Origin of the sequence: Marinobacterium jannaschii DSM 6295, assembly GCF_000620085.1 — a bacterium.
Taxonomy (GTDB): domain Bacteria; phylum Pseudomonadota; class Gammaproteobacteria; order Pseudomonadales; family Balneatricaceae; genus Pontibacterium; species Pontibacterium jannaschii.
This window is the reverse complement of the sequence record NZ_KK211064.1, coordinates 347,461-405,131: the sequence shown is the minus strand read 5'-3', so window position 1 is coordinate 405,131 and position 57,671 is coordinate 347,461. Positions and strand designations below refer to the sequence as shown.

Here is a 57,671-nt window from a genome sequence, read left to right as displayed (position 1 = left end):
AGTGCCCGGTCAAGCTGCTCCATCAGGACAGACTCAGTAATCTCCAGCTCGATCAGTGCGGGACTGACGCCGGTATCCAGCAGAATCTCCGCCAGGCAATCTGCAAACATCGGGTCCTGTAGCTGCCTCGGACTGACATTGATCGCCACCGGCAACAGCTCCAGCCCCTCTTTCTCCCTTTGCTGCAACATCATGCAGGCCTGATGGATCACCCAATACCCCACCTGTACGATCAGACCGTTCTGTTCGGCAACCTCAATAAACTCTCCGGGGTATCGCAGCGGCTGCCCCGGCACCTGCCAGCGCAGCAGGGCTTCCAGCATCACCGGACGGCGTCCGGGAAGTTCAACAATCGGCTGATAGTGAAGCCGCAGTTCATCGTGCTCCAGCGCGTGCCGGAGCTCTTCCTCCACCCGCAGCGACGCCACCACCTGTGACTGCATTCCGGGATCAAAAAACGCCACCTGATTCTTGCCCTGGCGCTTAGCGCTGTACATGGCAAGGTCGGCACTCTTCATCAGTGCAGCGGCATCCCAGCCATCGGCCGGGATCATAGCGATACCGATCGACATCGCCGTGACCACCTCGTGGCCGCAGAGGTTGGTCGGCCTGCTGACTGAACTCAGGATCTTATTAGCAACACGCTGGGCATCCTCGGCCGAGCGGATATTCAACAGCATAATGGCGTACTCATCGCCGCCCAGCCGCGCCACCAGATCCTGACCGCGCAGCACGTTCTTCAGCCGCAATGCCACTTCGACCAGTAACTGGTCCCCCGCTTCATGCCCCATGCTGTCATTAATGCGTTTGAAGTCGTCCAGATCCATGTAAAACAGCGCCGCCTGACTGTGTTCCCGCCGCATCACCTCTATCTGATGCTCCAGCTCCTGAGTCAGCAGACGGCGATTAATCAGCCCGGTCAGGGGATCATGAAAGGCGAGCTTTTCCAGCTCTTCGGTTTTTTTCTCGACCAGTTTCCGCAGCCGGTCAGGCTCGCGCTGAATCCGCGCAACCAGCGCTGACAGCAGCAGCGCCAGTAGGCCGCTAAGCAGCATCCCCTGCCAGAACGCGAACTGGCTCCCCGGATGGCGGCTGAGCCGCAGCATCCAATGGCCATTAGGCACACTGATCTGCACCTCCACCGCATTGGCATCCATCGCCGATTCCGAAGAGGCAAAGATATATTCGGGGCCAATCAGGTTATCGGCCCTCGCGATCTCGTAAGAGCAGCAGGTCCGCTCCAGCTTTCCCAGCTCAGAGGAAGCCAGTATCTTATCAATAAAGATCAATGCCGAAGCGAACCCCCAGAAGTGCTCATCGCCATCGGCCGTGGAGAGAAAGACCGGATTGCGACCGATAACGGCAACGCCGCCCTGTACCAGCTCAAAAGGGCCCGCCAGTGTCAGGCGGCGATCCCTCAGAGCCAGTGCCGCCTCGCGGTTTCGTGGCTGGCCATCCAGCAGGTTCAGCCCCAGCGCGCGTTCATTGCCCCTGAGCGGATAGATCTGCTCGATCACGCCATTCGGCGCCAGCTGCAGGTTGGAAACTTCCGGTACCGATACCATCAGCTCTTCTGCAACCGCTTCAAAGTTTTCCAGCTGACCACCGGCGCTCCGGACCTGCTGGGCAAGCACATAAGAGGCCGTCAGCGCCCGTGACAGGTGACGCTCAATCGCTGCGGCTTCTACCGACACCACTTCATTCAGCAGCATCCGTTTTTCCCGTTCGCTGATACCCTGCAACCACCAGACGGCATAGCTACAGAGTGCAAATGTCACCCCGAACACCAGCCCCAGTATCAGCAATCGCACTTTGTCCAAAAGCAATCCCTTCTATATCCGTGGTCGATCAAGCGCGATTCAGACGGCAAATCGTTTATGTCGGAAACAGCCTGCGCACCTTACAGTTTTAGACCCAGACAGCTGATTCAGCAACGCATTCACAGAAGTAAAAAGCCACAGCACTGTCACACGGATGTCATCCTTGAGCTTTAATCTGGTTCGCAGCTGATCAGGAAACGTATCGGCAGGGAAACGCCAGGGCAGGCACCTCCCATTACGCTCTAACTCCCACGGCACAGTCCTGTGCCGCTTCGCAGCACCCGTCAGGCCTCCGCCATAAAACAGCAGCAGAATTTCCTGCATGTGTAATACTGAATCCAGTTCTGTGTGGCCCTGTAAACGGCACCAGGCCCCTGGGGAACAACTTCCATCAGGCGGCGACAGACACAGGATTTTTGCTTCAGCGCTGCATTTATCAGACACTCTGTCAGCCACTTTGAAACGCTTTGAAGGCTGTGTCGCTTGTCCGAATCGCTACATCTGGTTATTGTCACTGATTATTGCAACAAGGCTCAAAAATTCAGGACGTCTATGATCACCAGAACCAACAGGGATATTGTTCAGCAACTGGCCCGGCTCGCCCTGGCCCTGACCGCTGAAAAAAGCCATGACCGGCTGCTGGATCAGATCATGCAGGGCTGCCTGAGCCTGACCAACGCCGATGCCGGCACCCTCTATACCCTGAGCCAGAACCAGCGCGATCAGCTGGAATTCACGGTGCTCTACAATAAAACCCTGGGTATTAACCAGAAGCCGGACAAGCTGCCATCGATCCCGTTGTATGAACCCTGCGGAGAGCCCTCCAAACTGGTAGTGGTGCAGACATTCCTGCAACAAAGCCCGGTGAATATCCCTGACGTCTATCACTGTGACCGCTTCGACTTTTCCGGCACCCGGCGTTTTGACGAGCAATTCGGCTACCGCTCCAAGTCCTTCCTCTGCGTACCATTGCAGGACCATGAAGGCGAGATGATCGGCGTCCTGCAACTGATCAATGCGCTCGATGAGAACGGCGAGATTCAGGCGTTTTCAGATGACCTGCAGTTGCTGATTGAGTCACTCTCGTCGATGGCCGCCACGGTACTCACCAAGCGCAAGCTGATCGAGGGACAGCGCAACCTGCTGGAGTCCTTTATTAAGGTCATTGCCCGGGCGATCGACCATAAGTCACCGGTCACCGGCAAGCACTGCGAGAATATTCCGGCGATTACCCAGGTGCTGGCCCAGGCGGTGTGCGACAGCAGGGAAGGTCCCTTCAGTGAGGTACAGTTTACTGATGATGAACTTTACGAACTGCAAATCGCCAGCTGGCTGCATGACTGCGGCAAGATCACCACGCCGGAACACGTGATCGAAAAAGCCACCAAGCTACAGACCATCTTCGATCGCATCGAGCTGGTCGCGGCGCGCTTCACCCAGTACAAGCAACACCTCTATATTGAGCTGCTACAACAGCCTCACAACGATGCGCAGATGCAGCACTACCAGCAACAATGCCGCCAGCTGGACAGTGACCTGGAGCTGTTGCGGCGCTGCAACCGTGGCAGCGAAGCGCTGGCCGAGTGCGATCAGCAGCGTATCCAGGCACTGGCCGGGATACGCTGGACCGATTGCTTCGGCCAGCCACAGCAGCTGATCAGCGATAACGAGCTGAACAACCTGCTGATCCTGCGGGGCACTCTGACTGAAGCCGAACGCAATATCATGCGTGACCATATAATTATCACCCAGGATATGCTGGAGGCGCTCTCCTACCCCAGCTACCTGCAGCGGGTTCCGGAGATCGCCGGCAACCACCATGAATGCATCGACGGCAGTGGCTATCCGAAAGGCCTGCAGGGCAGCGAGATGTCCCTGCGCGCGCGCATCATGTGTATCGCGGATATCTTCGAGGCCCTGACCTCGCCCGACCGCCCCTATAAGAAAGGTATGAAGCTGTCACAGGCATTCAGCATCATGGGGCGGATGGTCGAAGAGGGTAAGCTGGACGGTGCACTGTTCCGGCTGTTTGTCGAGAGTGAAGCCTACCTGAACTATGCCCGCAGCCATATCAGGCCGGAGCAGATCGACCCATTTGATCCACAGGCCCTGCCGGGAATGCAGGCTGCAGAAGCAACACTGGAATAGTTCAGGCGCTATTTCGAGGTGTGGATAAAGACACCATCCCACTTTTCCGGGGGCGGCAGCTGTTGATAATCAGCAATACGCCGGCGATAGATCGCTAACAGCTGTGGATTAAACTGCTGGCGTTCCAGTTGCTGCAATACCTCCAGACACTCCCTCCATGCCCTTTGACGGAACAGGCTGAGGGCTGTGGAAAAGTTCTCTGTCAGTCGCAGCAGTGCTTCGGCCTGATCCTCTTTCAGGCCCAGCGGCTGCCACAGTATCACCGGTTCACTGCGCCCCTTGACCTGCACCCGATCCAGTTCCAGAAACAGGTATTCAGGGACCGCCTGCTTCAGGGCATCGCTGACAATCAGGGCTACGCCGTAGAACTTGGTCAGTCCCTCCAGCCTCGACCCCAGATTGACCGCATCGCCCATCACGGTATAGGCCATACGGTAGCTGGAGCCCATGTTACCCACATTCATCTTGCCGCTGTTCAGGCCCATACCGACACTGATCTGCGGCAGTCCCTCCTGCTCCAGTTCACGGTTAACATCCGCCATCGCCTCAAGCATCGCCATCGCCGCATCCAGCGCCTGGCGCTGATGCTGCGGATCTGCCAGCGGCGCGCCCCAGAAAGCCATCACCGCATCGCCGATATATTTATCCACAGTGCCGCGATGACGGTAGATCAGCGCCGTCATCCGGGTCAGGTAGATATTCATCAGTCGCGTCAGCTGCTGTGGATTAAGTTGTTCCGACAGCCCGGTAAAGCCGCGTACATCGGAGAAAAACACTGTCATATCGCGGCTCTCTCCCTCCAGCTCCACCTCACCGCCGCGGGCGTTCAACTCATCCACAATCTCGGCCGGAATATACTGGCCAAACTGGCTGGCCAGGCGCTGGCGGTTACGGCTCTCGAAAAAGTAACCGGTACTGAGCTGAAACAGGTAAAGCAGCAGCGTCAGCAACAGGCTGTAGGCCAGCGGAATCACCCACAACAGCTGGTTCCAGGCATACAGGTTGGCCCCGATCAGCGCCAGTCCCCAGGCCAGGGTCAGCAGGCTACCCCAGAAGACAGATAGCCGCGGGACCAGCAGCGATAACAACAGTCCGGTAATCAGCAGCTGGGTCAGTTCGACGGCGATGGTGTAATCAGGCTGGTGATGAATACGCTCATCGAGCATACCGGAGAGGATATTGGCATGGACCTCAACACCGGGATAGCGGTTCTGCAGCGGTGTTACCCTCAGGTCGAGCAAGCCGGCCGCACTGGTGCCGACCAGTACGATGGCGCCTTCCAGCACGGCCGGATCGGCCCGTCCCTGCAGCACATCGGTTGCAGAGACATAGGGAAAGCTACCCATCGGACCACGATAGGGCACCAGCACGGCGCTGCGGTGATCGACCGGAATACGGATACCGCCGGCATCGATTGCGATCAGCGCCGGGTTATCGCCCCGGATATCCCGTTCGATGATCGGCGTCACCTCGGTTTCACCCAGCAGGGCCAGCAGCGATGCCAACGCCAGCGAGGGGTAATAGGCTTGCTGATACTGCTGCAACAGTGGCACCCGGCGGTAGGTGCCATCCGCATCCACCAGCGGATTATCGAAGAAGCCGCCCCAGGGCGTACTCTGTTGCAGGGCGGGAAGGTTGCCCAGATACCCCTGTGCCAGCGGGGCTTCAATCCCGGCCGTCAGTGCAGAGACTGTTGCCGGACCCAGCCCACCGTTCACCAGCGCGGCGTCCTGTTGATTGAAGACATAGCCCATCACCACCGGTCGCTCGGCAATCACCCCGGCAAAGTTCCGGTCCGGGTCGCTCTGCTGTAACAGGCGTTGTAGCTGCTGTGCGCTGAAACGCTGCTGTGGATCTGTCGGCAGACTCTGCTGCAGGCGCACGGCGGTGACACGGTTATCGCTTTCGGAGAACACCATATCGAAACCCACCAGCGCCACGCCGTACTGATCCGTCAGTTGGCTGACCAGCCGCGCCAGCTTATCCCGGCTCCAGGGCCAGCGTCCCTCTGCCGCCAGGCTGGGTTCATCCACATCGACGATAACGATGCGCGGGTCCTGCTCATTCAGCAGCGACTGTTTCAGGCGCAGGTCATAGAGATCCAGTTCCAGCCGTTCGGCCAGCTCCGGCCGCTGTCCGGTCCAGACACTGAGCAGCATCAGCAGGGTCAGCCCCAGGCCAACCAGGCTGCGAATCCAGCGCTGGCTCATAAGTACTTACTCCGCCGCAACACGACGCAGCTGGGCAAAGTCCAGGTCGCCATTAATAATTTTCTGGATACCGTCCTGCAACAGGGTGGTCATGCCATCGCTTATCGCCTGCGTTTTGATATCGGCAATGCTGGCACCGTGACTGATCAGCTCGCGCATCCGGTCAGACGTACAGAGCAGTTCATGTACCCCGGTGCGGCCCCGGTAGCCGGTGTCATTACACTCCGGACAGCCCTTAGGCGCATGCAGTTGGGTCTGGCCGGCCACCAGCCCCAGGGCTTCCGCGCCCGCACCGTACTGGCGCTGCAGGAATTCCACCTCGTCTTCACTGGCACTGTAGGGCTGCTTGCAGTGCTTACACAGGGTGCGCACCAGACGCTGGGCCAGAATGCCTAACAGGGCATCGGAGAAGCTGATCGGATCGATTCCCAGATCCAGCAGTCGGGTGATGGTTTCCGGCGCCGAGTTGGTATGCAGGGTGGATAGCACTAGGTGACCGGTGAGGGAGGCTTCGACCCCGGCGTGGGAGGTCTCCTTGTCGCGCATCTCACCGATCAGGATAATATCCGGATCAGCGCGCAGGAAGGCGCGCAGGGCGGTGGCGAAGTCGAATCCGATCTTCGGCTGCACCTGGACCTGCTGCAGCCCCGGCTGGGTAATCTCCACCGGGTCTTCGGCGGTCCAGATCTTACGTTCCGGGGTATTCAGCTGGGACAGCACCGCGTGCAAAGTGGTGGTCTTACCGGACCCGGTCGGCCCCACCACCAGCAGGATGCCATGCGGGAAGGTCATCAGGTGCTCCAGCGCTTCCAGATTGCGCGGCGACAGGTTGAGCTGGTTAAACGGAATCGGCTCGCCGGACTGCAGCAGTCGCATCACCACCCCTTCGCCGTTAACCGTCGGGATGGTGGCGACACGCACATCCAGCGGATGGCCGTGCAGGCGCACCGAGAACTTACCGTCCTGGGGTACCCGCTTCTCGGAGATATCCAGCTTGGACATGATCTTGATACGGGACACCGTCGCCTTGGCGTGGGTCGAGGGGATCTGGATGATCTCCTGGCATACGCCGTCGACACGCATCCGCACATTGGTCGCCGTGCGTCCCCGGCCCGGTTCTATATGCACATCGGACGCATCCAGGCGGCGGGCATCGAGCAAGATCCGGTTCACCAGCCGCACCACGGTGGAGTCTTCCTCGTTGACATCGTCACGATCGGAAACCTCCTCGATCACCTCGGAGTCATCCTCCAGCTCGTCGAGGATCGTATCCAGATTAGCGCCGCTTTCAGGGCTTGGTGCCACCACGCCCAGGTACTGCTGGATATCGTCCACCAGGCCGACACAGATGCGGGTTTCGCGGTTATCCAGTACCCCTTCGATCTCCATCACCCGTTTGCTGTCGTTGGGATCATCGATCAGCACCAGCACCTGCTCAGTCTTGCCGTCGGTCAGCAGCGCCAGGTTACTGTTGCGCAGGTACGCCCGGTTTAGCTGGGCCGCCGCCGGGTGGGCATAGTAGCTTTCCGGCTTGTACTGCAGGAAAGGCACCTGATAGAAGCACTCCAGCGATTTACCGATCTGGGCGACGCTGAGCTTAGCCTGCTCTTTCAGCAGCCGGGTCAGGGGCTGGGTCGGCGTGGCCTTGGCCTGCAGCCGCTCCAGCGCGGTCTTATCCAGCAGGCCATTATCGATCAGGTAGTGATAAGGGCCTTCGGTACAGCCAAAATCATAACGGAACTTCTGTCCCAGCATGGCGGCAAATTTCTCCGCCCGGGCGCGGTCATTCTGATCGAAGGCACCACCGCGCTGGCGGTTGATGATCTGCAGCACCCCCAGCAAAAGGCCTTTGTACTGAATCGGCACCACCAGCATCGAGCGGCTCTTAAACTCGATATTCTTCTCGTAGCTGCCATCAAAGCGCAGGTTGGGATGGATCGCCTTCAGCTCCTGCGCATCCCGTACATTGGCGATCATCACCGGCTGGCGACTGAAAGCCACATAACCGGCAATAGATGCAGTGCTGACCGGCACCTTGATTTCGAGCACGTCATCACCGGTCTTAAAGCGGGACAGCAGTTCCCAGCGGTGCTGCTGATGCTGATAGACGGTGACCCGCTCGGCCCCCAGCATGGTCAGGATCGCCTCTTCCACTACCGGAAAGGCTGAGCTGAAATCCTTGTATTCATGAATCTTGCTCAAAATTTCCGTGAGACGGGCGTAATACTGCTCAGACGGTGTGGTATCGGTCGACATATAAAGGTGACACTCTTGGGATCTCTGGTACTCTTACAGCATTCTAAGGAGCCGGATCAGAGGTGGGAAGTGAATATAGAGATTCTTGGTTGCAGCGGCGGTATCGGCAAAAACCTCAAGACCACCACCTTCCTGATCAATGAATCCCTGCTGCTGGATGCCGGCACCGGTGTCGAGCTGCTGACACTGGAGCAGATGACCGCGATCCGTCAGGTACTGATCACCCACGCCCATCTCGACCATATCGTCGGCCTGCCGCTGATGCTGGCAACCATCTACGATGCCCACCGCCAGCCGATCGATCTCTATGCCCTGCCCGAGGTGATCGACGCCCTGCAGCAGCATATTTTCAACTGGACCCTGTGGCCGGACTATACGGTACTGCCGGAAGAGCAGCCGATCGTACGGCTGCATAAGATCAGCGTCGGCGACCGGCTCGCTCTGGATGAAATTAACGTGACCGTGCTGCCTTCCGAGCACCCCACTCCCACCTGCGGTTACCTTCTGGCTGATAACCACAGCAGCTTTGCCTTCAGCGGCGATACCGGCTGCAACGATGCCCTCTGGCCAATCCTGAACCGGCTACAGCCGCAGCTGCTGATTATCGATGTGTCTTTTACCAATGAGCTGGACGAGCTGGCAAAACTCAGCGGTCACCTGACCCCGGCCCAGCTGGCGGAACAGCTATCACGGCTGGAGTACGACTGCGAGATCCTGATCACCCACCTGAAACCGGGGTTTGAAGAGGCGATCATGCAACAGTGCCAGCCGCTGCTGGTAAGTCATAACGCCCGCCGCCTGCTGCATAACGAGCGGATCAGCCTCTGACCCGCATCGACCTGCCCCTGAACAACTGCGCCGCTACTTAGCCTCTTTCAGCAGCCCCGCGCCGCTGACAGCGACACCCGAGACCGAGCCTTGCTCCTGTAAGCCAAAGCTGGTGATCGCACCCTGCCCCTGTTCACCGACAAACTGCAGCGTCATACGCCCTTCCATCTGGATATTTTCCGGTGTGCTGGCGCTGAGGGTACGGTTCACCGAGCCGTGAAGGCGCAGGTCATCACTGCCGCTGACCAGGTTTTGCAGGCCTGTCTGGGCATCAGACGCCAGATTGGCGTTGACTGAATAAGCGCTGCTGCCGTTGCTGAAACTCAGCCCCATATCCACAGCGGTCACATTCTGCGTCTCGAAACTCACCGACACATCCAGCTTGTTCACCGTGCCATCGAGACCGGTCACCGTACTGTCCGAAAGGGTCGGCGCGGTACCGTTCGACCAGCTGTAGGTTGCAGTACCGGAGCGGGCCGCAATAGTGTCGTAGGGGGTGAGGTCGCCGCTGTAGACAAAGTGCAGCGGGCCACGCGCATCCACAGTGCCGGAGCGGGTGCCATCAGTAATCGACAGGTTGGCCCCGGAAGATGTCAGATTCCAGCGCCCCCAGCTTACCTTGGCCTCGTCCAGCTGGGCAAAACCGGAATCCTTCAGTGCTGCAGTGCCTTCAGAGCCACTCAGGCCGTCACTGTCAAAGGTACAGGGATTGCAGCCGTCATCCTCATCTGTATCGGTGACCGAGAGTGAGGTGATCACATCGGCGCCACTTACATCGACGGTGGTCAGCTTCAGGTTTTTGTAATCCACCACGGCAGCACCATTTTCACCTTTAAGATGGGTACCCAGTGAAGTCGAAGCCGATGTCGTCGCTGCGCTGGAACTGGCCGCAGAGGCCGCGTTATCGATATAGGCAACCGCAAAGCCCTCTTTGGGCGACTGATCCAGTACCGCCACACCATTGACCGAAAACGGCGTTACCTGAGATGAGGAGGAGTTGTAGATATACTCCGACATCAGCTGTTGCGCTTTATCGCCTACCAGATCGAAAGCCCAGGTGCCGTTCATCGATACCTGGGTCAGGTCGGCATCGCTGTCGGTACAGAAACCGCCACTGCAGTGACCGCTCATCGACATGGCGACAAATTCGCCACTGGCATTGAGGCTCATTTCGGACAGCAGCGACATATCCAGCTTGCGGCCATCATCCATGCTGATCGCCATCGCCGCATCCAGTACCTTCATATCGTCATAGTTGAGGATAATCTTGGCACTGTTCAGGGTACCTTCCAGCAGGTTGCCGCTGCTGTCCAGCGAGGTTGGCTTAGTGGCACTGGAGAGGTCATAGCGCACCGAACCCGTCTTGTTTTTATTTAGCTCGGTCACGACGGCGGTGCCGCTGAATTTCTCACTGAAGACATAGTGCAGCGGCGCGGCGATCGAGACACTGCTGCCATTTTCGCTCGCCGAGCTCAGGGCGTTCTGGTTCCAGCGGCCGTAGTAAATATCGCCATCGGTGCCAAAAGTCCCGTCGGAGGTCTTTCCGGACAGCGTCAAAGTACAACTGTTTGATGGTGCACAGCTGGAGCCAGTGGAGCCAGAGAGAAAACCATTGCCCTGCTTCAGGTCATAGCCGGTGAACAGCTTATTGTCCTTGTCCACTTTGAGTTTTTTCTGACCACTCTCAGCCGTTACCACCAGCCCGGTGGCGTTACTGGTATTGCCCTGGGCAAAGGTCACCATCCGTACCCGGGAACCCGCGTCGGCATTCACACTGGTTCCGGCCTGAGAGCCGGTGCCGGTATCGGTGTTGTTATCGGTATCGTTACTTGTGGCGTTGTCTGTGCTGTCCGCACTCGTTTGCGTTTCTTCCTGAGCCTCAGCCACTGCGTCTTCGCTGCCCTGCTGACTCTGCTGGCCCGGATCACTGGCAGTATTGCTGGCCTCGCCCGCACTCTGTGTCACTTCGGCAACAGAATCGTCGTTAAACAGATCCGTTTCATTGCCGCTACCCGTCTCTGTTTCACCTGAATCATCCGCGGTTTCAGCAGCCCCCTCTGCAGCGCCGTCATCAGAAGTGTCTTCCTCACCCTCCTGCTCACCGCCGCCGCTGCCGCCCTGCTCCTCATCTTCGGCGCTATCACTGGTCGCCGTGCTCTGATCCAGCTCAGCAGGGCGTTCGTCCAGTACGATCAGCTGGCCGTTATTACCAACAAAGGCGTAGCCGCCGCTACCGATCAGCTCTGAGGTCTGATCCGACTCGGCAAACACCTTACCGTCGCTCACCCCCAGCCACATCCCTTCAGCATTCTGCAGCACCTCAAACTCGGTGCCACGGATACCGATAGTGGCCACCACGGTTTCCAGCTTGTAATCCTCGCGGTCGACCTTGCCGATCTTACCGCTGATGGTGCGCATACCACCCTTAATCAGCTTGTAAAACGCCTTACTTTCGGTGGGCGCTGCCTTGTTAAACTCATACTGCTGGATGGCGTAGCGGGTATTGGGTTTCAGTGACAGCATCGAATCGTCGCTGAAGCGCACCTGCAAACGGCCACGCGGCCCGGTCTGCAGGGTTTCCTGATTGAATATCTCGGATTTCCGCTTCAGCAGACGCAGCTCGCCTTCTGCGGTAATGGCATGGTTCTTACCAAAACTGAGCAGCACCTTGCCGACGCCGTCAGCGGCCAGCAACGAGGGGGAGGCAATGATCAGAAAGGCAGCGGTGGTTAAACGGATCATGGTATGTCCCTATGCTCAGAACTGATACTGCACACCGAGGCGAACCTGGGTGCGGTCGTAATCATGGAGTTCGATATTGGAGTCATTGCGGCTGTAGCTGATACCGCTGATAAAACGCCAGTCGTGCGGCAGCTTCCAGCTGGCATCCAGCGCCAGTGCCAGGTAGTTGTCATCGCGGCGGATATTGTAGATAAAGTCGGTGCCGCGGTAGTTACTGCGCTGGGCCACCAGGGTAGTGGTCAGCTGCAGGCCATCATAAGGCTCTATCCTGGCCCCGATGTGGCCGCCGAAGAACAGTCGGTCGACACCGGCATCTGCCAGCACGCCCGGGCTATCCGGTTTTTCTCGGCCGGCAAAGCCTCCGGCAAAATACACCGGCGTCCAGTGGCCGTTACCGACGATAACGCCATTCACTCCGAGGCTGACCAGATCACTGTCCTTCCAGTCCGCCGTATCATAATCAAGCTGGCTGTAATCCAGCGACGTCGTCACGATAGCGGTTTTACTCAGGGCATAGGTCCACTGGCCACCAACCCCGTAGCTGTCCCGGTAATCGTTATTATCCAGCTGATAATTCTGCGCGTTCAGCGCCAACTGGTAGCGATTGCGACCGTCCAGCCAGCGACTGCCAACCAAGCCGCGCAGGTTGCGGAAGTCCTGCGGATCTTCATCGGCGTACCAGCGCGATTCCAGGGTGGCATTACCAAACCAGCTCTGAGCCTTGGTTGCCTGATATTCAGCATGGCCGTTCAGCTTCATCGTAGTGAACTGGTCGCCACGCCCCAGTGCCGTATCGCTTAGTGTCACCACCGTGGTCTGTGATTCCGGCGCGGCATTGATATTGTCGTCATAGCCCCAGGCCAGTTGCAGCGAGCCGCCGGCGCTCCAGCGACTCTTCTCAGCCCGGCTGGCGATCAGGTTCAGGAAGGCCTGAATCTGGTCGACCACCTTAGGTGGTGGGTTATTCTCCAGCACCGCGTTAAACTGCTCTTTTGCCCGCAGATCATTGCCCTGCAGGAAATAGCCCCGCGCCAACTCCAGCCGCGCCAGATGCATATCCGGCCGTAATACCAGCACCCGCTCCAGCGCAAACATCCCCTGGCCAATATCGCCGTTATCGATAGCCGCAATGCCATATTGCAGATCAAACGCAGGATCGCCCTCATATTCAGGCTGAAGTTGCTGCGCTAAATCATAGGCGGCCGCCATATCCCCCTGATTAACCAGAGAGGTGAGTTGCTCAATCTGCGTATCAGCCTGGGCTGTTGAAACCAGAAGGGAAAAAGAAACGAACGATAAATAACGTTTAAAGTGATTCACACCTAAGGCTCCGGCCATGGTTATTTTCTCAGGTGAACGGGGGGCGTCCTAATCTAACAGCCAATGTCAGATGTTACCAATCCTGTACAACAGACTATGCAAAAGTGGCGTTAAATCAAGTGCTTTGTTGCAATTTTGTACAACAGTTTTATGACGGAAAATGGATATAGACAGGAGCAGGCCACACCTCAATGGTGAGCACTACTGCAACAGGTTCGATAGCCGGCACTAGAGATCCTGAGGTCGCTTCAGTCATAAAACCGGCGATAGCAGGCTTTATGGTTAAGGTTCAGGATTGCGCCATGGGCTTCCCATAAGCGATAGCTTTTTTTCAAAAATATCAGTTATAAAGCCAAATACTACAAAACCAGTTTCAAACAACTTTTACTGCTAATAATTAATCCAGACCCGGCGGTTCCCCCCCCCTTCACCACTGCTAACAGGCGGATCAATGGCGGCAAAGGCTTTATTCGGTATACCCGAAGCGGTACAAGAAGCGGAAAGCGGAAAGCGGAAAGCGGAAAGCGGAAAGCGGAAAGCGGAAAGCAGAAAGCGGAAAGCGGAAAGCGGAAAGCGGAAAGCGGAAAGCGGAAAGCGGAAAGCGGAACAGTCTTGGGACAAGAAATCGGAGATCGATCGTTTCGCTAGAATTACTTGAAGCTTAAGGCTGCTGAAAAAATGGCACACCCGGAGGGATTACTCGGCTGCGCCTCGCCCTTCGGGTTGTTGCCTACGGCAACATGGTCTCGCTTCGCTCGGCTCGAACCCACGGGGTTTCTCACCCTCCGGTCAGGAAGATGTAACGATAACGGCGGAAAACTGAGAAAAGAGGACTTACAAAAAATGGCACACCCGGAGGGATTCGAACCCCCGACCAACAGGATCGGAAACCGGGCTGTATCGGCTATCATCGAGTCTCTCAGCGCTTCGAGTCACTAACCATGCAACACCGGCGCTGGATGCTGAAATCCTCTCTAAACACGGCACAGCGCGTTTCTAAGCGGCACTGTGACCAGAACGTGGTCACTTTAACCCATCAAGATCCCATCGCCGCTTTAGCAGGCGGTCGTAGATTACATAGACATCCATTGCCAGCTTGCGTCCGACAAATGGATCTTGAAACCTATCAGCATGAACCCGGTTACGGGCTTCCCGAACCTCATGAAGGCTGATTAAGTCTTCAGCTGAAATCACCTTCTCCTCAACAGAGAGGTCGATCAGCTGTTTGAACCTCTTATTTCGACCAAACTGGTTCATCAGCAAGCCCTCTATCACCGCTCCGGCCATTAGGGCAAAGGACATCCATGCGGAGGCCTCAAAGGCTTTCTCAGCCTCTTCAGCGAACTGGCCTAACCTTACCCTCAGTTGATCGTTTTCGACGTGAGGAAAGAACAGAGAATAATCCCTGATGCCTGAAAAAGAGATCGTGAGTGTGGCATTCATTTCCCACAGATAGTGAGTAGTGGATGCTATGGGAGTCATACGCAGCACATCACCGTGTATTTCGGTATCAGGCACGCTGAAATCTTCCATTCTCACAGCATTGCCGAGTTCAAGATGATGATGCAGGATCGAATAGGCAGGTAAGGTGGGAACTCTGAAAATGCCTTCTAAGGGGCCGTTATAATTTCCGTCCCTATATTCCGTTTTAAGGCCAGTCAGGCGAAATACTGTAGCTTTCAAAAAACGTTCACTCCGTTGATCATTTGCTTGCCAATGGTATGTTCTGACTTAACCCTTGATAGAAAGCTAAAATCCATCGGCATCCAAGCTTAATCCCTGGCCAATGTATCGCTACAAGCTACCCATTGAGATCACCTCAATTTTTCACCCAACATAGCCAACATTTCATCGCGATAGTCTTGATATGAGCACCATCCCAGTAACGTCGTAATATTGTTGGCAAAGCATACTATATGATCGTTTGTTAGGTTAAATGCAGGATCAATAAGCGGCTGATTATTCTCACTGATCCCCATATTAGCCAGCATCGCGAATACTGTTTTCGCAGGGTTCTTTAGCTTTGGTCGTTCGTCAAAGTGATTGTATTGGTTTCGGCCAGCGTAGATGATCAAGCCAATTGGGACTCCGCGCACCTCTCTGCCAACACAATATTTGGTAACGCGTTGACCTTTCTGTATCAGCCCTCGAAAGACTGGAGGTATCGGTTGTTCAGTCGAAAACTTGCTAATTGCCATTGAGGCTGTCTGCAATACGGCACCACAGAGATTCGCTAGTGCGAATGACTCAGCAACGAAAGCTCTCTCAGCTTCTCGACGAGCCTCCAACGCTTCTTGGTTCTCATCACGCCAAGCTAGATACTCTTGCTCCATTAGTTCCCGGTCAAGAGTGGAAGTAATGAAAGTAAGTGGCTTGGCCTCACGCAGCACATCCGAATAGCTATCGATACCTTCAAACAACTTATGAGAAGCACTTTCTGTTCTGTCTAGATATTGCTCGATTGTTTCCATACCGCTTTCCCTAAAAGTTCATACATTGCCAACACTTTGAGTGCCGCGACACTTCGGAAACCGCGAACAACCCCAGAAATTTTGGCCAACATATGCCCCCTGCCGAGCTTTACGTTTCACCATGGTAGATTTGCATCGTGGACACAGAGGCTTCTCAGGCTCACTTTCAGGCTGTCTGAGTGACACTTCTGGTATATAGGCCGGTGCTTGACGGAGCATTATGTCGAGTTTTTGGCCATCAATAAGGTCGATTCGCTTTCCTTTCGCAAATGCTGCAGCCTCTTCAGTGAAACTACCCGAGGTCACTACAAAGCCTCCACTAGCGCCAGCTCCCGCGATTACACCATACAGCTCGCGAATCACCGAGACTCCGACTTTCTTGCTCTTCCAATGCTTACACTGAACAAAGAATGTTTCCCCTCCCTTCTTCAGGTAAACGTCGACGCCGCCATCAGCTCCGGCTTCGCCACCATCAATGACTCGATAACCGAGCTGCCGGAAGGCCTGTCCGATTAGCAGTTCAAACTGCAGCCAGTTCATCTGATCCGTCGGCTTTGAGCTTCTGCTTTGCCCGCTATCGAACGAACCGATATCCGGTGTGGATATGTATTGCTCAGCCAACTTACGTCCCTTGAAGGCTTTGAAAGCCGATACAGCGGATCCCACACAAAATGCCAACGGCACAATATACTGCAGGAACTTGGTTAAGTTTTGCAGCAACATCGCCCCGATGTTTTGAGGTATCCCGGTGCCAACTGTTACGACTGGTCCAACCTCTACGGTCGCTAAGTCATGAAGGATTAGGTAGCTAGCTATGGCTAATAACAGGCTTAGCCAATATGGAAGAAACGAAGCAATCTCTATGAGATCCTCAAAAGGTGATGTGCGGCGATTCCGTGCCATTCTGAATCCTCTCCAATGGATGGTCGCCAACCACTTTAGCAACCGCGATGACATCAAGAAAGTCGCTCAGGAGCCAAGTGATGGACGCTTCCGAGCTTCTCATTACCTACTATTTCCATGCAACAGCTCGCTTTGAGAGCGGCACATCCCGAGCCACGCCTGTCTTCGTCTCAGGGATATGAAGCGTGCGGCTCTTGAGGCACACGCCATCCCACCGAACCGTTGCCAACTCCCCACGGCGCATACCTGTTTCAACAGCCAGGACAACAATCTGCTGCATCTCTGGAGACTCTGTGAGCGCCGTTAGCAACAAGTCATTCTCACCTGCTAACAATCGGCGATCACGTCCTCTCGGGCGCTTAGGTTTGCGCACAGTAGGCACTCCTTTCGGGAAAGGTACGCTCCACTCTTGTTGTGCTAGCTTCATCACTTTATTCAGCAACGATAAGCGATGAACAACAGTTGTCGGTCCAACCACAGAAAGTTGCTGATCTCGAAATTCGGCAAGATGCTGATTTTTTAAATTGAACAGAGAAATATGCCCAAACGCTTTAACCACAGGCCGCGCCGTAGAGCCTTCTATGCGGCGTTTTTTCTCATCTTTTAGGGAACTCAGATAGCGCTCTATCGCGTCTTTAACGGTCATACGCACAGCCACAGAGGTATCAACGAAAACACCTCGCTGCATCTCGGCTTCGATCATCCTTGCCCATGCCACAGCATCAGACTTGAGGGCAAAAGACTTCGCCTGGGGCTTATAGCCTTTCAGGCGAACCTGAGCCTGCCATTTGCTCCTTAACTTCCGGATTGTCGCCATACATCACTCCCGACAGATCAATATCAACTTGCTAAGCTGATGACGATCTTAGGGCACCGGTCACACGGTGTCGGGGTAAAAACAGGGAAAAATGTGATCAGGTTGTGACCAGAGTGTGCAGCACAATCTCAGAGCAATAGACAAAACAAAGGGGAGCCAGCGTGGTTACTGGTTCCCCTTTGATCAAAGGCTCGGGATGAGCAACAGGTTAATTATCTGTTCGTCAAACCACAGAAAGTCTCATTACTACTTACAAGAGAGTCTATTGAGGCAACCAGTGCGAATAAGGCATCATTATCGCTTTAAACCTCAATATACGCAGGGATGATTGATGCACTTAGAGCTAACCTTTTTGACTGAGGACGAGACAATCCGGGAAGCATGCAAGCTCTACTGGGCGAGGTCACCGGATGGCCAGTTCATTCATAGTGTCAAGGGAGTTGCCACTTTAACCGGCATACCAACCTCCAAAATTCCGCAGTTGACCAAAAAGCACTGTCGCGCATCGACAGATGACATAAGCTGCAGCGAATGCGAGGAGAGCTATGTGTTCACTAACCGGACTGACTATGTAAATAGTCAGAACGCTGATCGAGATTGGGTGTGCTCCCCCTGTTTAGAAGCTATACGCGAGATTGAAGAAGCAGAGCTATTCGAGCGTCAACAAGCTGAGACGAAGAAAAAACGCGAGATCCTTGCGAATGTTTTGCAAAGGCGGAAGGATAATAACGAGTTACGGCCTGAAGAACTGAATGCCCGTGAGTGCATTCAACTACTCTCTCTGATCCGGTATGCCGCATCTGAAGACATATCATACATACACCCTATCGCAAGCATTGATGATAATTCGTCTCTTACGACTGGCTCATACGAAGACCAAAACCTAGTTACCGATTTATACCAGAAGGGATTGATTGTTATACACCCTGATACAAATGTGAACGCCATATCATTGAAATCGGACGAGAGCTTCAATTTTTATCCCATGCATGTGAGCTGGGCACTCCCTGTTATTGATGATCACCTATCAATCTCCAACTTTGTTATCCAGCTGGATGAGCGTATAAGATCCTCTGATTTCCTTCACCTCCATTTCGACGAAATAAAACAACTGTGCGCCGAAATAGCTCTGGAAGAATGCCTAGCGTTCCTGAGCTACACGTTGGCAGATCATGGGCTTAACTTCAGCCCAGGAGACAAGACCAAACTAACACTTTCCAAAGCGCTAGAGCATTACTCGGTAGCACAAGTAAATAATTTCATTTGGGGAGCATCAAAAGACGCTGCAGCATATTTCATGCGCGCATCAGTCTCTAAAAAACAGGCTGCCAACAGCGTAGTCAAGAACATTCAACAGCGCTTTGAACGGTCAATTGCTAATGATTGGGAAGTAAAGCCATTTAGAAGGAACTATGACCTTCCGCAATCGACGTTGAGTCGAACTCTTTTCAATGTAGTGCTGATGTCCGATGACGGTGGCTTTGATAAACCTATTCAAAAGCTACTTCATAGCAGATTGGACGATAGCGACTGTCCAGCACAAGAGCCTGCCCAAGAGAGTGAATCTATCGAAGATCATTGTCCTTTCTAGCATTTTCAATGCACTTATGTGATCACATCGTGACCGGCATCGACAACGCATACTCGCACCTTGCCGGTATCTACACCGAGAAACAGAAAGGCTCACCTATTACTGTATATGCCAAAAGTGAGCCTTTCCCGGGTATCAATCATCAACCATCAAAACATCAAAACATCAAAACATCAGCGTCTGTGACAACCGTGAATGGCTTGTGGTTCAGTCCCCTTACCCACTCAACAACATCATCCGGCTTGTAGAGGTTATTGGTCGTGATTACATCAAAGATGACTGGCATCCACTGACTCATCGGCAGGTCGAGTGTGGCATAGTCAGTAGATGCCTCCATGAAATACCTGTCGTATTTGAGCATCAACATCATCTTGCCAACGTGCTCGCCGTCCCGAGATACATTGATGAATGCCAAGCCTTCGGTTATCGACGCGCTGACTTCCCATTTGATATGTGATACCGCCACGCGATTCTCTCCTATAAGTTTTTCCCGATTATTGACCTTGTATTTTGCCTCCTAAATATAGGTATATTTTCTCCTCCCCCGCTTACTCATCACTCCGCCTCTTTACTGCCCTACAGCAATAGCCAGTTATTCTGAATGCTCCGAGTATGTCGGAAAATCTTTTGAAGCTGAGAGAAGGATAGATAACGAGGACGCATTACGCCCAATCAGTGGTATCTAATTGAGAAGAGAAGCCCCTTCTACTCCACAGAGGCACACGTAGATACGACCACTGCGACCGCAGTGTGACCAGCCTGCAGACACATGCACACGACAGCAGCGACTAACGATAGCAGCAAGCTAACGACGGCTAATAAAAAAATTGGGAATCAAAGAGTTAGCGAATGCTAAAAAATGGCACACCCGGAGGGATTCGAACCCCCGACCAACAGGATCGGAACCTGCTACTCTATCCAGCTGAGCTACGGGTGCACTAGGAAGTGTTTGCGGGACGTATAATACGAGTATCGGGGGCGCTTGCCAAGTGTTTGGCCCGATTGCTTTTTTCTGGTTATTTTATATCCGGTCGCAAACCGCATCCGGGCCATGGCTTTTGCGTTAATCCAACAGGCATTACATTAGAAATTCCGCCCTGAATGCGACTTTTAAGCAATTCTTCTCGTATCCTTTGACCTTTGCCACCAAAGGCCCCATTTCAGTTGCGCCTTTTTGTCGTTATAATGCCCGCCGGTTATGCTTTGAGCAGTCTGGTCTGCACCGAGCCCGCACTCAGATGGGCATCCTGACAGGCAGCACTGCCCAATGTGCAAGGTTTTTTTGCTTGAGTGATGAGGTCGTGACTGTGAACAAATTTGCTTCTGCGCTGTGCGCCCTGGGATTGGGCGTCGCTATGGCTGCATCCGTACAGGCTGCAACCAGCGAAGAGAAAGTAATCGAGCGTATCAAAGCTGTAGGCTCTGTATGCATCGAAGGCGATGAAAGCTGCGGCGGTGCAGTAGCAGCTGCAGCTGGTGGCGGCGCGCGCTCCGGTGCTGATGTCTACACCCAGAAATGTGCTGCCTGCCACGCGATCGGTGTAGCCGGTGCGCCTAAGTACGGCAGCAGCGAATGGACTGACCGTGCGGCTAAGGGCATGGAAACTCTGCTGGCGAACGCGATCAACGGTATCAATGCGATGCCTCCTCGTGGTACCTGTGCAGACTGCTCTGACGAAGAGATCGAAGGTGCTGTACAGCACATGCTCGACAGCGCTGAATAAGCCTGACGATGCAATAAAAAAGGCCGCTTGCGCGGCCTTTTTTGTGTCTGCAATTCAGCCCTGAGGCTCAGTCGAACATATTGCGCAGACCGCTGAGCGCCGCATTACCGCGGGCACGACTGGTTTTCGGGCAGGCTTCGCCACGGCCCTCAAATTCCAGGTCCTCTTCCGGCAGTTCGTCGAGGAAGCGGCTCGGGGCACAGTCGATTAGCTCGCCATACTGCTTGCGTTGCTGTGCCAGGGTCATGGTCAGGGTCTTACGGGCACGGGTGATGCCCACGTAGGCCAGCCGGCGTTCCTCTTCTATATCGTCATTTTCGATACTGTTGCGGTGCGGCAGCAGTTCTTCCTCCATGCCCATCAGAAAGACATGGGGAAACTCCAGCCCTTTGGAGCTATGCAGGGTCATTAGCTGCACCTGATTGGTCTCTTCATCTTCTGCCTGCTGGTCCAGCATATCGAGCAGGATCAGGCGATTGATGGCATCCTTCAGGGTCACGTCCGGATCATCCTCTTCCAGCCGCTCCAGGGTCGATTTCAGCGAGTCGATCAGGAACCAGACATTCTGGATACGTTTCTCAGTCATCGCTTCGCTGGAACTGTTCTGGCGAATCCAGCCTTCGTAGTCGATATCCTTGATCAGTTCGGTCACGGCACCGATCGGATCGGACTGTTCGGAACGCTTGACGATATAGTTCATCCACTTACAGAAGCGGCGCAGCCGGTCCAGCGCCTTGGCCGGCATTGCCTGCTCCAGCCCCAGTTCATCGCAGGCATTAAACATGCTGATCTGGCGCTCGTTGGCATATTCACCGAGTTTGTGCAGGGTGCTAGGCCCGATCTCGCGGCGCGGCAGGTTGATAATACGCAGGAAAGCGTTGTCATCATCCGGATTGACCATCACCTTGAGGTAACTCATCAGGTCCTTGATCTCGGCGCGGGCGAAGAACGAAGTGCCGCCATTGAGCTTGTAGGGCACCTGGTAGCTCTGCAGCTTCATCTCCAGCAGCCGTGCCTGGTGGTTGCCGCGGTAGAGGATGGCGAACTCCTTGAACGCGCGCTTCTGCTGCAGGTGCTGGTTGAGGATCTCGGTGGCGATACGCTCACATTCAGCATTTTCGTCACGGTTGTAGATCACCCGGATCGGATCCCCCACCCCCATCTCACTCCAGAGGGTTTTCTCGAACACATGGGGGTTGTTGGCGATCAGGGTGTTGGCCGCCTTCAGGATACGGCTGGTGGAACGATAATTCTGCTCCAGCTTAACCACATTCAGGCTGGGAAAGTCACTCTGCAGCTGAATCAGGTTTTCCGGCCGGGCACCACGCCAGGCATAGATCGACTGGTCATCGTCTCCTACCACGGTCAGCGCGCCACGATGGCCGACCAGCTGGCGCACCAGCTTGTACTGCGACAGGTTGGTATCCTGGTATTCATCCACCAGCAGGTAGCGGATCTTGTTCTGCCAGCGTTCCAGTACTTCCGGGTGGCGCTCGAACAGCAGCACCGGGATCAGGATCAGGTCATCGAAATCCACGGCGTTATAGGCACGTAGATGACTGTTGTACGACTCATAGGCATGGGCGGCGAGGATATCCTGCGGCAGGCGGGCAGAGGCCAGCGCCTGCTCCGGTTCGATCATGTCGTTCTTCCAGCTGGAGATCTGGTAGCAGACGCTGTCGACCTGGTCGGTGTCTTCATCATTCTGGATCATCAGGTCACGCAGCAGTGCCTTGGTATCCTGATCGTCAAAGATGGAGAAACCCGGTTTAAAGCCCAGCACCTTGTGCTCGCGGCGGATGATGTTCATACCCAGGTTATGGAAGGTGGAGACGGTCAGGCCTTTGCCGGTGCCGCCCTCCAGCAGTCCCATCACACGCTCCTTCATCTCGCGGGCCGCCTTATTGGTAAAGGTCACCGCCGCAATGTTGCGCGCCTTAATACCACAGTGTTCGATCAGGTAGGCAATCTTGCGGGTGATCACACTGGTTTTGCCCGACCCGGCACCGGCCAGCACCAGTAAAGGTCCGCTGATATATTCCACCGCTTCACGCTGCCGTGGGTTGAGTTTGCTCATCTTCTACGCTCACACCGCACAAAGTGTGCTTAAAAATCAGTTGGTTATAAGAAACTTTCGGCTTATATTGAAACGCCCGGAGAGGGGCCTGGTTGCCGTTTTTGATTTAAAACGTTTGTTTCAAAATATTTACTAAAGTATCGCTGGAAGCGGCCGACACTTACTTTGATAACCCCATTATGACATGAATGTTGTTCAGCATCTGTGTACCAAGGACGGATCGGCCTTTAGGATGTACATGAGGATTCGCCCAAAATGAGTTCGGCTTCCAGCAGTAAGCCCACAGATAGCCGATTGCCGCTACTTCTGATAGACCTTTGCAGCGAAAGCAGTGCTGTAATGCGTATGCTGCTGGCTCCCCGGGACGATTACCCCTTGTCTATCTGCTCCCAGCCGGATCAGGTTGCCGAGCACCTGCGCCTTGGCGGTGCCGAGATTTTACTGCTGATCTGCCCGGCAGCTCCACCCCTGTGGAAAAAACACCTGCTGGACGTCAAACAGGCCTGTAGCGATATCCCGCTGATCTTCGTCGCCGAAGAGATCAGTGAGGAGCAGGGCCGTCACCTCTGCCGTCTGGGCGCCAGCGATTATATCTCACTGGCCGACACCGAAAACTGCAACCTGCTACAGCGCGTGCTGCGCACCAGCCTGCGCAGTGCCGGGTACCGCAGCGAAGTGCAGCAACTACGCCAGCTCGATCCGCTGACCTTTATCAGCAACCGCAGCCACTTCCTGAAGCAGGTGCAGGCGGTGATGCAGAAGGCTAAACAGCAGCAACGTGCGACGGTGCTGGTACTGATCAATATCGACGACTTCAGCCGCTACAATGCCACCTACGGCCATACCGGCGGCGATGCCCTGGTCAAGGCGATGGTGCAACGGCTGAAGAACAACCTGCTGGAACACGAACTGATCGGCCGTCTCAACAATGACGAGATTGCGCTGATCTATCACACCGAAAACTGCGACGAACTGCATAACAATACGGTCTACCGGGTGAAGTCACTGATCGGCCTGCTCAGCATGCCCTATCAGGTTCGGGGCAGCAGCCGCCAGATCAGCTGTAGTCTGGGCATTGCCTCCTGTCCGGCGCGGGGCATGAAGCCCGAGGACAGTGTCGAGCTGATTCGCCGGGCCTGTGAAGCACGACTGAAGTCCCGCAGTAAGAATGGCTTTAGTTATACCCTGTTCCAGTATGAGAAACGTGAGCAGCTGGACCGCCAGGCCGAACTGGAACCACAGCTGGGACGCGCCCTGCGCGGCAATCAGTTCGAGCTGTTCTACCAGCCCCGGGTCGAGCTGTCCTCCGGCCGCATCATCGGTGCCGAGGCGCTGATCCGCTGGCGTCATCCGGAGCTCGGCATGATTCCGCCGGGCGAGTTTATTCCGCTGTGCGAACGCAACGGCCTGATCGTACCGATCGGTTACTGGGTGATCAACCGTGCCTGCCGCGACCTGCACCATATACTGCGCGCCCGCTCTACCCTGAGCCGGATCGGCCTGAACCTGTCGTTCCGCCAGTTTAAGGATGCCTACCTGTCATCCACCATCCGCCGCCTGATCGAGCGCACCCAGGTGGATGCCCGCCTGCTGGAGTTTGAGCTGACCGAGTCAGCCCTGATCAGCGATGAGCAGCATGTCAGCAACTGCCTGTCGGAACTGTCCGCCCAGGGGATCGACTTTTCACTGGATGACTTCGGCACCGGTTACTCCTCTTTTGCCCTGCTGCAGAAGCTGCCGATCAGCACCCTGAAGATTGACCGCTCCTTTATCACTAATGTCACCAGCAACAGCAGCGATGCGGAGATTGTCCGGGCGATCATCAATCTGGCCCACAGCCTGGATAAGAAGGTGATTGCAGAGGGTGTGGAAAACCGCGAGCAGCTGAATTTCCTGCGCCGGCACCAGTGTGATCAGGTGCAGGGCTACTACTTCAGCCCGCCGATCCCTCTGGATGAATTTATCCACCTGCTGGGACGCAACCGGGCACCGGCCGTCGTCAATGCGCCGGTCACCCCGCTGCCACAACGCGCGCGGCCGGAACTCAAAGTCGTCGGCAAGGACTGACCCCGCTCAGCTGCCGCGCCCCACCCCACTACGATAGCTCAGTGCCTCCAGCAGGTGCGGTTGTTGAATCGCCTCACTACCGGCCAGATCAGCGATCGTCCGCGCCACCCGCAGGATGCGATGGTAGGCCCGGGCCGATAAGCGCAACCGCTCCAGCGCCTGAGCCAGTAAACTCTGATCCTCCGGTTGCAGGGCGCAGTGCTGCTCCAGCATCCGGCCGCTCAGGGCCTGATTCGCACAGCCCTGCCGCTGCTGCTGACGCTGCCTTGCCTGCATGACCCGTTGCCGCACCGCGGCGCTGCCCTCCGCCGGAGAGGCCGGGGTCATCAGCTCATCACGGGAGATTGCCGCCACCCACAGGTGCAGGTCGATACGATCCAGCAACGGACCGGAGATCTTATCCTGATAGCGATGGATCTGGTCCGGGGTGCAGCGACAGCGGTCGCTGCCGTCATTGTGATAGCCGCAGGGACAGGGATTCATCGCCGCGACTAACTGGAAACGGGCGGGAAACAGGGTCTGACGGGCGGCTCGGGAGATCAGGATCTCGCCGTTTTCCAGCGGTTCTCTCAGCACCTCAAGTACCTTGCGGTTGAACTCCGGCAGCTCATCCAGAAACAACACCCCCTGATGCGCCAGTGAGATTTCGCCGGGACGCGGATTACTGCCGCCGCCCACCAGCGCCACACCAGATGCGGTATGGTGCGGCACCCGGAATGGCCGCAGCAGGGGCTGGCGGAAGTCCCGCCGTAAACCCGCCACCGAGTGGATCGCCGCCACCTCCATCTTTTCTCGCTCATTCAGCGCGGGCAGTATCCCCGGCAGGCGGCTGGCCAGCATACTCTTGCCGCTCCCCGGGGGACCCGCCAGCAGCAGATTATGCGAACCGGCGGCCGCCACTTCCAGCGCGCGGCGCGCCTGTGCCTGGCCTTTTACCTCATTCAGGTCCGGGCCGGCGTCCGCCACGGCGCTCAGAGCCTCCGTCGCCTGCACCTCCAGGGCAGCGATACGCTGGTGCCCCAGCAGATGACTGCAGATGTCCAGCAGGTGGCCGCCGGGTAAGACCTCCAGCCCAGCCACCAGCGCGGCCTCCTCGCCATTGCCCTCAGCCAGCAAAAGCTGGCGCTGGCTGTCGCGGCAGGCGATCGCCCCGGGCAGGATGCCCTGTACCGGACGCAGCTCACCGGAGAGGGCCAGCTCACCGATCAGCTCCAGCTGTTCCAGCGGCTGTATCGGAATCTGGCCACTGGCCGCAAGAATGCCGATGGCAATGGCCAGGTCGAAGCGCCCTCCCTCCTTGGGCAGGTCGGCCGGGGCCAGGTTGATGGTAATGCGTCGCTGGGGATAATCGAAACCGGCATTGATCAGGGCGCTGCGCACCCGCTCTTTGCTCTCTTTAACCGCCGTTTCCGGCAATCCGACGATTGCCATGGCGGGCAATCCACCGGAAAGATGGACTTCAACGGTAACGGCCGGGGCGCTGATTCCCACCAGCGCCCGGGTATGAACTATGGCTAATGACATCTGTTCCATCCATGGAAGAGGTATATGTGACTCAGATAGCGCTCATCTCCAGCACCAGCTGCTCATGTATCTGTTCGGTATCCAGTGGCCGGCCAAAGTAGGGTCCCTCCATCAGGGCGCAACCCTGCGAACGCAGTAACGCCAGCTGCCCGGTAGTGGCGACCCCTTCTGCCAGCACGGCGATACCCAGAGTACGGGCTTTCTCCAGTAACTGATCCACCAGCTGATGCTTGGCGACATCACGCTCCTGCGCGGCCACCAGATGGTGGTTGATGCGCAGCAGCTCAGGCTGCAGGTCGCGCAGCTGATCGATGCCGAGATCAAGGCCGTCTTCGGCGCGGATCGCCAGCATCAGGTCGGCTTCCAGCAGGTCAAACAGGACGCCCTCAAACAGCATCGCATCGCGGGCATCGACTTCGATCATCACCCGTTCGGGAGGGATCTTCTGGCGTTGCAGCGCTTCCAGCCACAGCAGCGTGGCGCCGGGGGCAACCAGCTGGCTCAGATCCAGGGGCAGGGTCACGAAGTGCAGCTTGCTGAAGCGCGGCCAGAGATCATTCAACCGCGCCAGCTGTTGGGCCAGCCAGTGTTGGTAGCGCTGACGCTGCTCGCCGGAGCGCAGCAGCGGCGTGAAGGCTCCTGCGCCCAGTTCGCCCTGTTGCGGATGCTGCCAGACCGGCAGCGCCTGTATCGCTTCGGCGCGATGGCTGCTGGCATGGTAGATGGTGAGGTAACGCATTTTCAGTTCGCCGGCACCGATGGCTTCAATAATATCCACCTCTTTCAGGCTGTCGGTGCCGCTTTTCTGCTCCATCCGCTGTTCATAGAGGCGGATACTGCCGGGCTTCTCCCGGCTCGCAACCCGCGCGGCCATCTCGGCACGCACCATCAGCTGGCGGGCACTGTCGCCATGGTCCGGGCAGCAGGCGATCCCCAGCCAGGCGGACATGTCCACCTCCCGGTGATCGAGGTAGAACGGTTCGCTCATCTGCTCCATCAGCCGCCCGGCGACGGTCAGCAGCTCATTCTGGTGTCGTAGGTTGGTCAGCACCACAGCAAAGCGTCCCGGAGCACAACGGGCCAGGATATCGCTGCTGCGCAGCAGCGATTGCAGCCGCTCTGTGACCGCCTGCAGCCAGTCTTCGTTTTCGCCGCCACTGAGTCCTTCCCCGCTTTTGCGGCGCGCGGCTACCTCAATCATCAGCAGCGCCACGGCGTCATTCTGCTTGCTGCTGCGACGCAGGCGGCCGCTGAGCAGGTCGAGCAGCAGGTTCTGGTTGGGCAGGCCGGTGAGGGCATCATAATGAGCGCTCTGGGAGAGCAGGGCCTGTTCATCCCGCAGGCCAGAGATATCAGAGAAGCGGGCGCTGTAACCAATCAGCTCCCCGGCCGGATTATGCCGCGCCGTAATGCTGTACCAGACCGGGTAAACCTGGCCATCGGGGCGGCGCTGCCAGCGCTCCCCCTGCCAGCAGCCATCCCGGCTGAGCCGGATCCAGAGATCGTTATAGAAGCTGTTATCGGCCTGCCCGGCACTGAAGAGGGACGGTTCCTGACCGATCACCTCAGTCTCTGTATAGCCGGTAATCTCGCTGAAACGGCGGTTTACGGCGCTGATCCGGTTGCCCTGGTCGGCCACCATCAGCGCCTGGGGGTCATTATCCGCCACTGCAGGAGACTGCTCCGAGATCAGGTACAGCTGCTGCAGTTCATTCCAGAAGATCCGCCAGCAGCCCGGCGTAGTCGCTGTGCCCAGTTCCAGCTGAACATCGGCACAGCCCTTGTCGTGGGCCTGCAGCAGTTGCTTTTTCAGTATCGCTGCCCGCTCTACACCGTGAATAGCGGTCAGGCTGGCACCGGACAGCTGCTCCGCGTTCAGCTCCAGCAGTTCAAGATAGCTCTCAGACGCGGTCTGATAGCGTTGCTGATTGTCGATCCAGGCAAAACTAAGAGGCACATCCATCTCGCTTTCTCCCTGCAAATGGATCACAGAACGGGAACCCGCTGCCAGGCTCCCCTGAATCAGGTCAACGGTTACGAGTCCTGTTTTCCCTGTTGTTCCATGGCGGTTTCAAGCGTGGCAATCTGCTGCTCCAGCGCGTCCAGCTTTTCGCGGGTACGCTGCAGCACCAGGGCCTGGGCATCAAACTCGTCACGGGTCACCAGATCCATACGATTAAAGGTACCCTGTAGGATAGCGCTGATCTGCTGTTTCATCGCTTCCTGTCCCGGGAGCGCGCCCTGTCCGCTCATCAACTGGCTGAACTGCTCGGTCAGTCCTTCGATCAGTTTCTGATTAATCATCTTTTCCTCACATTCACTGGATATATAGCTGCACTATATCAGGTTCAGGCCCGATTAAATCAGCGCACCAAATCAGGGCATGCACTCGCACAGTGCACAGCAAGATCGCTTTTTCCTGCACCAGGGCTGTATCCCTTCCCCACCGAAACAACTTAAACCACTGAAAAATAAGCACTTAAAAAATCTGGCATAGCTTTCGCTATTACATAACCAAGCCTAACCAATCCGAATCAAGCCTGTTAGGGCGACAAGGTTCTACGCCTCAAGCTGAGGCACAAAGTTCATCAAGGGGGAAGACCAGATGAAACTGATATCCGCCATTATCAAGCCGTTCAAACTGGACGATGTGCGCGAAGCACTGTCCGATATCGGCGTTAAAGGTATCACCGTGACTGAAGTGAAAGGCTTCGGTCGCCAGAAAGGACACACCGAGCTGTACCGCGGTGCCGAATACGTCGTGGATTTCCTGCCCAAGGTACGTGTCGATGCCGCCGTGTCCGACGAGCTGGTCGACCAGGTGGTCGATGCCATCAGCCAGGCAGCCCAGACAGGCAAGATCGGTGACGGCAAGATTTTTGTCATGCCGCTGGAGCAGACTATCCGTATCCGTACCGGTGAATCCGGCGACGAAGCGCTTTAAACAAAGATTATTTTCCTTCTGGAGGGGCCACCAATGGAAGAACTTCTGAATTCAACTGCTGCCGATCTGACGCAGCTCAAGTACGCACTGGATACCTTTTATTTCCTGATTTGCGGTGCGCTGGTGATGTGGATGGCAGCAGGCTTTGCCATGCTGGAAGCGGGTCTGGTACGCGCTAAGAACACCACCGAAATCCTGACCAAGAACATCGCCCTGTATGCGATCGCCTGTACCATGTACCTGCTGTGCGGCTACTACATTATGTACAGCTCCGATGCCGGCGGCATACTGCCAAACCTCGGCGTACTGATCGGTGAAGAGAACTCGGTTGATGCCGTGCTGGCCGGTGGCGATGACGCGCCATATTACTCCAGCCGCTCCGACTTCTTCTTCCAGGTTGTCTTTGTCGCCACCGCCATGTCGATTGTTTCCGGTGCCGTGGCCGAGCGAATGAAGCTGTGGGCATTCCTGGCGTTTGCCGTGGTCATGACCGGTTTCATCTATCCGGTTGAAGGCTACTGGACCTGGGGTGGCGGTTTCCTGAGCGAAGCGGGCTTCTCTGACTTTGCCGGTTCCGGCATCGTACACATGGCCGGCGCCGCCGCTGCACTGGCTGGCGTACTGGTACTGGGTGCCCGTAAAGGCAAGTACGGTAAGAATGGTGAAGTCTTCGCCATTCCGGGTGCCAACCTGCCGCTGGCAACACTGGGTACCTTTATCCTGTGGATGGGCTGGTTCGGCTTTAACGGTGGCTCTCAGCTGAAAGTCTCCAACATCGAAGATGCCAACGCAGTTGCTGAAGTATTCCTGAACACTAACGCGGCGGCGGCCGGTGGTGTTATCGCCGCCCTGCTGGTTGCCCGTCTGCTGTTCAAGAAAGCGGACCTGACCATGGCCCTGAACGGCGCCCTGGCTGGCCTGGTAGCGATCACTGCAGATCCGCTGTCACCTTCCGCACTGGCTTCTACCCTGGTGGGCGCAGCAGGTGGTGCACTAGTGGTGGTTTCCATCATCGGCCTGGATAAACTGAAGATCGATGATCCGGTCGGTGCTATCTCAGTGCACGGTGTTGTCGGTATCTGGGGCCTGCTGGCGGTTCCTCTGAACAACGCCGATGCCACTTACAGTGCTCAGCTGCTGGGTATCGTTTCTATCTTCGGCTGGGTATTCGCCGCCTCTCTGGTAGTCTGGTTCACCCTGAAAGCGATCATGGGTATCCGTGTCAGCGAAGAAGAAGAATACAGCGGTGTCGACCTGGCGGAGTGCGGTATGGAAGCATACCCGGAGTTCACGTCCGTTAAGTAAACCCGGTGCAAGACCTGAGGGCGCTACGGCGCCCTTTTTGCGTTTAACAATTTCAGCTGCAATCAGCCCGTTTTGCAGGCTGATTTACTGTTTACCGGCGACAAATTATGCAAAATATGCGCATCTTCTGAAATCTGGTTATACTAGGCGCAATTTTGCTTATCCGTTAGCATAAGCCTGAGGTCTGCAGGGCAGACGCCAATCAGGCTGATCCACTTAAGGGAGAACGTTATGAAACTGGTCACTGCGGTTATTAAGCCGTTCAAGCTGGACGACGTCCGCGAAGCTCTGTCCGAGATCGGCATTCAGGGTGTTACCGTGACTGAAGTTAAAGGCTTCGGTCGCCAGAAAGGCCATACTGAACTCTACCGTGGCGCAGAGTACGTAGTGGACTTCCTGCCGAAAGTTAAGATTGAAGTCGCGATCGATGACGACATGCTGGACCAGGTTATTGAGGCGATCAGCAAGACAGCCAATACCGGTAAGATCGGTGACGGCAAGATCTTCGTGATGCCACTGGAACAGGTTATCCGTATCCGTACCGGTGAAGCCGGACCTGACGCACTGTAAAGCCAGCGTCCTGACAAAAAGCACCTTCGGGTGCTTTTTTTGTGCCCGTCAGACAGCGTTCAGGCGGGTTAATTAAAAACCACGCAAAAGCGCGCCAACACCCGCTTTTATCTGGGATTGCACGACGATAGTTGCACTAGATCAAACATCCCAATAAATATAATCTGTATATTATTCAATAGATAATAAAAACAGATTAAACAGAGCAATGGATATGCGCCGCCCCCTCAACCCTGACGAGTTTTTCCGCTACAGCGATATGATATTTTCCGCCTTTGCTGACTCATCGCTTGGACTGATCTCCATTGACCGTGAAATGCGCTGCCTGCGGGCCAATAACGCGGCGAAGCGCCTGCTGTGGCCCGATGCGACGATGAGTACGGAAAGCTGCCCGCTGCTACCGGACGAGATGCAGGTGCTGAGGCCTGAGGTGAAGGCACTGTTCGAACAGCAAAAAAAGCACCACCAGTGTCACCTGAAACTGATCAGCGCCCACGGCGATCTGGAACTGAATCTGGAATTTGCCCCGCTGCTGGATGCGCAGGGGGCGGTTATCGCCGTGACAGCGGTGATGCTGGATGTCACTCCGATGATGGTGCGGGAACTGGAGCTGAAGAAATTCTCCAATGCGGTCGAAAACAGCGGCAGTGCGGTACTGATTACCGATGCCCGCGGAGATATTGAATATGCCAACGGCCGCTTCAGCGATATTACCGGCTACAACCGGGAAGAGATATCCGGCCGTAATCCGAGCTTTCTGCGTTCTGAGCACACCCATGACACTGTCTATCAGGAGTTATGGCGAACCGTGCTGGGCGGTCGCAAATGGCGCGGAATGCTGCAGAATAAACGCAAGAACGGCAGTATTTACTGGGCGTTGCAGTCGATCTCGCCGATCCACGACAGCAATGGCCGCATCGTCAATATCGTCTCCGTCAGTGAAGATATCACCCACCTGAAAGAACACCAGCAACAGATGGAGCAGCTGGCATTCTTCGATCCGCTGACCAACCTGGGTAACCGCCGCAACTTCAAGCAGGAGCTGGAACGGGTGCTGAAGGCGCCGCCCAAAGGGGTCAGTGCCCTGCTGCTGATGGACCTGGATCACTTCAAGCAGATCAACGATACCCTGGGCCATGATGCCGGCGATATCCTGCTGCAGACGGTCGCCTCACGCCTGAAGTTCTGCACCGATAAAAGCAGCCAGGTCTTCCGCCTCGGCGGGGACGAATTCACCCTGATGCTGCAGGGCTACGACTCAGTCGCCGATATTGAGCGCCAGACTCAGGAGATACTGGAGCTGCAGGCCCAGCCGATCCGCATCGGGCCACAGGAACTGATGGTAACTGTCAGTATCGGCGTCGCCATCATTCATGTTGACGGTCAGAGTGTCAGCCACCTGCTGCGCAATGCCGACCTGGCGATGTACCACTCCAAGCAGAAAGGCCGTAACCAGTACGCCCTGTTCCGGCAGGAGATGAACCATAAGGCCCGTCAGGCACTGGTGATGGAAAACAACCTGCGCCAGGCACTGCAACAGGATCAGTTTTATCTGGTCTACCAGCCCCAGCTTGACGCCAACAACGGTCATATCCGCAAACTGGAGGCACTGATTCGCTGGCATCATCCCGAAGAGGGCATGATTGCGCCAGATAAGTTTATTGGTAAAGCCGAAGAGAGCGGCATGATCATCCCGATCGGCAAATGGGTGCTACAGGAAGCCTGCCGCGCCGCCAAGCGGATTCAGGACCTGGGCCTGCCGCCACTCAAGGTCGCGGTGAATCTCTCTACCCGCCAGCTGGACAGCGACCTGCTGCTGGAAACGATTACCCAGGCGCTGGACGATGCCGGGCTGCAGCCGCGCTGGCTGGAGCTGGAGATCACCGAAGGCGCACTGATGAAGAACATCGAGCACGCCAACAAGATCCTGATCGAACTGAAGCGTATGGGTATCTCACTGGCCATCGACGACTTTGGCACCGGCTATTCCTCCCTCAGCTACCTGCAGAAGATGCCCTTCGACCTGCTCAAGATCGATCGCTCCTTCCTGCATCAGGTGCCGGACAACAAAGATAATATGACCATCACCTCAACCATTATCGTTATGGCCCGCCAGTTAGGCCTGGAAGTCGTGGCGGAAGGTGTCGAGACGCCGGCCCAGCTGCAGTTCCTGCAGGAGTCCGGCTGCCAGCAGGTTCAGGGGTTCCTGTTTGAAGCCCCGAAGAAGCTCGATGTGCTGCTGGCCAGCTACCGCGATTGCCAGCACTACTGCCAGATCTGCTACCACAGCCGCTACTGTGAACTGCCGCTGCGCAATAACCGCCTCAACCTGTCCAGCCCGTGCTGTAGCTGAATAACGCCCGCCCGCCGCAGAGTCTACACTGTAGATAGCTAACACCTCAGGCCCGCCATTCCGGTGCTCCGGCCTGCTGCACTGTTCCCCGGGAAAACTGTCGGGAGCCCCGATGAGACATCATGTAGATCGCCATACCTATGATCAGGTAATGGTTCCGGCCTTTAGCCCCGCCGACATTATCCCCTGTCGTGCCGCCGGTTCCCGCGTCTGGGACCAGCAGGGACGGGAGTATATCGATTTTGCCGCCGCCGATGGCAGTGCCTGCGTGGGTCACTGCAACCCTGATCTGCTACAGACGCTGACAGACCAGGCCCGCCGGCTCTGGCACCCGGGCAATGACTGGTCAAACGAGCCCGCATTGAAACTGGCGCAACAGCTCTGTGCCGCCACCTTTGCGGAAAAGGTCTTTTTCGCCAGCTCCGGCGCAGAGGCCGTGGAGGCAGCTCTGAATCTGGCCCGCCGCCACAGCCTGCAGCGCGGGCACCGCGATAAGCAGGTCATAGTCACCTTTAACCGCGCCAGCCACGGCCATACCCTGATGACCAGCGCCGCCGCCGATCCTGCGGCCGAAACGTCGCCCCTGTCGGGACTGTTCAGGCAATGCCGCTATAACGACCTCGATGCGCTGGCCGCCGTACTGGATGACCATTGCTGTGCCGTCCTGCTGGAGCCGATTCAGGCGGAAGGCGGCGTTTTCCCGGCCGACCCGGCCTTTGTACGGGGCGCACGGGAGCTGTGTGATAAGCACAAAGCCCTGCTGATCTTTGACGAAACCCAGACCGGCAATGGCCGTTGCTGCGCCCTGTTTGCCTATATGAAACTGGGCGTGGTGCCGGATATTCTCACCACCGGCAACGGCCTCGGTGGTGGTTTTCCCATTGCCGCCATGCTCTGTCACAGCGAAGTCGCCAGCAGCCAGAGCCGAGGCACCCAGGGCAGCACCTTCGGCGGCAATCCGCTGGCCTGCAGTATCGCCGCCCGGGTGCTGGAACAGGTCAGCGATCCACAGCTGCTGCAGGACGTAAAGCAACGTTACTTCTGGTTTCGGGAAGGGCTGGAGGCGATCAACCGGCGCTTTGGCCTGTTTCTGGATATTCGCGGGCGCGGCCTGCTCCTCGGCTGCGTACTCAAGCAGGAATGGCATGGCCGGGCCGGGGAGATCCGGCGCCAGGCGATGACCCAGGGCCTGCTCATCCTCACGGCAGGTGACGATGTGATCCGCTTTTCGCCGTCGCTGCTGATTCCGCGTGAGGAGATTGAACTGGGCCTGAGCTGCCTGGAAGAAGCGCTGGCTCAGCTCACCGCCAGCTGAATCAGCCGCCACAGCGGCCACAGCGGCCACAGGAGAGCAGTATGCACCAGCACTCATCCCTTCTGATCAACGGCAACTGGACCGATGGCGAAGGCCCGGTCTTCGAATCCCTTAATCCTGCCGATCACAGCCGTATCTGGCAGGGCCAGGCGGCCAGCCATCAGCAGATCGCCGAGACGGTACACAGTGCGCGTCAGGCATTGCAGCACTGGCGGCAGCATACCCCGGAGCAGCGCGGCTTCCAGCTGCAACAGTTCCTGCGCCAGATACAGGCGCACCGCCTGCTGCTAAGCGATACCCTGGCCCAGGAGAGCGGACAGACCGCAGCCGATGCGCGGCAGGAACTGACAAGCCTGGAACAGCTGATCGAACAGCACCTGGTCCCGGCCGCCGAAAACGGAGAGATTCCCCAGCCTCGCGGCGTAATCGTACTGATCAGTTCATTCAGCCAGCCGCTGATCTCGCCGCTGCGCGCCATGATCCCGATACTGCTGGCGGGAAATACCCTGATCTTCAAACCCAGCGAACACTGTCCCCGTTGCGCTGAACTGATGTTGCACCTGTGGCTGAAGGCGGACCTGCCGGACGGCGTGATCAACCTGTTGCAGGGCGGCCCCGAAGTCGCTCTCGGACTGGCGCAACAGGAGCAGATCGACGGTATCCACTTCAGCGGCCAGCGTTGTCATGCCCTGCAACTGCACCAGTTGCTGGCCGGGCGGCCTGGAGTGGCACTGCAGCTGCACACCAGTGGCAACAACTGCCTCTTTATCGACAGCCGGATGCCTGATGAGCACTGGCCGGAAGCCATTATCAGCTCGGCCTTTCGCAGTGCCGGGCAGCGTTGCTGCGCGGCGCGTCGGCTGCTGATCGATCGCTCGGAGGCGGCAGACAAGCTGTTGCAACAACTGCTACAGCGCATTGAGACGCTGCAGCAGGAACAGGCCCTCGGCTTTATGGGGACAATCATCGACGCCCGGGCGGCGCAGCAGTTACTGCAGCGCCAGACACAGCTGCAACAGCGGGGTGGAAACCTGCTGCTGCCCATGCAACCGGCGCCGGACAATGAATGCCTGCTGAGTGCCGGCATCATCGATATCAGTCATCTCAATCAGTTACCGGAAACAGAGGTATTTGGCCCGCTGCTGCAGGTTGTCCGGGTTGCCGACGCTGAGCAGGCGATTGAACTGGTCAATCAGGACCGGGAGCTGCTGGTCGCCGGCCTGTTCAGTCACGACAGCACACTCTGCCAGCGCATGATGCAGCAGCTGCAGAGTCCGCTGATCAGTTGTAACCTGCCGCTGGACCAGATCCTGCTGCAGCCGGATACCCGGCTCTGGCGCAGTGCGGGCTACAGCAACAGCGATTTCACCCGGCCGCACATCAGATTTACCGGGGCTGGCGGAGAGTAACATTGCCATAGCAATGCCCCCTCGTCAGCTCAGCCACAGTGTCACCAGCAAGCCTCCGTCCGGATGGTTTTCCAGGCTCAGGCGGCCTCCCGACCGGGACATTGCCCGCTGTGCAATACTCAGCCCCAGGCCATAGCCCTCCTCCCCGCTGTTACCGCGATAGAAGGGTTCGCACAGGCGCTTAAGGTCAGCCTCAAGCACACCGCGACCATGATCACGCACCTGAATGACAGATTGCCCCTGCAATGTTTTAACACTCAGGTCGATCGCGCTGCCCTCCGGGGTATGTTTGCAGGCATTACCGATAACATTGCCCAGCGCACGTTCCAGCAGGCCCTGATTTCCCCGACAACTTTCCGGCAGCTGGGCGATATCCAGGCTAAAGGCACGCCCCGGATGGCTGAAACGGTAGTCCTCCAGCAATTGTCCCAGCAGTGCCGCCAGATCAATCGGCTGACTTTCACTCCCCTGGCTCTCAAGCCGGGAAAGCGACAGGATCTCACCGATCAGCAGGTTAAGGCGTTCACATTCGCGGTTAATACGCTGTACGGTACGCTCTTCCTGCCCCCACTTCTGCTCCGCCAGCCCGGCCGCGGCCTGCAACCGGGCCAGCGGGGCCCGCAGTTCATGGGAGACATCCTGCAGCAGACGCTGATGGGAACCCAGCGTCTGCTCGACATAATCCGCCATGCGATTGAATTCCCGGGCCAGCTCGCCCAGCTCGTCACCGCGCAGGCAGAGCTTCTCGTCGGCCCGGATCTCCAGCTCACCCTGCGACAAGGCCTGCACCGAGTTACGCAGGCGGTTCAGCGGACGTACGATAATGGCACTGAGTAACAGTCCGGCCACCGCCGACACCAGCAGGATCAACAGCAACTGTAACGACAGCACCGAACCGATAAAGCGTCGCAGCGGTGAGCGCTTCCAGTCCACTTCCAGCTCAACCCGGTAACGGCGTCCTGCAGCCGAATGCAGTTCGAAATCGATCACCTCAGCCCGGTGGTTACGAAACTGTGGCGGCCCCTTAATCACCCTGTCGCTCTTCAGATCGACAATCCGCAACTGGGTCACGGGCTCCCAGATCCTCGGCCTTGGCGAGCGCCGTTCATGCCATCTATGGCTATGGTGTTCATTCCGCTCTTCATAATGCGCCAGGCTACCTGACTGACCGCGCAGCACCAGCCGCCGCTCATAGCGTTCGATAATCCGTTCGGCGATCCCCCGGCTGCGGGCTTCCAGCAACTGCCGCATATTATCTTTCTCTGCCACCAGGCTGACACCCACCACCGCCATTGCCAGGAGCAGGAAACTGGTCAGCCAGACGATCAGAAAGCTTTTAAAGAACAGTCGCTTATACCACCTCAAGCATCACCTCTCAGAAACTGGTAGCCAACACCCCGGTGGGTTTTGATCAGTTCATCGGGCAATTGTCTGGCAAGCTTCTGGCGCACCCGGGAGACATGTACGTCCAGCGCCCGGTCATAGGGCGACAGGGGCCGGTGTAATACCAGCTCAGTCAGCTGCTCTTTGCTTAAAACCTCTCCGGCATTGTTAATCAGATAGGCCAGTACATTGAACTCGGCCCCGGTGAAATCGATATTCTCCCCCTTGACCGAGACCTGGCGCTGGCCCGGATCGAGTACTACCCCCCGCGCTTCAACGATCCGGTCCGGAAACAGGGTGCCACGGGCAACCGGTTGGGCCCGGCGTAGCACGGCCTTGATTCGGGCCAGCAGTTCACGGGGATTGGCGGGTTTGGCCAGATAGTCATCGGCCCCCATCTCCAGCCCGAGGATACGATCGATATCCTCACCACGGCCGGTCAGCATAATCACCGGCAGAGTCAGGCGCGGACGGATCGACTGCAACAGTTCCAGCCCGCTGCGTCCCGGCATCATCACGTCCAGCACCATCAGCTGATAGCGCTCCGCCCGCTGCAGCCGCTCGGATGCTTCTTCAGCATCATGTGCAAACTCGACCGTATAACCCTCGTTATGCAGATAATCTCCCAGCAGCTCGCACAACTCCCGGTCGTCATCCACCATCAGAATCCGCGTTACCATAGCCATCTTCCGCTCCTGAACTGTCTCAGCATCATGATATGACTTCTCCGGCCAAAACCCAGCCGGAAAACCAATCTTTACCTTTCTTTACACCTTCGCAACCCAACTTTGCATTGCCCCGCACCACAATACAGCCATCGAACTTCACAACAGGAGCACAGCAAAATGCGTAAATTTATCATCGTTACCGCTTCCATTCTTACACTGGGCATCGCGGGTACCGCTATTGCCGACGGCATGCGCTACTTCGACCGAATGGCCGAGAAACTGGACCTGACCACCGAGCAACGTGATCAGGTTAAGGAGCTGATGTCTGCCAACAAAGAGCAGATGCAAACGCTGCACAAAGAGCACAAAGAAAGCCGCCAGGCGTTTTATCAGCTGAACCCGAATGATGCTAACTACGCTGCCGAAGTGGAGCGCTATGCTGAACAGGCCGCCCGGCATGCCGGCGAGATGGTGAAGATGCGTGCCAGCCAGCGCGAGGAGATGAGTAAATTGCTGACCGAAGAGCAGATGACCAAACTGGCCTCCATGCGCGAGAAATGGCAGTCGAAGGATGGCGGCTTCGGCGCTAAGGGCAAGCACCATAAAGGCAAATACTGCCATTGAGCCGACAACTGACTACAGCGGACAGCCCACCCTCACCCCACGGTCCGCTGCAGCGCCCTCCCCCGGGCATTCCCGGGGCCGGTTCGCCACGGCCCCGCTTATCCATTCCCTCCTATCCACTCCCCCTATCCGTACCTCTGGCAGGCCCGGCATAGCTGCCGGGTACATCCGCAGTTTATACTGCAGCACTCTCTTCACAGCCGCCCGAAGCGACCACCCTATGGATCTCGAACTTTTACGCACCTTTCTCGAAGTCTGCCGCACCCGCCATTTTGGTCAGGCCGCTGAGGCACTGCACCTGACTCAGGCAGCCGTCAGCGCCCGCATCAAACAGCTGGAAGGCCGGCTTGGCGTCAGTCTGTTCGATCGCAGTAAACGAGAGATCCGCCTGACACCGGAAGCCCACCGTCTGATGCGCCACTCCGACCTGTTGCTCAGTGAGTGGCGTAATGCCCGGCAGGAAGTCACCGCTGGCGGTGCCACACACCAGATTTCCGTCGGAGGCAGCCTGCGCCTCTGGGATGCGCTGTTACAGCAGTGGCTCTATCAATTCCGGAGTGCCCGTCCCGATGTCGCCCTGAGTGTCGAGTCCCACACCCCGGAGCTGCTCACCCGCAAACTGCTGGACGGCGTGCTGGATATCGCCTTTATGCTGGAACCGGCCCAGCTGGAAGTACTGCAAATCTGCAAGGTTGGTGAGCTGAAGCTGATACTGGTCTCCGACCAGCCGGGGCTGACACTGGATGCGGCCCTGCACGAAAACTACCTGATGGTCGACTGGGGACTGGGCCACAACCTGACCCACCGGCGCCTGTTTCCGGATATGCCGGAACCCCATACCCGCCTCAGTAATGCCAAGATGGCGATCGGTTATATCAAACATATGGGAGGCAGCGCCTATCTGCCCCGATCGATGATCAGGGAGGAGCTGGCAGCGGCTCGCCTGCATCAGGTCAATGACGCCCCGGTGATCGAACACAGCGCTTATGCGGTGTATCCGTTACGCTCACCCAAAATCGAGCTTATCGACGAAATTATCGCCTGTTTTGGCAAAATATCCTGATTTTATCCGCTGTTCGTTCAATTCACCCGGAGCTAAAAAGCCCCTGCTCCGGCAAATTCAGAAGAATTGTTGAACGCTCATATTTGCCTACTGTTCACATTTTGATCTATACCAAGCGATGAAGTACCTGTGGCAAACGTGGGCAAGCTTCAAGCCCCGGAGTACTGCGACGTCAGGCAATTAACAAAATATTTTTTAATTTTTGACAAAAATTTATAGTTTTTATTATTAGTTTCTTTGCTCTAGATTGATCGTGCCTTCCGGGTACCAGGTGGAAAATGAAGAAGGGGACGCCTGCGGAAGCCTGAACGGAATCTCCAGAAACAACCACTCAATCTCCGGCCAGACCGGCAGGGTGGAGGATATTCCTTTAACTACAGAGCATAAGGATACTAATAATGAAGAAACTCCTACTCCTGACTCTGTCCGGCACACTCCTGTTAGGCGCCGGCCAATTTGCACAGGCACATGGTGTCTACTTCCAAAGCTCGGATAACACCTTCCTCCGCGACGGCAGCGGCAACTGCTTCCGTACCTCCGGCTGGCGGCCAGGTACCCAGGTAGAGGGTTGCGACGAGATCAAGCCTGAACCTCCGGGCGACAGTGATATGGACGGCGTCATAGACCCGAAAGATGAATGTCCGAACACGCCTCGTGGTGCCCGGGTTAAACCGAATGGCTGTGAGTACGACAGTGACGGGGATGGCGTGGTCGACTCCCGCGACCGCTGCGCCAATACGCCAAGAGGCGCCAAAGTCGATGCCACCGGCTGTATTATCGAGTTGCTGGAACCGATCACCTACAACCTACGGGTCGAGTTCGCCAATAACTCCGACCAGATCCGCGCCCAGTACCAGGATGATTTCCAGAAGGCCGCCGAGTTGCTGGCCAGCGATCCCGGGGTGAGCGTGACAATCGAGGGCCATACCGACAGCAACGGTACTGCCGCCTATAACCTGGACCTGTCACAGCGCCGTGCCGCAAACGTCGCCAGGGCACTGATTGCCAGCTTCGGCATTGATCCATCCCGCCTCAGCGCGGTGGGATATGGCGAATCCCGGCCGATTGCCGACAACAGCACGGCCGACGGCCGTCAGCGCAACCGCCGCGTGGAAGCCACGGTGCAGGTGATGGTGAAAAAGCCGGCGCAGTAAGAAGGTCAGCCGATAGCTTGCGGCATTAAGCGATAAGCCAAAGGCGAAAAACAAAAACGGGAGCCCAAGGCTCCCGTTTTTATTCGGCATGCAGGCACTCAGCTGATGCGCTCGAACATCAGGTCCCAGACACCATGTCCCAGACGCTCACCACGCTTCTGAAACTTGGTTACCGGACGCCATTCGGGCTGTGGTGAATACTGACTGTCACCGGCCACGTTCTGGTAGCCTTCCGCCGCATTCATCACTTCCATCATATGCTCTGCGTAGTTTTCCCAGTCCGTCGCCATATGGAAGACACCGCCGACCTTCAGCTTCTTACGAATGCTCTGGGCAAACGCCGGCTGCACGATACGGCGCTTGTGATGGCGCTTCTTATGCCATGGGTCCGGGAAGAACAGCTGCAGGGTGTCCAGGCTGCCGTCAGGAATACAGTCGGCCAGTACTTCGATCGCATCCTCACGGTAAACGCGGATGTTCTCCAGTCCCAGCTCGGTGGCGTTATTGAGCAGTCGTCCCACACCCGGCGTATGAACCTCAATACCGATGTAGTTTTTCTCCGGCTGATCCTTGGCCATCTCGATCATGGAATCGCCCATGCCGAAACCGATCTCCAACACCAGCGGCGCCTCACGGCCAAATACCTCAGCCGGATCGATACGGCCATCACACAGGTTCAGGCCATATTTAGGCCAGGCATCATCCATTGCCCGCTGCTGACCTTCTGTCATGCGGCCAGCACGCAGCACGAAGCTGCGGATCTTGCGCATCGGTTTTGCTTCATCGCCGTTTTCTGGCGCAGTCATCTGCTCTTCTGTCATCTTTCTTTCTGTATTACCTGAAATAACTCAGCCCGGCGTCAGGCCGGGCTGAAGAAACTATAGCAAGGGTCCGGCTTTCCTGTCCGGACCGACGTCATCGCTTAAACGATGGTGCCTTCCATCGGCGAAGAAGCGCTGGCGTATTTCTTACGTGGCATCCGCCCCGCCAGGAACGCTTCACGGCCGGACTCGATCGCTTTCTTCATCGCTGAAGCCATCAGGATCGGATCGCCCGCTGCCGCGATTGCCGTATTCATCAATACGCCCTCGCACCCCATCTCCATTGCGATTGCCGCGTCAGATGCGGTACCCACACCGGCATCGACCAGGATCGGCACATTCGCGCTTTCCATAATGATACGGATATTGTGCGGGTTAAGGATACCCAGGCCGGACCCGATCAGGGAACCCAGCGGCATGACCGCGACACAGCCCATCTCTTCCAGCTGCTTGGCAACGATCGGATCATCATTGCAGTACACCATCACGTCAAAACCGTCCTTAACCAGGGTTTCAGTGGCTTTGATGGTTTCAACCATATTCGGATACAGGGTTTTCTGGTCACCCAGTACTTCCAGCTTCACCAGGTTATGTCCGTCCAGCAGCTCACGTGCCAGGCGGCAGGTACGTACCGCGTCATCGGCGGTATAGCAGCCAGCCGTATTCGGCAGGATGGTGTACTTATCCGGAGAAACGACTTCCAGCAGGTTAGGCTCGCCCGGGTTCTGGCCGATATTGGTACGACGCACCGCCACAGTGACGATCTCGGCACCGCTGGCTTCAATCGCCCGTCCGGTTTCCTCGAGATCCTTATACTTGCCGGTACCTACCAGCAGGCGGGAGTTATAACTTTTACCGGCAATCACCAGTGCATCATTCTGTAGCTGTGACATCTGTTTACCACCTAACCTGTTATTGTTTGATCTGTACTGCAATCGGGACGGCGCGAAGGATCAGCCGCCGCCAATCGCATGTACGACTTCAACCTGATCGCCATCGTTCAGCGTGGTTGAAGGATGTTCGCTGCGCGGAATAATTTCCATATTAAGTTCCACCGCAATACGCTTGCCGGTAAAGCCCAGCTGCTCAATCAGGTCACTGATATGAGCACCGTCCTGCAAACAGTGTGCTTCACCGTTGAGTTGAATCTGCATCAATCTGGTTCCTGTCTGATTTAAAAGCGGCCCAGAACAGAGCGCCCCAGCCGGTCAGGAAAGCACATCCGCCCAGAGGGGTGATCGCTCCCAGCCAGTGGACGCCGCTCAGCGCCAGCACGTAAAGACTTCCGGAAAATAACACAATACCGCTGATAAAACCCCAACCCGCTAGTCGAATAGCCGGGCGCTGCGGCAGCAGGGCTACCGCCAGCAATGCCAGGGTATGGTAAAACTGGTACTGAACACCGGTCTGAAATACCTGCAGCAGGTAAGGTTCCAGCATCCCTTTCAGGCCATGACTGGCAAATGCGCCCAGCGCCACCGCCAGAAGCCCGCTCAGGGCTGCAATCATGAGGAAATGTCGAGCTGTCATCCGTCACCCCAAAAGAGCGCTAATTATACAGAATCTGTCGCCAGGATCTAAGGCACCACAGCCCGGAGAATTGTCCGGGCACAAAAAAGCCGCCTGCGGCGGCTTTTCAGAAACGGTGCGGCGCTCAGCCCGGTCAGGCTTCCATAGTGACGCGAATCTTCTTCATCGCGTTCTTTTCCAGCTGGCGGATACGCTCAGCCGACACCTGGTATTTGGCAGCCAGCTCGTGCAGAGTGGCCTTATCCTCGCTCAGCCAGCGCTGGGCCAGAATATCCTGACTACGCTCATCCAGCTCGCCCATCGCCTGCATCAGGCGACGCTGGGAGTCTTCTTCCCAGTTCTGGTGCTCAACCTGATGAGCCGGGTCAGCAGAATGATCTTCGAGGTAGTTGGCCGGTGCCTGGTAGGCGCTGTCATCGTCATCGCTGACCGGCGCATCAAACGCCGTATCGGAAGCCGCCATACGGCCTTCCATCTGACGCACAACCTTAGCATCAACCCCAAGGTCAGCCGCAATCGCTTCGACCTCGTCGTTGTTCATCCAGCCCAGGCCCTTTTTCATCGAGCGCAGGTTAAAGAACATCTTGCGCTGCGCCTTGGTAGTCGCCACTTTGACGATCCGCCAGTTACGCAGGATAAATTCGTGCATCTCCGCCTTAATCCAGTGGACGGCAAACGAAACCAGTCGCACGCCAACGGTTGGATCAAATCGCTTCACCGCCTTCATCAGGCCGACATTACCTTCCTGAATCAGGTCGCCCAGCGGCAGACCATAGCCGGAGTAAGACTTGGCAACATGAACAACAAATCGCAGGTGGGACATAACCAGACGGCGTGCCGCATCCAGGTCTTCCTGATAATGCAGACGTTCTGTCAGTTCGCGCTCTTCCTCAACACTTAGCACAGGAATAGCACTCACAGACTGCATATATGCATCCAGATTGCGTCCCGGTGACAGGTTCTCGAGTACTAGCAGACTTTTGCCCATTGATACCTCTGACGGTTGCTACTTTAGAATTCTCTAATGTGACTTATTGAATTCAGAATAGTTCCACGATTAAACAACGTAACCCACACTACTATAGTGTGGGGACCGGTTAAAATAACCAGCGGAACACTAAAGTGCAAGTATGAAGGTTTTATGAATTGAGGGAAGCGTCTATAGCGGCAACAAACTGTTGCTGCCGGCACCGCGGATCGCTATTCAGGCTCGATTTCGCGCAGATGCTTGGCAACAGCCAGCCAGGCCCCTAGCCAGCCCAGCATCAGGCTGCTGAGTAACAGGATAAAGCTCCCGACCCAGCCCAGTCCCAGCAATTCAAACTCCCCCTGATAGAGGGCGACCAGCTGGCGTGCCGGAGTATCGATCAGCATCAGGCTGAGCTGGATCAGCAACCAGGCCGTGACACCGCCAATCAGCCCCAGCCAGAAGCCGGTATAGAGAAACGGCCGGCGCACCCAGGCATCGGTGGCTCCCACCAGTTTAGCCACTTCAATCTCGTCACGCCGGGTACCGATGGTCATCCGGATGGTATTGCCGACCACCAGCAGCACCGTCAGGGCCAGTAGCCCGCCCAGTACCCATGCAGACCGTTTCAGCAACTCGACAATCGATGCCAGGCGCTGCACCCAGGCCAGATCCAGCACCGCCTCTTCCACTTCAGGCAGCGCTTGCAGGCGCTGCTGTATAGCGCTCAGGCCAGCCGCGCTGGTCTCTCTCGGCAATACAAGGATGGTGGCCGGCAGCGGGTTTTCTCCCAGATAGCCCAGCAGATCGCCCAGACCGGAGCTCTGACTGAACTCCAGCAGGGCCTGTTCGCGGCTGACCAGCTCCACAGCCAGCAGGTCATCCCGCAGCAACAGGGATCGACTAAACCGGTCGGCCTGTTGATCATCCAGCGAGGATTGCAGGTACAGCGATACCCGGGGCTCTCCGCCCCAGTTACTCCCCAGCTGCTGCAGGTTTTTCAGCCCGGTGAGCAAAAAGCCCGGCAGGGCCAGTGCGATCGCCAGTACCGCCACCGTCATCAGGGTTGAGATGGGAGATTGCTGTAAGCGCTGCAAAGCTTCCCGGGCGGTACCCAGATGATGGCGCAGCCAGCTGCGACGTTTATCGGAAAACTCCACCTTATGCCGGGCCGCACCGCGACTGCGTTCAGCATGGGTGGCGGGTTGCTGGCGTACGGCAGATTGTCGCTTGGTTTGCTGTGGCGGCCGTTGGGCCGGACGGACAGGGACCGCCCCAGAGGGACGCTTACCGGGCTTATCCACGAATCAGTTTCCCCTGTTCCAGCGTCAGTAAACGGCACGGCATCCTGCGGACCAGGGCCAGGTCATGGCTGGCGATCAGGACAGTGGTACCGTGACGGTTAAACTCCATAAACAGCCGCATGATCTCTTCAGAGAGATAGGGATCCAGGTTACCGGTCGGCTCATCCGCCAGCAGGATCTTCGGCTTGTTGACGATGGCCCGGGCAATACCGATGCGCTGCTGCTCCCCGGTGGAGAGCTGCTGCGGATTCATCCGTTCCTTAGGCAGCAAGCCGACCTTATCCAGTGCTGCACGCACCCGCCTGGCTGCATCCTGTGGATCATAACCACTGATCTGCAGTGGCAGCGCCACGTTATCAAACACGGTGCGGTCGAACAGCAGACGGTGGTTCTGAAACACCGTACCGATGCTGCGGCGATGGGCGGGAATCTGATGCCGTCCCAGGTCAGACAGGCGCTGGTCATTGACCATCACCTGTCCCTGGGAACTGCGCTCCAGCAACAGAATCAACTTCAGCAGGGTACTTTTCCCGGCCCCGGAGTGGCCGGTGAGAAATGCCATCTCACCGGACTCCAGTGTGAAGTTGACGTTACTCAGGGCTTCATGACCACTGCTGTACTTCTTGCTGACCCGCTCAAAACTGATCATCGCCATCAGCGCTGGCTCCGCCTTATCTACCGGTTATTCTTCAAACAGGGCACGCACAAACTCGTCGGCTTCAAACGGGCGCAGGTCATCGATCTTCTCACCGACGCCGATAAAGCGGATCGGCAGGCCAAATTGCTTGGCGATAGCAAAGATCACGCCGCCCTTGGCGGTGCCGTCCAGTTTGGTCAGGGTGATACCGGTGACGCCAACCGCTTCCTTAAAGTGCTTGGCCTGACTGATCGCGTTCTGACCGGTACCGGCATCCAGTACCAGCATCACTTCATGCGGTGCCTGCGGTGCCAGCTTCTGCATCACGCGCACCACCTTCTCCAGCTCCTGCATCAGGTTGTCCTTATTCTGCAGGCGGCCGGCGGTATCTGCGATCAGTACATCGATCCCCTTAGCCTGAGCAGACTGCACCGCATCAAAAATTACCGAGGCCGAGTCGGCGCCGGTGTGCTGGGCTACTACCGGCACATCATTGCGCTCTCCCCAGACCTGCAGCTGCTCGACAGCTGCCGCACGGAAAGTATCACCCGCGGCCAGCATTACCGACTTGCCTTCATCCTGGAAGCGCTTCACCAGCTTACCGATGGTGGTGGTCTTACCCACGCCATTGACGCCCACCATCAGGATCACATAGGGACCTTCGTTCGTTTTCACTTCCAGCGGCTGCTCGACGGTCTGCAACAGATCACGCAGCTCCTGCTGCAGGGCGGCCTGCAAAGCCTGAGCATCGCCCAGCTGCTTGCGCTGCACCTTATCCGTCAGGCGCTGGATAATATCGGTGGTTGCTTCAACGCCGACATCGGCCATCAGCAGCAGGGTTTCAATCTCTTCCAGCAGATCATCGTCGATCTCCTTAGCGCCAAGGAACAGGTTACCGAGTTGCTCAGTCAGGTTCGCTTTGGTGCGGCTCAGGCCGGATTTGATCCGGGAGAAAAAGCCTTTCTTCTCTTTCGGCTGCTCGACTGAAGCCACCGGCGAAAGCGCAGGCTCTGCCGCAGCTGGAGCCGGAGCAGTCGGCTGGATTTCGGCGGCTTTTACAGCCGGCTGTTCGGGCTCGGCGGCTGCGACGTTTTCCTCGGCAGGCGTCGCCACTTCAGCGGCGGGGGGGTCTGCGACTACAGGTTCGGCAGCAGGGGCCGGTGTCACCGGTTCCGGCTGGACCTCCTTTTCCGGTGCCGGGGATTCAGGCTTCTCTACCTGTTTCTCGGCACCACCAAACAGTGATTTCAGCTTTTTAAGCATGATTTACCTTTAACCTTATTGGTCATAAGCGGCGCTCGGCGCGATTCAGGCGAGCGTCCGGATGTTCAGACTGCCGGGACGGGAACCGTAGCAATCTGTCATTGAATACCTTAAATTGCAGCCGGGTATACTAACACAGTGCAGTTAATGCGGATAAGTAACCGATCGCTGCATACCGCTGTTTTGCGCAGCCACCTTGCCACGGCCGCAGCACAACTCCGCTGCAGCAGAGAAGCACTGAGGTGGCTGAAACCAGGGATCCGATCGCACCATGGCAGAAGAATATAAGCCACTCTTTAATCGTACTTACCTTAACCTGCTGGTTGTCGGCAGTGCGCTGGCCATCTTTCTGCTGACGTACAGCAGCCGGAACGAATCGGTATTTTTTGAAGTCGATCACTACCCCGACAGTGCGCTCTATACGCTGGAATATGACAGCGAGCGACGCCAGCTGGACCTGCTGTTACCGACGCATACTGCGCTCAGCAGCAATGATCAGCTATTGCAGCAGCTGATGTTGCAGATTCTCCAGGCCCGCTCCCAAGGACTCTCCCTGGCCCCCGGACAGGGTGTCGAATTCAGTCGCTATCAGGACCGGCTGGAACTGCACCTGAGCTGGCCTGAGGAGCAGAACATCCCGGATATCGCGGCCATACTGGAACACCTCGGTCAACCAGTCGCCTGGCAGGACTGGAAAAGCACCTTTGCCCGCCTCAAGGCGAAGCAGTATCTGAACAGCCAGGATACCGAATCGCGCCTGCAGGCACGCTTTTTTGACCTGCTCAGTGATAACCCGGATGCCGATCCGCTACGCCGCCTCAGCCACCGCTTCAGTCAGATGTTCGAGCAGCCACGCTTTGTCCTCAGTGGCCCGGATCTCGAAGCGGGTATCGAGCAACTGACACAAAGCCTGCACTATCCCCCGCGCACCGAGCTGGCTCCCGCAACCCAGCCGGCACTACAGAGCCAGCTTAGGGAAAGTGCGGCAGATAAGCGCTATCATCTGGCTTTAGGCATGCAGATTCCGCCACGCCAGAGTCCTGAGTTTGCCCGTTACCGTATCAGCGCCCAGCTGCTGCAGGACCTGCTGAGCCAGCAGGGTGCCGGAATGGGGCTGGAGTTCCGTATGCGCTGGGCTGCGCTGGCAGACCGGGGTTACCAGCTGCTGATCCTGCACAGCGACAGCGACCCGCAGGGGAAACTGTCAAAGCTGCAACAACAACTGACAGCTGAACGGCTGGAACAGAGCCGGGATAAGCTGATCAAAGGCTGGCTGAGCAAGATGGAGACGCCGGACAAACAGGCAGCAGCGCTGCGCAGTATCGCCTTCTATCGCCTACCGGCAGAGAGCCTGCAACAGTATGTCGGCCAGCTACAGGCGGTAGCAGCAGATGATCTGCTGAAATTGGCCCGTCAGGGCTTGCAAGCTGAGCGTCAGATCAGCATCCTTGTGCCGCCAACCCTCAACAGATAGCCAAAACACCATGTCCCGTCGTCCGAATCGCCGCCCAAACACTTCAACTCCAGCACAGGGCCGCCAGATGCTGCGCATTATCGGCGGCGAGTGGCGCAGCCGCAAAGTCCCCTTCGCCGCCATCGTGGGACTGCGTCCGACGCCGGACCGGGTACGGGAAACACTGTTTAACTGGCTCCAGTTTGATATTGCCGGTGCCCGCTGCCTAGACCTGTTCAGCGGCAGTGGCGCCCTGGGGCTGGAAGCGCTATCCCGCGGTGCGGCCTCGGTCACGTTTATCGATCAGGCGCCCGAAGTGGTGCGTCAGCTGAAGGAAAACCTCAGCACCCTGAAGTGCAGCGACGCGCAGGTGATTCAGGCCTCGGTGATCAACTGGCTCGAACAACAGCCTGACGACCTGACGGATCAGTTCGATATCGTATTTATGGATCCGCCATTTCGTAAGGGACTGGTCAATCCCTGCTGCGCACTGTTGGAGCAAAAGCAGCTGCTCAGCGAGAATGCCCTGATCTATGTGGAAAATGAACGCGAAGCGGGCGCTGCCCAGGCTGCCAGCCATTGGCTGCCGCACCGCCAGAAGCAAGCCGGACAGGTCAACTACCAGCTGTACCGCCGTCAGCCAGATGCTGACGCCTGACCAGTCCCGGCGAGATGCCATATACCCGCTTAAAGGCCTTACCAAATGAGGCCTCACTGGCATAACCGGTCTGCTCCGCGATATCCAGCATACTGCAACCACTCTCCTGCAGCAGGACCTGTGCCCGCTGCATACGCCAGTTCAGCAGATAGCCCATCGGCGGCACCCCCACCAACTGATGAAAACGATCACTGAAGGCCGAGCGGGACATCCCCACTTCCTGCCCCAGCAACTCGACGGTCCAGGGATGGGTAATATCGCGGTGCATCAGTGTCAGTGCCCGACTGATCTGGCGGTCTGACAAGGCCGCCAGAAAATCCCCGGGCTGCTGTTCAAGAATATAGATCCGCAGCAACTGGATAATCAGTACTTCCGTCAGCCGGTCCCGCACCAGCGCCGCGCCCATCGGCTGCAGCTGTAACTCCGCAGCCAGGGTTTGCACTACATGCCGCAATGCCTTCAGCATCGGTGACGAAGCTTCGCCAATATGAATCATGTCCGGCAGGCTATTGAGAAAAGGGTGATGCAGGCGCCGGGTCTGGAAACGGCCACAGATCAGGGTGGTATCCGCCTCCGGGCCGGAAAATCGATTAACACCGCCCTGCAACTCAGACACCAGCGTGGCTCCATCCACCAGCGCCGCACCGGGCTCGGCGGCCAGAGTATGCTGCCTGCCACGGGGCAACAACACGATATCCCCCGCCTGCAGTACCTGCGGCTCAGCCCCGCCGACACTGAGCCAGGCCCGGCCACGCAGCAGGATATGAAACTCACCATGACAGCCACTGCCTCCGGCGATTCCCCAGCGACCGGAAAACTCACTGCAGAAATAGCTGCTGGCCTCGAACCGCAGGTTGGCAAGAATATCGCTGAGAAGGTCAAACATCATAAAAGCCCGATTAAAGGAAAGGAATCCGCCCAGCCACTAGACGATCAGACATATATTCTGGATTAATCATCATAGATGATACAAGCTGGCCCGCGCACAATGTCTCTACAGTTCAACAGGAGACTACCCGATGAAAAACCTACTGATCGCCATAGCATTGATGATGAGCGCGGCCTCTGCCTGGGCCACCCCCAAAGTGATCCATCTGGATGAATATAACGGCTACTTTGCTGCGGAGGAGACGCTGGCCGGGCTGGAACCCGGTGAGTACACCTTTGTCGTGACTAACAAAGCGAAGAAGGTCGTCGGCTTCCTGCTGCAGGATGCCAAAACCCATGAGCGGCTGGAAATGTTCCCGCTGGAACCAGGCGAAAGCCGCAGTACGACAGTGGAGATCAGCAGTAATGGTTTCCGCTACCGCTGCCCGATCAACCCAACACCCTGGTATGACGTCAGCGTAAAATAAGTTAAGCGTGCCGCACGGGCTGGCCTACTTCGCCAGCCCTTTCAGGTAAGTAGAGATCACCTGATCGTTACAGGGTCCTGCGGCGGCGATCTCTGACAGCAGCAGATTACTGCTGATCAGGCCGGCCAGCATCAGGCAGAGTTCATTCGCCAGCGTATCTTTGCGGTTACGCGGCTTACCATTGATCTGCTTCTGTTTGCGGGCCTTTTTCAGCAGCTGAAGCAGGCGTTCCAGCCACTCCTCGCGTTCCTCACGCAGCTGCGGCTTCAGTGCCTCGATCTCAGGCAGATCGCTGGACTGCAGGTGAAACACCCTCCAGACCCGTCTCCAATGCGGGTCTGACAACACCAGATCAATCCAGCTCAGCAGGTAATCCTTCAGCGCTACCAGCCCGTTTTGACTGGCGGACTGCAGCTGCTCCAGATGAAGGTCATCCAGTGGCAAGCGCGCATCCTGATAAAGTGCCGCCACCAGATCGGTGCGGTTTCTGAAATGCCAGTACAGCGCCCCGTGGGTGACTCCTGCTTGCTGGGCAACCTGCTTCAGACTGGTCTGGCCAATCCCCTGCTCGGCAAACAGGCGTAGGGCTGAATCCAGTAATGCCTGTCGGGTTTGCTCTGCTTCTTCCCTGGTTCGCCGGGCCATTTCGATACTCCTCCTGAGCCTGTCTGATCAACAGCGACATGCTGTCTAAGAAACAGGCGACTACTTTACCGTAATACGTTCCGCAATATTGCCTTCGACAGAAATATCTTACTGCCGGTGAGGCAATATTGCGGATAATGTTCATCGACATCAGCACACCACCGCAACATCCACGCCCGCCCGCGGTGATAGATGGCCTGCGCTGAACAATGCCTGCCGCTAGAGCACCTGACGGGCATCATCCAGGTAGAACTTCAGCGGCAGCTGCTGCAGCTGATCAACCGTCAGTCCGACCGGCAATGTGAAACTCACAGAAAAGCGCCGGCCAGCCGTTACCCGGCCCGGAACATGGGCGATATAGCGCTCGACCTGCTCATTGCGCTTTACCAGCAGGCCCATGATCACGCTTTGCAGTTCAGGGGATCCCGCCTGGTAATACCAGCTGGCCTTGAGTTGTCGTTCAGAAACCTTTTTAAACTGTGGCTGTTTCAATCGTGTTTCCAGCGCCTTGATTCGCCGGATTTCTGCCGCCTGGCGACGCTCCTCCTGCTTCGCGACCTGATGCTGAACATAGGCCCCCAGCACTGTATCGAACAATGCCGATACCCCTCCGCCCTCACCGGGTGCCGCACTCTGACTTTGCCGCCACAACACATTACTTTGTAATAACTGCGGATAGGCCGGATTCTGCTGCCCGGCCCGGTAATAGCCTGCTACCTTTCGGCCAACGGCGGCGGCCTCCTGTTGACGCTCAGTATTGACCGGGTGGTCATGGAAGCGCAGCGCCCGGCCTGTACCTTCCTTTATATACTGACGCTGCCAGATACGGCTGGAGGCCAGTGGGTCAAATCCAGCCAGAGCACTGTAGAGAATACCGATCCGGTCTGCCTCGCGTTCGTTTTCATGGGTAAAGGCTGATTGATAGCTGCCCCGTCGGGCAGACCGGGAACCGGCCAGCGTGCTCAGCTGCACATGACTCTGACGCTCGAAGACATGGTTTGCCACCGTATGCGCAATCTCATGCCCCAGCACCGCCGCCAGCTCGTCATCACTCTGCAACTGCTGCATCAGGCCCCGGTGTACCACTATATAGGTCCCCCCGGTGGTAAAGGCGTTGAAACTGTCCCGGTCCAGCAATACCGGCTGCCAGCGCTCACGGCGCAGGTGACTGACCGCATGCACCCGGTCAAATACCCTGATCAGGCGCAGGTACTGTTTTTTGTCCAGTGCAGCATCAACCGGGCGTCCGGCTTTAGTCTCAGCAGCCAGTAACTTTTCGATATAACTGTTACCCTGTGCAATCTGTTCGCTGCGAGCAGCAAAACTGAGGCTGCGCCGGCCCGTGACCTGATCAGTCTCACTGACACTGTCGGCGACCCTGTAGATGCCCCGGTCCAGCTTTTGTAGCGATTGACAACCACTGCCAAGGCTTGCCACAGTGACGATTGTAGTGGCCGCCAGGATGCGTCTGAACGATAAACCCGGGAGAGGAAAAGCCCTACAATCAATATAGATAAAACGCATATTAAACATATTTTTTATAACTGATAGAAATCAATACATGCAATTATAGTATTTGTGCGCCTACAGCAATTGGGCTAACATGCCGCACTTGCTAAGTTGCTAATATTTGAGCAGAAAGATTCAGCTGAGCAAACTATGAAAACTGCTATTTACCCGGGAACATTCGATCCGATCACCAACGGACATTCGGATCTGGTCGAACGCGCGGCCAGGCTGTTTGACAAGGTTATCCTGTCAGTCGCAGCAAGCCCGAAAAAACGCCCTCTGTTATCATTGGAGGAGCGCGTAGCGCTGGCAAAAACAGTCACCGCCCATCTCGACAATGTTGAGGTGGTGGGTTTTGATTGTTTGCTGGCAGATCTGCTGCAAGAGCATAATGCGAACATTATCCTGCGTGGCCTGCGCGCCGTGTCGGATTTTGAATACGAATTTCAGCTGGCGAATATGAATCGACAGCTGGCGCCACAGGCAGAAAGCATCTTTCTGACACCGGCGGAGCAATTGTCTTTTATCTCCTCCACGCTGATCCGCGAGATTTCGAGCCTGGGCGGAGATGTCAGTCAGTTTGTACACCCGGCAGTGGCTAAGGCCCTGAATGAGCACCGGGGCTAAACAAATCAGTTAAGAGTGTCAGTGAGGTAGCCAACCATGGCATTGATCATTACAGACGAATGCATCAACTGTGATGTATGCGAACCGGAGTGCCCTAACGAGGCGATCGCACCGGGTGACGAGATCTACGAAATTGATCCGAAGAAATGTACCGAATGTGTCGGTCACTACGATACACCACAGTGCGTTGAAGTCTGCCCGGTAGACTGCATTCCGAAGGATCCGGATCACGAAGAAAACGAAGCTCAGCTGATGGAAAAGTATAAGCAGCTGACTGGTCAAGCATAAAAAGTGCATAAAAAGCAGGCGACAGCCTGCTTTTTTGTATTTACCACTAAGACATTTTTCTGGTTAATATAAAACAAGCGATGCAGCAATCTTGAAATTCCATCGCTATACTGATTCCATATCGTTATTCGGAGTCACTCTAAGGAGCTTAAAGCCTCAGGGCTTCGACAGTAAGCCAGACTCAACGGACAGAGAGACCAGATAAAGGCTATGCCCAATTCAGCACCGCCATCAATTGCCATCAGGCATATTCAGATCGCCTCCAGAAACCAGGCACTCATCGAGCAGCTTAAAGGCATGCTCGCAGTACCATCAGAGCTTATCCAAAGTGTCGATGCTCACGAGCCCGGCAATAAGCGACTGGTATTGGTTGATTGCGCCAGCATCACCTGGTCGGACGCTCTGGAACACTTGCAAGCTGTTCAGCAGGAGACATCAGGAAGCCTGGTCGCTCTGCTGAATGTACCAACAACACTTGTCGTCGATGATGCCCTGCGCTGGCCTGCCCTGAGCGGTATATTTACAACCGACATGGACGATGGCCTGATCAAGAAGGGTATCTGCGAGATCCTCGACGGAGGCTACTGGTTCGCCCGCACTCATATGCGCCTGCTGGCTCAGCTACGCCGTCCGCCGAAGGTAGAAAACCTGGCAGCCAAGGCTAACCTGAGCAACCGTGAGCTGGACGTATTGCGCCTGACTGCGATGGGCAAGAGCAATGTGGAGATCGCCGGTGAACTGTTCCTCAGCCACCATACGGTAAAGACCCACCTCTACAACCTGTACCGTAAACTTGGCGTCAGCAACCGTACCCAGGCAGTACACTGGTACCAGCAGCATAGCTGATCAGCCACCTATAGCCATCTAACTGGCTCAAAACAGAAAAGCCCCGTATGTTCACATACGGGGCTTTTTGTTTGTCTCTTGCGACTTTCTACTCGAACGACCTAAACAGATCGCCAGAAAGCGCAGCCTGTTGCCAGACTGCGCCTCCTACACTTAGTTATCCAGCCAGTAGATCACCCGGTCATTGGCAGGGGTACCAGCCGCATTAACCTGGAAGGTTGCCGTAGCCTGGGGATCTGCATTGGCTTCTGTTTGCAGCCAGGCATCCGGGCTGACCGTAACAGTCAGGGTTCCGGTATTGCCAGCCCCCGGTGCGCTAAGACTTAGCTGGTAAGGGCTATTGATATCATTCAGGGCGCCCCCCAGCGTCCCGGTGGTACTTCCGTCGCCCAGCGTCAAATTGGTCAAAACACCTTGCGCATAGTCGGTAGTATTGCCGGTAGCATCATCCAGCACACTGACCTGGAAATTAGCTGCGGTGAGGGAGGTACAGCTATCGTCCCCTGCCGGAGGCGTGACATAGCTGCCAGACGCCCAATACTGGGTGGTAATATCCAACGTCAGCGGTGTCATGTCATCTGCCACCTGACTATTATCCACTATTTTTAGCACGCCATAGCGCAGCGATGTGGTACCAATACTCAGGCTATCAGCATTACCGTCTGCCGGTTCAGACTCCATTGGAATACTATCGGCATCACTAAAGCCAAGGCTGATATTGAGCGCATCGTAAGGACCATCCGGACCATTACCGTCACGCGACAAGACAAAAGGCGCCGTTATTAGTCCACCGCCAATATGGCTATCGGTCAGAATTAGGTCACTTGGTGCTCGCGCATCCAGATCAGTAGCGCCACTTACCGCCCCATAGCTCAGCGTGCCACCCGTCTTACGGTTGAAGAGACCGGTATAGTTTTCTACCGCCACTCCAGCGTCGTTTTTTGGTGAAAGATCCAGCTCCACACTAAACGGCTGCCCCATATAGGAGAAGCCGTTGCAGGCAGCGACTGCTTTGGATGTGGTATCTGTTTTGCTGAAATAAGCTGGGGTAAAGCGGCCTATATTCGCCGACGTCGAAGTAGCTATCGCCTCCCCCTCATAGATCGGGGGCACGGCCCTGAGGCTAAAGACGCCCACTTCACTCAACTTCAGCCCATCCAGTCGGGCCTCTCCATTGCTGGTAATACTCAGTGCAATAGGGTCGGCACCCGATGTCTGACTCAACTTCCCTTCTTTGCCTCCGGTAGGCGCTACCAATTGATGATCCAGCTTAATATTGGCTAACTTAAAGTTCTTGGTGATCGCGTTGCCGCTACAGAACTGCGCATCCGCCTCGGTAGCGCTTTCCCAGGTTCGACCACTGACTTTGATGCCGAACGCCTTCCCTGCGGCCTTGTAAGCGCTGCAGGAGGCCAGATCCGTTGCATCATTGCAGCTGGCTGCCGCGTCTACAGCTTCAACACAAAGACCTGCTGGCTTGGAGAGAAATACATTACTTTCGCCCTGAACCGGCGTAATTCCGACGCCGACCAGCATGGAGGCCGTCAGTTTCACCTTACCGGCATCGGCATAGCTGTAGCTAAAGTCTGCCCAGCCCTGATCGTTGAAATTCAGCGTTGCCACAACACTGTTATTAGCGGCTGCGCTTTTATCATCGATACTAAAGCCTGTTTGGCAACTATTGGGGTCGGTACAAAGCTGCTTAAAGGTAACATTCCGATCGCCTGTGGCGGCCGCCACACATACACCGGCTTCAGCCCTATCATCCTTTTTGATAGCACGCAGTTTAAAGCCAGCCGATTTGCCCGCTATCTGGGTGGGGATAGTTTCAGTCTTAGTCTCGGAATAAAACTTCAACGCCGCATTGTAGAAATTGGCAGTTGCACTACCTTTGACTGCACTGTTGCCTGCCACAGCCGCTGAAAACGTAGACAGCCCATCTGCTGACGGCAAAAATCGCAGGGAAATTGATTTCTCAACACCGTCAAATGTCGCATAAGAGATTGGACTGAAGTCTCCCGTACTGAGAGACCACTGACCACCCGGGTCTGAACCAAGAGTAACCCGGGTTCCAGCCTCTGGGGCAAAAGGCTGATCGTCAGCATCCCGAGCTTCGATAGTTACGGATGATGCTTCGCAGGTTACGCCGTCGCTGACGGCAATATTCAGGCTAGTTAGTTCTGCGACCGAACAGCTATCAACCCGCGTCGATCCGTCCGGGTTCTTTCCGGAACTCTCATAGCCATAGAATTCACTGATCTGAGTGCTGTTGAGCTTGCTGTTGTAGATCCGGAACTCATCAAGTTTTCCTTCGAAAGCCTGGCTGCTACTGAAACTGCCCCAGTAGTCATCCTGCTCCTGACCTAAAACAACGGCGTCGTCCTCTGGAACCGACAGGGTTCCACTGCCAACACTGCTTTCACATTCCTGATAGACCCCATCCACATAGAGACAAGCCGTATTACCTTCGCGGGTTATCGCC

At 56.6% G+C, this 57,671-nt stretch carries 48 protein-coding genes, 1 tRNA gene and 1 other RNA gene (2 of these 50 only partly in view); 20 read left to right on the top strand and 30 right to left on the bottom strand.

From position 1 onward, the window contains the following. Positions 1–1,811, bottom strand: partial view of a putative bifunctional diguanylate cyclase/phosphodiesterase gene (locus Q354_RS26370; protein ID WP_245601082.1) — the 5' portion only. Its footprint begins 373 nt before the window's first position; the window shows 1,811 of its 2,184 coding nt (coding positions 1–1,811); its start codon is at positions 1,809–1,811; its stop codon lies beyond the left edge, outside the window. A 561-nt stretch (positions 1,812–2,372) separates the two neighbouring features. On the opposite strand from Q354_RS26370, the gene Q354_RS0117690 reads away from it, so the two are divergent. Continuing rightward, positions 2,373–3,968, top strand: coding sequence for an HD domain-containing phosphohydrolase (locus tag Q354_RS0117690; protein ID WP_027858757.1), 1,596 nt, complete (start codon positions 2,373–2,375; stop codon positions 3,966–3,968). Between the two features lie 8 nt (positions 3,969–3,976). Here the strand turns inward: Q354_RS0117690 and Q354_RS0117685 are convergent, their stop codons facing one another. Beyond that, positions 3,977–6,178 (bottom strand): CHASE2 domain-containing protein, encoded by a 2,202-nt coding sequence (locus tag Q354_RS0117685; protein ID WP_027858756.1) that lies wholly within the window; start codon positions 6,176–6,178, stop codon positions 3,977–3,979. A gap of 6 nt (positions 6,179–6,184) precedes the next feature. Further along, positions 6,185–8,434, bottom strand: coding sequence for a GspE/PulE family protein (locus tag Q354_RS0117680; protein WP_051560250.1), 2,250 nt, complete (start codon positions 8,432–8,434; stop codon positions 6,185–6,187). A gap of 69 nt (positions 8,435–8,503) precedes the next feature. On the opposite strand from Q354_RS0117680, the gene Q354_RS0117675 reads away from it, so the two are divergent. After that, positions 8,504–9,262 carry an MBL fold metallo-hydrolase gene (locus tag Q354_RS0117675; protein ID WP_027858754.1) on the top strand — a complete coding sequence of 253 codons (759 nt, stop codon included), beginning with the start codon at positions 8,504–8,506 and terminating at the stop codon, positions 9,260–9,262. A 33-nt stretch (positions 9,263–9,295) separates the two neighbouring features. Here Q354_RS0117675 and Q354_RS27565 read toward each other — a convergent pair whose 3' ends face one another. The 7 genes from Q354_RS27565 to Q354_RS26360 form a co-directional block, all read right to left on the bottom strand. Beyond that, a complete protein-coding gene (locus tag Q354_RS27565) occupies positions 9,296–12,004 on the bottom strand; it encodes a FecR family protein (protein ID WP_051560249.1) in 2,709 nt (902 codons plus the stop codon). A gap of 15 nt (positions 12,005–12,019) precedes the next feature. Beyond that, positions 12,020–13,324 carry a surface lipoprotein assembly modifier gene (locus Q354_RS0117665; RefSeq protein WP_169828910.1) on the bottom strand — a complete coding sequence of 435 codons (1,305 nt, stop codon included), beginning with the start codon at positions 13,322–13,324 and terminating at the stop codon, positions 12,020–12,022. Positions 13,325–14,003: 679 nt separating this feature from the next. Further along, positions 14,004–14,126, bottom strand: a non-coding RNA gene (locus Q354_RS28015) — RtT sRNA. A 221-nt stretch (positions 14,127–14,347) separates the two neighbouring features. Then, positions 14,348–15,007, bottom strand: a complete 660-nt coding sequence (locus tag Q354_RS0117655; RefSeq protein ID WP_027858751.1) for a hypothetical protein — start codon at positions 15,005–15,007, stop codon at positions 14,348–14,350. Positions 15,008–15,138: 131 nt separating this feature from the next. Further along, positions 15,139–15,795, bottom strand: coding sequence for a hypothetical protein (locus Q354_RS0117650; protein ID WP_027858750.1), 657 nt, complete (start codon positions 15,793–15,795; stop codon positions 15,139–15,141). An 18-nt stretch (positions 15,796–15,813) separates the two neighbouring features. After that, positions 15,814–16,698 carry a restriction endonuclease gene (locus tag Q354_RS0117645; protein ID WP_027858749.1) on the bottom strand — a complete coding sequence of 295 codons (885 nt, stop codon included), beginning with the start codon at positions 16,696–16,698 and terminating at the stop codon, positions 15,814–15,816. A 109-nt stretch (positions 16,699–16,807) separates the two neighbouring features. Beyond that, the gene (locus Q354_RS26360; RefSeq protein WP_051560247.1) at positions 16,808–17,515 is read right to left on the bottom strand and encodes a tyrosine-type recombinase/integrase; all 708 of its coding nucleotides are present in this window, start codon (positions 17,513–17,515) and stop codon (positions 16,808–16,810) included. 331 nt (positions 17,516–17,846) lie between these two features. Between Q354_RS26360 and Q354_RS0117635 the strand changes: the two genes are divergently transcribed. After that, positions 17,847–19,106 (top strand): hypothetical protein, encoded by a 1,260-nt coding sequence (locus Q354_RS0117635; RefSeq protein WP_027858748.1) that lies wholly within the window; start codon positions 17,847–17,849, stop codon positions 19,104–19,106. Positions 19,107–19,263: 157 nt separating this feature from the next. Here Q354_RS0117635 and Q354_RS0117630 read toward each other — a convergent pair whose 3' ends face one another. Beyond that, the gene (locus Q354_RS0117630; protein WP_027858747.1) at positions 19,264–19,572 is read right to left on the bottom strand and encodes a hypothetical protein; all 309 of its coding nucleotides are present in this window, start codon (positions 19,570–19,572) and stop codon (positions 19,264–19,266) included. A 394-nt stretch (positions 19,573–19,966) separates the two neighbouring features. After that, positions 19,967–20,043 (bottom strand) — tRNA-Arg (locus Q354_RS0117625). Between the two features lie 370 nt (positions 20,044–20,413). On the opposite strand from Q354_RS0117625, the gene Q354_RS0117620 reads away from it, so the two are divergent. Continuing rightward, positions 20,414–20,830, top strand: a complete 417-nt coding sequence (locus tag Q354_RS0117620) for a c-type cytochrome (RefSeq protein WP_027858746.1) — start codon at positions 20,414–20,416, stop codon at positions 20,828–20,830. A gap of 67 nt (positions 20,831–20,897) precedes the next feature. Here Q354_RS0117620 and rep read toward each other — a convergent pair whose 3' ends face one another. Further along, positions 20,898–22,907, bottom strand: a complete 2,010-nt coding sequence (gene rep / locus Q354_RS0117615; protein WP_027858745.1) for a DNA helicase Rep — start codon at positions 22,905–22,907, stop codon at positions 20,898–20,900. 339 nt (positions 22,908–23,246) lie between these two features. Between rep and Q354_RS26355 the strand changes: the two genes are divergently transcribed. After that, entirely contained in the window at positions 23,247–24,974 is a 1,728-nt protein-coding gene (locus Q354_RS26355) for a putative bifunctional diguanylate cyclase/phosphodiesterase (RefSeq protein ID WP_051560246.1), read from the top strand. A 6-nt stretch (positions 24,975–24,980) separates the two neighbouring features. Here Q354_RS26355 and Q354_RS0117605 read toward each other — a convergent pair whose 3' ends face one another. From Q354_RS0117605 to Q354_RS0117595, 3 genes are all read right to left on the bottom strand, one after another. Next, positions 24,981–26,498, bottom strand: coding sequence for a YifB family Mg chelatase-like AAA ATPase (locus tag Q354_RS0117605; RefSeq protein ID WP_027858744.1), 1,518 nt, complete (start codon positions 26,496–26,498; stop codon positions 24,981–24,983). Positions 26,499–26,529: 31 nt separating this feature from the next. Continuing rightward, on the bottom strand, positions 26,530–28,461 hold the full coding sequence (locus tag Q354_RS0117600; protein ID WP_027858743.1) for an EAL domain-containing protein: 1,932 nt from the start codon (positions 28,459–28,461) through the stop codon (positions 26,530–26,532). Positions 28,462–28,532: 71 nt separating this feature from the next. Then, a complete protein-coding gene (locus tag Q354_RS0117595) occupies positions 28,533–28,802 on the bottom strand; it encodes an accessory factor UbiK family protein (protein ID WP_027858742.1) in 270 nt (89 codons plus the stop codon). 301 nt (positions 28,803–29,103) lie between these two features. On the opposite strand from Q354_RS0117595, the gene glnK (Q354_RS0117590) reads away from it, so the two are divergent. The 6 genes from glnK (Q354_RS0117590) (at position 29,104) to Q354_RS26345 (ending at position 36,394) form a co-directional block, all read left to right on the top strand. Further along, positions 29,104–29,442, top strand: coding sequence for a P-II family nitrogen regulator (gene glnK, locus Q354_RS0117590; RefSeq protein ID WP_027858741.1), 339 nt, complete (start codon positions 29,104–29,106; stop codon positions 29,440–29,442). Positions 29,443–29,475: 33 nt separating this feature from the next. Continuing rightward, on the top strand, positions 29,476–30,747 hold the full coding sequence (locus Q354_RS0117585; RefSeq protein ID WP_036230364.1) for an ammonium transporter: 1,272 nt from the start codon (positions 29,476–29,478) through the stop codon (positions 30,745–30,747). Positions 30,748–30,978: 231 nt separating this feature from the next. After that, entirely contained in the window at positions 30,979–31,317 is a 339-nt protein-coding gene (glnK, locus tag Q354_RS0117580; protein ID WP_027858739.1) for a P-II family nitrogen regulator, read from the top strand. Between the two features lie 214 nt (positions 31,318–31,531). Further along, positions 31,532–33,670 (top strand): EAL domain-containing protein, encoded by a 2,139-nt coding sequence (locus Q354_RS26350; RefSeq protein WP_169828909.1) that lies wholly within the window; start codon positions 31,532–31,534, stop codon positions 33,668–33,670. Positions 33,671–33,782: 112 nt separating this feature from the next. Next, positions 33,783–34,985 (top strand): aminotransferase class III-fold pyridoxal phosphate-dependent enzyme, encoded by a 1,203-nt coding sequence (locus tag Q354_RS0117570; protein WP_027858738.1) that lies wholly within the window; start codon positions 33,783–33,785, stop codon positions 34,983–34,985. Positions 34,986–35,026: 41 nt separating this feature from the next. After that, positions 35,027–36,394 carry an aldehyde dehydrogenase family protein gene (locus Q354_RS26345; protein ID WP_051560244.1) on the top strand — a complete coding sequence of 456 codons (1,368 nt, stop codon included), beginning with the start codon at positions 35,027–35,029 and terminating at the stop codon, positions 36,392–36,394. A 24-nt stretch (positions 36,395–36,418) separates the two neighbouring features. On the opposite strand, the gene Q354_RS0117560 is transcribed toward Q354_RS26345, so the two are convergent. Then, positions 36,419–37,759, bottom strand: a complete 1,341-nt coding sequence (locus tag Q354_RS0117560) for a HAMP domain-containing sensor histidine kinase (RefSeq protein ID WP_027858737.1) — start codon at positions 37,757–37,759, stop codon at positions 36,419–36,421. Then, positions 37,756–38,463 (bottom strand): response regulator transcription factor, encoded by a 708-nt coding sequence (locus Q354_RS0117555; RefSeq protein ID WP_027858736.1) that lies wholly within the window; start codon positions 38,461–38,463, stop codon positions 37,756–37,758. Before Q354_RS0117555 ends, Q354_RS0117560 begins: the two co-directional genes overlap by 4 nt. A 159-nt stretch (positions 38,464–38,622) precedes the next feature. On the opposite strand from Q354_RS0117555, the gene Q354_RS0117550 reads away from it, so the two are divergent. The 3 genes from Q354_RS0117550 to Q354_RS26340 all read left to right on the top strand — a co-directional run bounded on the left by Q354_RS0117550 (position 38,623) and on the right by Q354_RS26340 (position 41,286). Further along, on the top strand, positions 38,623–39,069 hold the full coding sequence (locus Q354_RS0117550; RefSeq protein WP_027858735.1) for a Spy/CpxP family protein refolding chaperone: 447 nt from the start codon (positions 38,623–38,625) through the stop codon (positions 39,067–39,069). 220 nt (positions 39,070–39,289) lie between these two features. Beyond that, the gene (locus Q354_RS0117545; protein WP_027858734.1) at positions 39,290–40,132 is read left to right on the top strand and encodes a LysR family transcriptional regulator; all 843 of its coding nucleotides are present in this window, start codon (positions 39,290–39,292) and stop codon (positions 40,130–40,132) included. A gap of 398 nt (positions 40,133–40,530) precedes the next feature. Next, positions 40,531–41,286, top strand: a complete 756-nt coding sequence (locus tag Q354_RS26340) for an OmpA family protein (RefSeq protein ID WP_051560243.1) — start codon at positions 40,531–40,533, stop codon at positions 41,284–41,286. A 98-nt stretch (positions 41,287–41,384) separates the two neighbouring features. Here Q354_RS26340 and trmB read toward each other — a convergent pair whose 3' ends face one another. From trmB to ftsY, 8 genes are all read right to left on the bottom strand, one after another. Continuing rightward, positions 41,385–42,107 (bottom strand): tRNA (guanosine(46)-N7)-methyltransferase TrmB, encoded by a 723-nt coding sequence (gene trmB, locus Q354_RS0117535; RefSeq protein ID WP_027858733.1) that lies wholly within the window; start codon positions 42,105–42,107, stop codon positions 41,385–41,387. Between the two features lie 101 nt (positions 42,108–42,208). Further along, positions 42,209–43,000, bottom strand: a complete 792-nt coding sequence (locus Q354_RS0117530; protein WP_027858732.1) for a thiazole synthase — start codon at positions 42,998–43,000, stop codon at positions 42,209–42,211. A gap of 60 nt (positions 43,001–43,060) precedes the next feature. Next, entirely contained in the window at positions 43,061–43,261 is a 201-nt protein-coding gene (thiS, locus tag Q354_RS0117525; protein WP_027858731.1) for a sulfur carrier protein ThiS, read from the bottom strand. Next, positions 43,239–43,637 carry a DUF423 domain-containing protein gene (locus Q354_RS0117520; protein WP_027858730.1) on the bottom strand — a complete coding sequence of 133 codons (399 nt, stop codon included), beginning with the start codon at positions 43,635–43,637 and terminating at the stop codon, positions 43,239–43,241. Before Q354_RS0117520 ends, thiS begins: the two co-directional genes overlap by 23 nt. 133 nt (positions 43,638–43,770) lie before the next feature. Further along, positions 43,771–44,625 carry an RNA polymerase sigma factor RpoH gene (gene rpoH / locus Q354_RS0117515; RefSeq protein ID WP_027858729.1) on the bottom strand — a complete coding sequence of 285 codons (855 nt, stop codon included), beginning with the start codon at positions 44,623–44,625 and terminating at the stop codon, positions 43,771–43,773. Positions 44,626–44,837: 212 nt separating this feature from the next. Then, entirely contained in the window at positions 44,838–45,908 is a 1,071-nt protein-coding gene (gene ftsX, locus Q354_RS26335; protein ID WP_084332653.1) for a permease-like cell division protein FtsX, read from the bottom strand. Next, the gene (gene ftsE, locus Q354_RS0117505) at positions 45,901–46,557 is read right to left on the bottom strand and encodes a cell division ATP-binding protein FtsE (protein WP_027858728.1); all 657 of its coding nucleotides are present in this window, start codon (positions 46,555–46,557) and stop codon (positions 45,901–45,903) included. Before ftsE ends, ftsX begins: the two co-directional genes overlap by 8 nt. A 33-nt stretch (positions 46,558–46,590) precedes the next feature. Beyond that, positions 46,591–47,808 carry a signal recognition particle-docking protein FtsY gene (gene ftsY / locus Q354_RS0117500; RefSeq protein ID WP_027858727.1) on the bottom strand — a complete coding sequence of 406 codons (1,218 nt, stop codon included), beginning with the start codon at positions 47,806–47,808 and terminating at the stop codon, positions 46,591–46,593. A 271-nt stretch (positions 47,809–48,079) separates the two neighbouring features. On the opposite strand from ftsY, the gene Q354_RS0117495 reads away from it, so the two are divergent. Together Q354_RS0117495 and rsmD are read left to right on the top strand one after the other, a co-directional pair. Continuing rightward, a complete protein-coding gene (locus Q354_RS0117495; protein ID WP_027858726.1) occupies positions 48,080–49,282 on the top strand; it encodes a peptidase M16 family protein in 1,203 nt (400 codons plus the stop codon). Positions 49,283–49,349: 67 nt separating this feature from the next. Next, positions 49,350–49,919, top strand: coding sequence for a 16S rRNA (guanine(966)-N(2))-methyltransferase RsmD (gene rsmD / locus Q354_RS0117490; protein WP_245601075.1), 570 nt, complete (start codon positions 49,350–49,352; stop codon positions 49,917–49,919). Here rsmD and Q354_RS26330 read toward each other — a convergent pair. Then, on the bottom strand, positions 49,876–50,805 hold the full coding sequence (locus Q354_RS26330) for an AraC family transcriptional regulator (protein WP_169828908.1): 930 nt from the start codon (positions 50,803–50,805) through the stop codon (positions 49,876–49,878). The two genes, rsmD and Q354_RS26330, sit on opposite strands and share 44 nt — an antisense overlap. Positions 50,806–50,938: 133 nt before the next feature. Between Q354_RS26330 and Q354_RS0117480 the strand changes: the two genes are divergently transcribed. Next, complete coding sequence (locus Q354_RS0117480) at positions 50,939–51,274, top strand: hypothetical protein (RefSeq protein ID WP_027858724.1); 336 nt, start codon at positions 50,939–50,941, stop codon at positions 51,272–51,274. Between the two features lie 24 nt (positions 51,275–51,298). On the opposite strand, the gene Q354_RS0117475 is transcribed toward Q354_RS0117480, so the two are convergent. After that, positions 51,299–51,919, bottom strand: coding sequence for a TetR family transcriptional regulator (locus Q354_RS0117475; protein WP_027858723.1), 621 nt, complete (start codon positions 51,917–51,919; stop codon positions 51,299–51,301). Positions 51,920–52,138: 219 nt separating this feature from the next. Continuing rightward, on the bottom strand, positions 52,139–53,356 hold the full coding sequence (locus Q354_RS0117470; RefSeq protein WP_245601074.1) for a M48 family metallopeptidase: 1,218 nt from the start codon (positions 53,354–53,356) through the stop codon (positions 52,139–52,141). A gap of 222 nt (positions 53,357–53,578) precedes the next feature. On the opposite strand from Q354_RS0117470, the gene coaD reads away from it, so the two are divergent. The 3 genes from coaD (at position 53,579) to Q354_RS0117455 (ending at position 55,189) form a co-directional block, all read left to right on the top strand. Further along, positions 53,579–54,055 carry a pantetheine-phosphate adenylyltransferase gene (coaD, locus tag Q354_RS0117465; protein ID WP_027858721.1) on the top strand — a complete coding sequence of 159 codons (477 nt, stop codon included), beginning with the start codon at positions 53,579–53,581 and terminating at the stop codon, positions 54,053–54,055. A gap of 36 nt (positions 54,056–54,091) precedes the next feature. Continuing rightward, on the top strand, positions 54,092–54,343 hold the full coding sequence (locus Q354_RS0117460) for a YfhL family 4Fe-4S dicluster ferredoxin (RefSeq protein WP_027858720.1): 252 nt from the start codon (positions 54,092–54,094) through the stop codon (positions 54,341–54,343). 210 nt (positions 54,344–54,553) lie between these two features. Continuing rightward, positions 54,554–55,189, top strand: a complete 636-nt coding sequence (locus tag Q354_RS0117455) for a helix-turn-helix transcriptional regulator (RefSeq protein ID WP_027858719.1) — start codon at positions 54,554–54,556, stop codon at positions 55,187–55,189. Positions 55,190–55,342: 153 nt separating this feature from the next. On the opposite strand, the gene Q354_RS0117450 is transcribed toward Q354_RS0117455, so the two are convergent. Continuing rightward, a protein-coding gene (locus tag Q354_RS0117450; protein WP_084332652.1) for a LamG domain-containing protein crosses the window boundary here: on the bottom strand, positions 55,343–57,671 show its 3' portion. It continues 2,618 nt past the right edge of the window; only the last 2,329 of its 4,947 coding nucleotides appear in the window; its start codon lies beyond the right edge, outside the window — the gene reads right to left on this strand; the stop codon is at positions 55,343–55,345.

What these genes read in the sequence shown, in the direction of transcription:
- Q354_RS26350 (WP_169828909.1), top strand. Translation starts at nt 31,532, where the DNA reads ATGCGCCGCCCCCTCAACCCTGACGAGTTTTTCCGCTACAGCGATATG.
- Q354_RS0117600 (WP_027858743.1), bottom strand. Translation starts at nt 28,461, where the DNA reads ATGGATGTGCCTCTTAGTTTTGCCTGGATCGACAATCAGCAACGCTAT.
- Q354_RS0117455 (WP_027858719.1), top strand. Translation starts at nt 54,554, where the DNA reads ATGCCCAATTCAGCACCGCCATCAATTGCCATCAGGCATATTCAGATC.
- Q354_RS0117650 (WP_027858750.1), bottom strand. Translation starts at nt 15,795, where the DNA reads ATGGAAACAATCGAGCAATATCTAGACAGAACAGAAAGTGCTTCTCAT.
- trmB (WP_027858733.1), bottom strand. Translation starts at nt 42,107, where the DNA reads ATGACAGAAGAGCAGATGACTGCGCCAGAAAACGGCGATGAAGCAAAA.
- glnK (WP_027858741.1), top strand. Translation starts at nt 29,104, where the DNA reads ATGAAACTGATATCCGCCATTATCAAGCCGTTCAAACTGGACGATGTG.
- Q354_RS0117585 (WP_036230364.1), top strand. Translation starts at nt 29,476, where the DNA reads ATGGAAGAACTTCTGAATTCAACTGCTGCCGATCTGACGCAGCTCAAG.
- rep (WP_027858745.1), bottom strand. Translation starts at nt 22,907, where the DNA reads ATGAGCAAACTCAACCCACGGCAGCGTGAAGCGGTGGAATATATCAGC.
- Q354_RS0117480 (WP_027858724.1), top strand. Translation starts at nt 50,939, where the DNA reads ATGAAAAACCTACTGATCGCCATAGCATTGATGATGAGCGCGGCCTCT.
- Q354_RS0117605 (WP_027858744.1), bottom strand. Translation starts at nt 26,498, where the DNA reads ATGTCATTAGCCATAGTTCATACCCGGGCGCTGGTGGGAATCAGCGCC.
- Q354_RS26340 (WP_051560243.1), top strand. Translation starts at nt 40,531, where the DNA reads ATGAAGAAACTCCTACTCCTGACTCTGTCCGGCACACTCCTGTTAGGC.
- Q354_RS0117530 (WP_027858732.1), bottom strand. Translation starts at nt 43,000, where the DNA reads ATGTCACAGCTACAGAATGATGCACTGGTGATTGCCGGTAAAAGTTAT.
- Q354_RS26360 (WP_051560247.1), bottom strand. Translation starts at nt 17,515, where the DNA reads ATGGCGACAATCCGGAAGTTAAGGAGCAAATGGCAGGCTCAGGTTCGC.
- Q354_RS0117690 (WP_027858757.1), top strand. Translation starts at nt 2,373, where the DNA reads ATGATCACCAGAACCAACAGGGATATTGTTCAGCAACTGGCCCGGCTC.
- thiS (WP_027858731.1), bottom strand. Translation starts at nt 43,261, where the DNA reads ATGCAGATTCAACTCAACGGTGAAGCACACTGTTTGCAGGACGGTGCT.
- Q354_RS0117595 (WP_027858742.1), bottom strand. Translation starts at nt 28,802, where the DNA reads ATGATTAATCAGAAACTGATCGAAGGACTGACCGAGCAGTTCAGCCAG.
- Q354_RS0117495 (WP_027858726.1), top strand. Translation starts at nt 48,080, where the DNA reads ATGGCAGAAGAATATAAGCCACTCTTTAATCGTACTTACCTTAACCTG.
- Q354_RS0117635 (WP_027858748.1), top strand. Translation starts at nt 17,847, where the DNA reads ATGCACTTAGAGCTAACCTTTTTGACTGAGGACGAGACAATCCGGGAA.
- coaD (WP_027858721.1), top strand. Translation starts at nt 53,579, where the DNA reads ATGAAAACTGCTATTTACCCGGGAACATTCGATCCGATCACCAACGGA.
- ftsY (WP_027858727.1), bottom strand. Translation starts at nt 47,808, where the DNA reads ATGCTTAAAAAGCTGAAATCACTGTTTGGTGGTGCCGAGAAACAGGTA.
- Q354_RS0117545 (WP_027858734.1), top strand. Translation starts at nt 39,290, where the DNA reads ATGGATCTCGAACTTTTACGCACCTTTCTCGAAGTCTGCCGCACCCGC.
- Q354_RS26330 (WP_169828908.1), bottom strand. Translation starts at nt 50,805, where the DNA reads ATGTTTGACCTTCTCAGCGATATTCTTGCCAACCTGCGGTTCGAGGCC.
- glnK (WP_027858739.1), top strand. Translation starts at nt 30,979, where the DNA reads ATGAAACTGGTCACTGCGGTTATTAAGCCGTTCAAGCTGGACGACGTC.
- Q354_RS0117475 (WP_027858723.1), bottom strand. Translation starts at nt 51,919, where the DNA reads ATGGCCCGGCGAACCAGGGAAGAAGCAGAGCAAACCCGACAGGCATTA.
- Q354_RS0117550 (WP_027858735.1), top strand. Translation starts at nt 38,623, where the DNA reads ATGCGTAAATTTATCATCGTTACCGCTTCCATTCTTACACTGGGCATC.
- Q354_RS0117555 (WP_027858736.1), bottom strand. Translation starts at nt 38,463, where the DNA reads ATGGCTATGGTAACGCGGATTCTGATGGTGGATGACGACCGGGAGTTG.
- Q354_RS27565 (WP_051560249.1), bottom strand. Translation starts at nt 12,004, where the DNA reads ATGATCCGTTTAACCACCGCTGCCTTTCTGATCATTGCCTCCCCCTCG.
- Q354_RS0117520 (WP_027858730.1), bottom strand. Translation starts at nt 43,637, where the DNA reads ATGACAGCTCGACATTTCCTCATGATTGCAGCCCTGAGCGGGCTTCTG.
- Q354_RS0117685 (WP_027858756.1), bottom strand. Translation starts at nt 6,178, where the DNA reads ATGAGCCAGCGCTGGATTCGCAGCCTGGTTGGCCTGGGGCTGACCCTG.
- Q354_RS0117460 (WP_027858720.1), top strand. Translation starts at nt 54,092, where the DNA reads ATGGCATTGATCATTACAGACGAATGCATCAACTGTGATGTATGCGAA.
- Q354_RS0117680 (WP_051560250.1), bottom strand. Translation starts at nt 8,434, where the DNA reads ATGTCGACCGATACCACACCGTCTGAGCAGTATTACGCCCGTCTCACG.
- rsmD (WP_245601075.1), top strand. Translation starts at nt 49,350, where the DNA reads ATGCTGCGCATTATCGGCGGCGAGTGGCGCAGCCGCAAAGTCCCCTTC.
- ftsE (WP_027858728.1), bottom strand. Translation starts at nt 46,557, where the DNA reads ATGATCAGTTTTGAGCGGGTCAGCAAGAAGTACAGCAGTGGTCATGAA.
- rpoH (WP_027858729.1), bottom strand. Translation starts at nt 44,625, where the DNA reads ATGGGCAAAAGTCTGCTAGTACTCGAGAACCTGTCACCGGGACGCAAT.
- Q354_RS0117570 (WP_027858738.1), top strand. Translation starts at nt 33,783, where the DNA reads ATGAGACATCATGTAGATCGCCATACCTATGATCAGGTAATGGTTCCG.
- Q354_RS26345 (WP_051560244.1), top strand. Translation starts at nt 35,027, where the DNA reads ATGCACCAGCACTCATCCCTTCTGATCAACGGCAACTGGACCGATGGC.
- Q354_RS26355 (WP_051560246.1), top strand. Translation starts at nt 23,247, where the DNA reads ATGCGTATGCTGCTGGCTCCCCGGGACGATTACCCCTTGTCTATCTGC.
- Q354_RS0117645 (WP_027858749.1), bottom strand. Translation starts at nt 16,698, where the DNA reads ATGGCACGGAATCGCCGCACATCACCTTTTGAGGATCTCATAGAGATT.